The organism is Vibrio sp. STUT-A16 (assembly GCF_026000495.1).
Taxonomy (GTDB): domain Bacteria; phylum Pseudomonadota; class Gammaproteobacteria; order Enterobacterales; family Vibrionaceae; genus Vibrio; species Vibrio diabolicus.
Map to the genome: position 1 here is coordinate 346,029 of NZ_AP026766.1, position 57,671 is coordinate 403,699.

General features: G+C 43.7%; 42 protein-coding genes (2 of these 42 cut by a window edge). 13 read left to right on the forward strand and 29 right to left on the reverse strand.

Going from position 1 to position 57,671, the window contains the following annotated elements; genetic code table 11:
* The 3 genes from OO778_RS18140 to OO778_RS18150 all read right to left on the reverse strand — a co-directional run.
* Window positions 1-193, reverse strand: partial view of a long-chain fatty acid--CoA ligase gene (locus OO778_RS18140; protein WP_264912312.1) — the beginning only. 1,760 nt of this gene lie to the left of the window's left edge; the window shows 193 of its 1,953 coding nt (coding positions 1-193); its start codon is at window positions 191-193; its stop codon lies beyond the left edge, outside the window.
* Window positions 193-993 (reverse strand): ABC transporter ATP-binding protein, encoded by an 801-nt coding sequence (locus OO778_RS18145; protein ID WP_005373297.1) that lies wholly within the window; start codon window positions 991-993, stop codon window positions 193-195. Before OO778_RS18145 ends, OO778_RS18140 begins: the two co-directional genes overlap by 1 nt.
* Window positions 994-1,234: 241 nt before the next feature.
* Window positions 1,235-2,872, reverse strand: a complete 1,638-nt coding sequence (locus tag OO778_RS18150) for an electron transfer flavoprotein-ubiquinone oxidoreductase (RefSeq protein WP_104970580.1) — start codon at window positions 2,870-2,872, stop codon at window positions 1,235-1,237.
* 156 nt (window positions 2,873-3,028) lie between these two features.
* Here OO778_RS18150 and OO778_RS18155 point away from each other — a divergent pair, with 156 nt between their 5' ends.
* From OO778_RS18155 to OO778_RS18165, 3 genes are all read left to right on the forward strand, one after another.
* Window positions 3,029-3,781 carry an electron transfer flavoprotein subunit beta/FixA family protein gene (locus OO778_RS18155; RefSeq protein ID WP_264912313.1) on the forward strand — a complete coding sequence of 251 codons (753 nt, stop codon included), beginning with the start codon at window positions 3,029-3,031 and terminating at the stop codon, window positions 3,779-3,781.
* Entirely contained in the window at window positions 3,778-4,704 is a 927-nt protein-coding gene (locus tag OO778_RS18160; RefSeq protein ID WP_104970578.1) for an FAD-binding protein, read from the forward strand. Before OO778_RS18155 ends, OO778_RS18160 begins: the two co-directional genes overlap by 4 nt.
* Window positions 4,705-4,791: 87 nt before the next feature.
* Window positions 4,792-6,819: an acetoacetate--CoA ligase gene (locus OO778_RS18165; protein WP_074190708.1), complete on the forward strand. Its 2,028-nt coding sequence runs from the start codon at window positions 4,792-4,794 to the stop codon at window positions 6,817-6,819.
* Between the two features lie 178 nt (window positions 6,820-6,997).
* On the opposite strand, the gene OO778_RS18170 is transcribed toward OO778_RS18165, so the two are convergent.
* Together OO778_RS18170 and OO778_RS18175 are read right to left on the reverse strand one after the other, a co-directional pair.
* A complete protein-coding gene (locus OO778_RS18170) occupies window positions 6,998-8,548 on the reverse strand; it encodes an alpha-glucoside-specific PTS transporter subunit IIBC (protein ID WP_074190707.1) in 1,551 nt (516 codons plus the stop codon).
* Between the two features lie 55 nt (window positions 8,549-8,603).
* Window positions 8,604-9,932 carry a 6-phospho-alpha-glucosidase gene (locus tag OO778_RS18175; protein ID WP_006741068.1) on the reverse strand — a complete coding sequence of 443 codons (1,329 nt, stop codon included), beginning with the start codon at window positions 9,930-9,932 and terminating at the stop codon, window positions 8,604-8,606.
* 180 nt (window positions 9,933-10,112) lie between these two features.
* Here OO778_RS18175 and OO778_RS18180 point away from each other — a divergent pair, with 180 nt between their 5' ends.
* On the forward strand, window positions 10,113-10,820 hold the full coding sequence (locus OO778_RS18180; protein ID WP_005373312.1) for a GntR family transcriptional regulator: 708 nt from the start codon (window positions 10,113-10,115) through the stop codon (window positions 10,818-10,820).
* A gap of 19 nt (window positions 10,821-10,839) precedes the next feature.
* Here the strand turns inward: OO778_RS18180 and mnhG are convergent, their stop codons facing one another.
* From mnhG to OO778_RS18225, 9 genes are all read right to left on the reverse strand, one after another.
* Window positions 10,840-11,133: a monovalent cation/H(+) antiporter subunit G gene (gene mnhG, locus OO778_RS18185; RefSeq protein WP_005392605.1), complete on the reverse strand. Its 294-nt coding sequence runs from the start codon at window positions 11,131-11,133 to the stop codon at window positions 10,840-10,842.
* Window positions 11,133-11,411 (reverse strand): cation:proton antiporter, encoded by a 279-nt coding sequence (locus OO778_RS18190; protein ID WP_046875930.1) that lies wholly within the window; start codon window positions 11,409-11,411, stop codon window positions 11,133-11,135. Before OO778_RS18190 ends, mnhG begins: the two co-directional genes overlap by 1 nt.
* The gene (locus tag OO778_RS18195) at window positions 11,404-11,880 is read right to left on the reverse strand and encodes a Na+/H+ antiporter subunit E (protein WP_005392607.1); all 477 of its coding nucleotides are present in this window, start codon (window positions 11,878-11,880) and stop codon (window positions 11,404-11,406) included. The genes OO778_RS18190 and OO778_RS18195 overlap by 8 nt, the downstream gene beginning before the upstream one ends.
* Window positions 11,877-13,373 (reverse strand): Na+/H+ antiporter subunit D, encoded by a 1,497-nt coding sequence (locus OO778_RS18200; RefSeq protein WP_074190528.1) that lies wholly within the window; start codon window positions 13,371-13,373, stop codon window positions 11,877-11,879. The genes OO778_RS18195 and OO778_RS18200 overlap by 4 nt, the downstream gene beginning before the upstream one ends.
* Window positions 13,370-13,723 (reverse strand): Na+/H+ antiporter subunit C, encoded by a 354-nt coding sequence (locus OO778_RS18205; RefSeq protein ID WP_074190527.1) that lies wholly within the window; start codon window positions 13,721-13,723, stop codon window positions 13,370-13,372. The genes OO778_RS18200 and OO778_RS18205 overlap by 4 nt, the downstream gene beginning before the upstream one ends.
* Window positions 13,723-16,392, reverse strand: coding sequence for a hydrogen gas-evolving membrane-bound hydrogenase subunit E (gene mbhE, locus OO778_RS18210; RefSeq protein WP_264912314.1), 2,670 nt, complete (start codon window positions 16,390-16,392; stop codon window positions 13,723-13,725). The genes OO778_RS18205 and mbhE overlap by 1 nt, the downstream gene beginning before the upstream one ends.
* A gap of 166 nt (window positions 16,393-16,558) precedes the next feature.
* Complete coding sequence (locus OO778_RS18215; RefSeq protein WP_005392611.1) at window positions 16,559-16,750, reverse strand: hypothetical protein; 192 nt, start codon at window positions 16,748-16,750, stop codon at window positions 16,559-16,561.
* A 110-nt stretch (window positions 16,751-16,860) separates the two neighbouring features.
* Window positions 16,861-17,796, reverse strand: coding sequence for a universal stress protein (locus OO778_RS18220; protein ID WP_046875927.1), 936 nt, complete (start codon window positions 17,794-17,796; stop codon window positions 16,861-16,863).
* Window positions 17,797-18,192: 396 nt separating this feature from the next.
* On the reverse strand, window positions 18,193-18,912 hold the full coding sequence (locus OO778_RS18225) for an SDR family oxidoreductase (protein WP_264912315.1): 720 nt from the start codon (window positions 18,910-18,912) through the stop codon (window positions 18,193-18,195).
* Between the two features lie 135 nt (window positions 18,913-19,047).
* On the opposite strand from OO778_RS18225, the gene OO778_RS18230 reads away from it, so the two are divergent.
* Window positions 19,048-19,956 (forward strand): LysR family transcriptional regulator, encoded by a 909-nt coding sequence (locus OO778_RS18230; RefSeq protein ID WP_031780274.1) that lies wholly within the window; start codon window positions 19,048-19,050, stop codon window positions 19,954-19,956.
* Window positions 19,957-20,049: 93 nt separating this feature from the next.
* Here OO778_RS18230 and OO778_RS18235 read toward each other — a convergent pair whose 3' ends face one another.
* Window positions 20,050-20,823, reverse strand: a complete 774-nt coding sequence (locus OO778_RS18235; RefSeq protein WP_264912316.1) for a helix-turn-helix transcriptional regulator — start codon at window positions 20,821-20,823, stop codon at window positions 20,050-20,052.
* A gap of 99 nt (window positions 20,824-20,922) precedes the next feature.
* Between OO778_RS18235 and OO778_RS18240 the strand changes: the two genes are divergently transcribed.
* Window positions 20,923-22,059: a multidrug effflux MFS transporter gene (locus OO778_RS18240; protein WP_264912317.1), complete on the forward strand. Its 1,137-nt coding sequence runs from the start codon at window positions 20,923-20,925 to the stop codon at window positions 22,057-22,059.
* 116 nt (window positions 22,060-22,175) lie between these two features.
* Here OO778_RS18240 and OO778_RS18245 read toward each other — a convergent pair whose 3' ends face one another.
* The 4 genes from OO778_RS18245 to OO778_RS18260 all read right to left on the reverse strand — a co-directional run bounded on the left by OO778_RS18245 (window position 22,176) and on the right by OO778_RS18260 (window position 26,428).
* The gene (locus tag OO778_RS18245; protein ID WP_264912318.1) at window positions 22,176-23,279 is read right to left on the reverse strand and encodes an alpha/beta hydrolase; all 1,104 of its coding nucleotides are present in this window, start codon (window positions 23,277-23,279) and stop codon (window positions 22,176-22,178) included.
* A gap of 613 nt (window positions 23,280-23,892) precedes the next feature.
* The gene (locus OO778_RS18250) at window positions 23,893-24,471 is read right to left on the reverse strand and encodes a hypothetical protein (protein ID WP_308400518.1); all 579 of its coding nucleotides are present in this window, start codon (window positions 24,469-24,471) and stop codon (window positions 23,893-23,895) included.
* Between the two features lie 169 nt (window positions 24,472-24,640).
* The gene (locus tag OO778_RS18255) at window positions 24,641-25,213 is read right to left on the reverse strand and encodes a hypothetical protein (protein WP_264301655.1); all 573 of its coding nucleotides are present in this window, start codon (window positions 25,211-25,213) and stop codon (window positions 24,641-24,643) included.
* Between the two features lie 285 nt (window positions 25,214-25,498).
* A complete protein-coding gene (locus tag OO778_RS18260) occupies window positions 25,499-26,428 on the reverse strand; it encodes a LysR family transcriptional regulator (protein ID WP_074190519.1) in 930 nt (309 codons plus the stop codon).
* 264 nt (window positions 26,429-26,692) lie between these two features.
* Between OO778_RS18260 and OO778_RS18265 the strand changes: the two genes are divergently transcribed.
* A complete protein-coding gene (locus tag OO778_RS18265) occupies window positions 26,693-28,534 on the forward strand; it encodes a 2-oxoacid:acceptor oxidoreductase subunit alpha (RefSeq protein WP_264912319.1) in 1,842 nt (613 codons plus the stop codon).
* A complete protein-coding gene (locus tag OO778_RS18270) occupies window positions 28,524-29,522 on the forward strand; it encodes a 2-oxoacid:ferredoxin oxidoreductase subunit beta (protein WP_074190517.1) in 999 nt (332 codons plus the stop codon). Before OO778_RS18265 ends, OO778_RS18270 begins: the two co-directional genes overlap by 11 nt.
* Before the next feature lie 183 nt (window positions 29,523-29,705).
* On the opposite strand, the gene OO778_RS18275 is transcribed toward OO778_RS18270, so the two are convergent.
* Together OO778_RS18275 and ampC are read right to left on the reverse strand one after the other, a co-directional pair.
* Window positions 29,706-30,350: a CatB-related O-acetyltransferase gene (locus OO778_RS18275; RefSeq protein ID WP_074190516.1), complete on the reverse strand. Its 645-nt coding sequence runs from the start codon at window positions 30,348-30,350 to the stop codon at window positions 29,706-29,708.
* 94 nt (window positions 30,351-30,444) lie between these two features.
* Window positions 30,445-31,596: a class C beta-lactamase gene (gene ampC / locus OO778_RS18280; RefSeq protein ID WP_074190515.1), complete on the reverse strand. Its 1,152-nt coding sequence runs from the start codon at window positions 31,594-31,596 to the stop codon at window positions 30,445-30,447.
* Window positions 31,597-31,955: 359 nt separating this feature from the next.
* Between ampC and OO778_RS18285 the strand changes: the two genes are divergently transcribed.
* On the forward strand, window positions 31,956-33,359 hold the full coding sequence (locus tag OO778_RS18285; protein ID WP_074190514.1) for a PLP-dependent aminotransferase family protein: 1,404 nt from the start codon (window positions 31,956-31,958) through the stop codon (window positions 33,357-33,359).
* Window positions 33,360-33,747: 388 nt separating this feature from the next.
* On the opposite strand, the gene OO778_RS18290 is transcribed toward OO778_RS18285, so the two are convergent.
* From OO778_RS18290 to OO778_RS18305, 4 genes are all read right to left on the reverse strand, one after another.
* Entirely contained in the window at window positions 33,748-42,450 is an 8,703-nt protein-coding gene (locus tag OO778_RS18290; RefSeq protein WP_264912320.1) for an Ig-like domain-containing protein, read from the reverse strand.
* Between the two features lie 120 nt (window positions 42,451-42,570).
* Entirely contained in the window at window positions 42,571-43,122 is a 552-nt protein-coding gene (locus OO778_RS18295; RefSeq protein ID WP_264912321.1) for a tail fiber protein, read from the reverse strand.
* 195 nt (window positions 43,123-43,317) lie between these two features.
* On the reverse strand, window positions 43,318-44,265 hold the full coding sequence (locus OO778_RS18300) for a formyltransferase family protein (protein WP_242657417.1): 948 nt from the start codon (window positions 44,263-44,265) through the stop codon (window positions 43,318-43,320).
* Between the two features lie 7 nt (window positions 44,266-44,272).
* Entirely contained in the window at window positions 44,273-45,571 is a 1,299-nt protein-coding gene (locus tag OO778_RS18305) for a hypothetical protein (protein WP_074190511.1), read from the reverse strand.
* A 1,361-nt stretch (window positions 45,572-46,932) separates the two neighbouring features.
* On the opposite strand from OO778_RS18305, the gene OO778_RS18310 reads away from it, so the two are divergent.
* Window positions 46,933-49,614 (forward strand): AAA family ATPase, encoded by a 2,682-nt coding sequence (locus OO778_RS18310; protein WP_264912322.1) that lies wholly within the window; start codon window positions 46,933-46,935, stop codon window positions 49,612-49,614.
* A 134-nt stretch (window positions 49,615-49,748) separates the two neighbouring features.
* Here OO778_RS18310 and OO778_RS18315 read toward each other — a convergent pair whose 3' ends face one another.
* Entirely contained in the window at window positions 49,749-50,222 is a 474-nt protein-coding gene (locus OO778_RS18315) for a DUF1842 domain-containing protein (protein ID WP_006741117.1), read from the reverse strand.
* Window positions 50,223-50,505: 283 nt separating this feature from the next.
* Here OO778_RS18315 and OO778_RS18320 point away from each other — a divergent pair, with 283 nt between their 5' ends.
* The 3 genes from OO778_RS18320 to OO778_RS18330 all read left to right on the forward strand — a co-directional run bounded on the left by OO778_RS18320 (window position 50,506) and on the right by OO778_RS18330 (window position 54,373).
* Entirely contained in the window at window positions 50,506-52,197 is a 1,692-nt protein-coding gene (locus OO778_RS18320) for an FAD-dependent oxidoreductase (RefSeq protein WP_264912323.1), read from the forward strand.
* A gap of 88 nt (window positions 52,198-52,285) precedes the next feature.
* The gene (locus tag OO778_RS18325; protein WP_170901855.1) at window positions 52,286-52,612 is read left to right on the forward strand and encodes a hypothetical protein; all 327 of its coding nucleotides are present in this window, start codon (window positions 52,286-52,288) and stop codon (window positions 52,610-52,612) included.
* A gap of 483 nt (window positions 52,613-53,095) precedes the next feature.
* On the forward strand, window positions 53,096-54,373 hold the full coding sequence (locus tag OO778_RS18330; protein WP_264912324.1) for a linear amide C-N hydrolase: 1,278 nt from the start codon (window positions 53,096-53,098) through the stop codon (window positions 54,371-54,373).
* A 146-nt stretch (window positions 54,374-54,519) separates the two neighbouring features.
* Here OO778_RS18330 and OO778_RS18335 read toward each other — a convergent pair whose 3' ends face one another.
* The 3 genes from OO778_RS18335 to OO778_RS18345 form a co-directional block, all read right to left on the reverse strand.
* Window positions 54,520-55,563, reverse strand: coding sequence for a GMP reductase (locus OO778_RS18335; RefSeq protein WP_074190507.1), 1,044 nt, complete (start codon window positions 55,561-55,563; stop codon window positions 54,520-54,522).
* A 436-nt stretch (window positions 55,564-55,999) separates the two neighbouring features.
* Window positions 56,000-57,541, reverse strand: a complete 1,542-nt coding sequence (locus OO778_RS18340) for an NAD(P)H-hydrate dehydratase (RefSeq protein WP_074190506.1) — start codon at window positions 57,539-57,541, stop codon at window positions 56,000-56,002.
* Window positions 57,542-57,627: 86 nt separating this feature from the next.
* On the reverse strand, window positions 57,628-57,671 hold the final stretch of the coding sequence (locus OO778_RS18345) for a PAS domain-containing protein (RefSeq protein WP_074190505.1). The gene runs 394 nt beyond the window's last position; the window shows 44 of its 438 coding nt (coding positions 395-438); the start codon falls outside the window, past its right edge; its stop codon occupies window positions 57,628-57,630.

Below are 57,671 nucleotides of genomic sequence, written 5' to 3' on the forward strand. Positions count from 1 at the left end.
CCAAATCTTGTAGTGCCAGTGCCATCCACTTGACGCGGTTTTCGTAATCCTTCCAAGTGAACTCTCGCCAAATACCAAACTCCTTTTCACGCATTGCGACTTGTTCGGGCCAGTGCTTGGCATTGTGTTGCAACACTTTTGGAAAGGTATCTAAGCGGGTTATATCTGCCCAATCATTATGTTGCTGTGCCATTATGCACTCTCCTCTAATGTCGGTAGCTCTTCGCCTAAGTACGCTTGTTTCACATGTGGGTTGGCCATCACTTCTTCAGGCTCACCCGTAGCAATGTGTTTACCGAAATCCAAAACCAAAACGCGATTAGAGATGTCCATGACCACGCCCATGTCGTGCTCAATCATGATGATCGTGATATCTAATTCTTCATTCAGATCCATGATGTAACGAGCCATGTCTTCCTTTTCTTCCAAGTTCATACCTGCCATTGGTTCATCAAGCAGCAATAACTTAGGTTTTAAGGCAATGGCACGAGCAAGCTCTACACGTTTGCGTAAGCCGTAAGATAGCGTGCCTGCAGTCGCTTTTCGGATGTGCTGGATTTCTAGAAAATCGATCACGTCTTCCACATATTTGCGGTGCGCCATCTCTTCTTTCTGCGCATTAGAGAACCAATAGAGTGGCCCCGTGACGAAGTTGTTTTTCAGTAGGTGGTGTCGGCCAACCATGATGTTGTCCAGTACCGACATATGAGAAAAGAGCGCTAAGTTTTGGAAAGTTCTTCCCAGCCCTAACTCAGCTCGTTGGCTAGGTGTTCGTTTGGTTACATCATCTCCAGCGAAGATTACAGAGCCTTTGTTTGGTGTGTATCGACCAGAGATGCAATTGAGCATTGAGGTTTTACCTGCACCGTTTGGACCAATGATTGAAAAGATTTCCTTTTCATTCACATGGAAGCTCACGTCAGTTAAAGCTTTCACCCCACCAAAAGCCAATGAAATATCGTTTACCTGCAACAGAGGCGATTCCGATACCATAGTTGATCTCCCTTTCGTTATTTAAGTGCGTTCCATTGAGCACTATTTGATCAAACCTAACTTTGATACTGGTAACCGCTTTTACACCTATGCATCAACTTTGTATTCAGTTTACGTAAACGTCAATTTAAAATCAGAATAGTGCTTGAAAGATTAAGTTGCAATCGAGTTCATCGAGAAAGATTTGAACTAACGCAAACTTTAAGTAAATAAATTGTTAATAAAAATTATTCTCAGACGACTACATATTCGGATAGTTAGGGCCACCACCACCTTCCGGCGGTGTCCAAGTAATATTTTGACTTGGATCTTTGATGTCGCAGGTCTTACAGTGGATACAGTTCGCCGCATTTATTTGTAGCTCTGGCTGCTGATCCCCCTGTACGATTTCATAAACGCCAGCCGGGCAATAGCGCTGTGCTGGCTCTGCATATAACTCAAGATTCTGCTCGATGGGAATGCGCTGGTTCGCCAAACGTAAGTGGCACGGCTGATCTTCCTCATGGAAGATATTGGATAGATAAACAGAAGAGAGGCGATCGAAACTTAACACACCGTCAGGCTTTGGATAGACAATTTCATTGCTGTTTTCCGCCAATAGCAGAGACTGATGGTCGGGCTTATCACAACGGATATGCCACTTAGCTTTACCTTTTAACACGTTATGTTCCAGCAGCGCTAAGCCACCGCCCAGCCACGATCCAAAGCGGTGAATGCCACTTGAGAAGTTACGTGCTTGATAAAGCTCTTCATACAACCAAGACTGTTTGAAATGCTTTTGATAATCAGCAGTAACTGACTGACTCTCAAGGGCTTCACATACTGCTTCGGCGGCAAGCATGCCAGATTTCATTGCGGTGTGCGTGCCTTTGATTTTAGCGCCGTTAAGCGTTCCTGCATCACAGCCAATCAACAAGCCACCAGCAAACTGTTGCGTTGGAAGCGAATGGAAACCGCCCTTGGTGATCGCTCTTGCGCCATAACTAATGCGTTTACCACTTTTGAGGTATTGCTCAATCATCGGGTGATGTTTAAAACGCTGAAATTCATCGAATGGACTCAAGTGCGGATTCTTATAGTTCAAGTCAACAATCAACCCGACGGCAACTTGGTTTCCCTCTAAATGGTAGAGGTAGCTGCCACCTGTGGCTTCGTTCGCTAACGGCCAGCCTAAGCCGTGAACCACTAACCCTTGTTGATGCTGCTCTGGTGGTATTTCCCACAGCTCTTTAAAGCCGATAGCGTAATGTTGAGGCGTTTTATCTTCAGCGAGATTAAATCGATTAATCAACTGCTTACCAATATGACCCCGCGCGCCTTCAGCAAATAAAGTAAACTTCGCTCGCAGTTCAATACCAGGTTCGAAATTTCCTTTTTGTTCACCATTTTTGTCTAATCCCATATCGCCCGTGATCACGCCACAAACGCGGTTGTCTTCATCGATGATGGCTTGACTGGCGGTAAAACCTGGGTAGATCTCCACCCCTAAGTTCTCAGCCTGCAACGCCATCCATCGGCATAGACTGCCCAAACTTATTATGTAATTACCTTTGTTATGTAACGTATTAGGCACCGCCCAAGAAGGTAGTTCATGACCGTTGATTTCATTGCCTAGATAGTAGGTTTTATCTTGGTTTACTTTGGTATTGAGCGGTGCGCCCTTCTCTTCCCAGTCGGGAAACAGTTCATCCAAACTGCGCGTTTCAAACACCGCACCCGATAAAATATGCGCTCCAACTTCAGAGCCTTTTTCTACCACGCAAACAGAGAGGTCTTGTTCTTTTTCTGCTGCTAATTGTTTGATTCGGCATGCCGCAGACAAACCTGCGGGACCAGCGCCTACAATCAGAACATCAAATTCCATGCAGTCTCTTTCCATGATTGCATTCCTTTTTCTTTGCATGTTGCCAACTTATTAAGCAACAATATATTTAAAGTTGACGCAAACGTAAAGGTAAATTAACATCATTTTAAAGACGTCATCACATCGTCTTCACTGTAAACACATAGTCTTCACTGTAAAAAGGAATCTAACGTGAAAATACTAGTGCCAATCAAAAGGGTCATTGATCCCTACATTAAAGTTCGCGTGAAAGAGGACCATAGCGATGTTGAAACCAATAACGTCAAGATGACGATTAATCCATTTTGCGAAATAGCCGTTGAAGAAGCCGTACGACTAAAAGAGCAAGGTATTGCAGATGAAGTCATCGTTGTCAGTGCTGGCGGTAGCCAATGTCAGGAGCAACTACGTACTGCGCTTGCGTTAGGTGCCGATCGCGCTATTCATGTCGATACTGAAGACAAAATAGAGCCATTAGTCGTCGCTAAGCTGCTCAAAGCTCTGGTTGAGCAAGAACAAGCACAGCTTGTGATTACGGGTAAACAATCCATTGATACTGACAACAACCAAGTGGCTCAGATGCTGGCAGCCCTACTTGACTGGCCTCAAGCAACTTTCGCTTCCGACGTTAAGATAGAAGATCAAAAAGTTCAGGTCGTGAGAGAAGTGGATGGCGGCTTGATGACGGTTGCGATGAAATTACCTGCTGTGATCAGTACTGACTTACGCCTGAATGAACCGCGTTTTGCCTCTTTGCCTAATATCATGAAAGCTAAGCGCAAGCCGTTAGATACAATCACACCTGACAGTCTGGGTGTTGAAGTGGTATTTAGCCAAACCATTCAAGAAGTCACACCTCCAGCGCAAAGAAAAGGTGGCATCAAGGTTGAATCTGTCTCAGAGCTTCTCGATAAGCTGCGTAACGAAGCGAAGGTGATTTCATGAAGAACTTAATCATAGCAGAGCATGACAATAACCAATTGCATGCGGACACACTCAAAGTGGTTAATGCAGCAAAACAAGTCAGCCAAGACAATGTTTTGATCGTAGTGGGCCACGAGTGTGAAGAAGTCGCTCAGCAAGCCTGTCGCGTTGATGGTATATCAAATGTAATTTGTGTCGATGATGAGCAACTTAAGCATCAATTTGCCGAGAGTATCGCACCTATTGTAGTGAGTATTGCTGAAGGTTTTGACGCAATCTGGGCTAGCTCATCATCAAAAGGGAAAGATCTTGCACCGCGAATAGCAGCGAAGTTCGGCGTTGGGCAAATCTCCGATATTGTCCAAGTTATCGATGAAAACACTTTTATCCGCCCTATTTACGCAGGGAATGCATTTGCCAAAGTGACCACCAGCGACAAGGTTCGCGTCGTCACCGTGCGAGCATCTGCGTTTGAGCCGGTTACTTGTCACAACCAAGCTGATATCGAACATCAGCAGGTCACTATCTCAGAGCCAATGGTTGAATTGGTTTCTGTCGATAAAACCGTGTCAGAGCGTCCTGAATTAAGCGCGGCAGAGGTGGTTGTGTCAGGTGGACGCGGGGTCGGTAGCAAAGAGAACTTCGCATTGATCGAACAAGTCGCCGATAAACTGGGGGCCGCCATTGGCGCTTCTCGCGCGGCGGTTGATGCTGGGTTTGTCGCCAACGACTTACAAGTGGGTCAAACCGGAAAAATCGTTGCACCTAAGCTTTATATTGCGGTCGGGATCTCCGGTGCCATCCAACACCTTGCAGGAATGAAAGAGTCCAAAGTGATTGTCGCGATCAACAAAGATCCAGAATCTCCTATCTTTGAAGTTGCCGACTATGGATTGGTTGGTGATTTATTTGAGGTACTACCTCAGCTTGCCGAACAACTTTAAACAATCAGATAAGGGGCGAACATTGCTATGTTCGCCCCTTTATTTTGTTTTGGTCATATTCAAAAAGAATTGAAATTAGAGGGACCTATGACAAATTCTGCACCTATTTGGTCACCATCTTCTGAACGCGTCAGCAATAGCAACTTATTGCGGTTCATCGAAAAAGTTAATAAAGACAAAGCCGAAGGTACCGCAATCAATAATTACACGTCTTTACACCAGTGGTCCATTGACCACAATGACGAATTTTGGCGACATACCTGGCATTTCTGTAACGTCATTGGAAATATTGGCTCGCAAGTCAAAAGCCTTGGTGCTCCCAAATGGACACAGACAGATTCTACTCAGAGCCATGTAAATAGGGACACCGTATGGTTTGCTGACGCCACGCTTAACTACGCAGAGAACCTCCTATCTCAGGCCGAACAAACACCTGAGCGTGAGTTTATCGTTTTTACTAATGAACGCGGTGAACACAGGCAGCTCACTGGTACACAGTTGCTCGAACAAGTGTCTGTCGTTCAGCAATGGCTACTCAATTGTGGTGTTGGCAAAGGCGATGTCGTTGCGGGTTATTTGCCCTACCTTCCAGAAACCGTTATTGCCATGCTGGCCACCACCAGTCTTGGTGCCATTTGGACTTCAACCTCGCCTGATTTTGGTATCGATAGCGTCGTAGAGCGTTTTGGCCAGGTCAAGCCGAAAGTTCTTTTTTGCTGTGATGGCTACCAGTTCGGAGGCAAAGCTTTCGATATGACGGACAAGAACACCACTCTTAGTAGCAAGCTAAGCAGTGTCTCCGAAGACGCAACCATTAGCGTATGCCAAATCGAATATTTACAAAACGCTAAGATTGCTAACACTTCTGACTTTGTGCATTGGTCTGATATGGCTCACCACTTTTCTCCACAATCAATTCAATATCAATCAACACTGTTTAATGACCCGTTATTCATTTTGTATTCTTCTGGTACAACAGGTCAACCTAAGTGTATTGTCCATTCCGTGGGCGGTACCTTGCTCAATCACCTCAAAGAACATCAACTACATTGCGATATCAAACCACAAGACAAGGTTTTCTACTACACAACATGTGGCTGGATGATGTGGAACTGGCATGTTTCAGCACTTGCGAGTGGTGCTACCTTAATGATTTACGATGGTAGTCCGGTTTACCCTGATCACTCCGTCTTATGGCGCTTAGCGGAAGAACATAGCGTGTCACTGTTTGGTACGTCAGCGAAATACCTAGAGGCCCTGGAGCATGCGAGCTACTCTCCCAAGTCAGAACATGACCTGAAATCACTCACAACCCTGTGTTCGACTGGCTCAGTGCTTTACCCAGAACAATTTAATTATGTCTATCAGCACATCAAGCAGGATTTACATCTAGCTTCTATCACTGGCGGCACTGATATTTGTGGGTGTTTTGTACTTGGAAACCCTATTTCACCGGTGTACAAAGGCGAATGCCAAGGTTCAGGGCTTGGAATCGACGTGCGTGTTTTGAACGACGAGGGAAATGCGATTACAAAGCAACGCGGCGAACTAACGTGCAATAACTCACTACCTAACTTCCCTATTGGGTTTTGGCACGACAACGGCGAACGCTATCACAACGCTTATTGGAGCAAGTTTACCGATATCTGGCACCATGGCGACGATGTGATGCAAACCGAACATGGCGGCTTCATTTTTTATGGCCGTAGTGACGCAACCTTAAATCCAGGCGGCGTACGCATCGGTACAGCTGAAATCTATCAGCAAGTGAACGCTTTACCCGAGGTTGAAGACTCCATCGCTGTCGGCAAGTTAAACCAGCAGTCTGAAGAAGTCTGGTTACTAGTAAAACTCGCTCACGACGTCGAGTTAACCCAACAACTCACCGATTCAATTCGCGAAACACTAAAAACAAAATGTTCACCACGCTATGTGCCACGCCAAATTTTTGCTATCAGTGATATTCCTAAAACGCGATCAGGCAAACTCGTTGAACTAGCTGTGAAACAATTGGTTAACGGACAAGCTATAAAAAACATTGGTGCTATTGCTAACCCAGAAGTGCTGGAAGAAATTAAAACGCTTTTCAACATAGAAGGCGCCACTGTCACTTAGAAACCCAACAAGTCTTCCAACAATACAGACGGGTATAACCTAACTGTATTTTTAGCTCGCTCGATAACTCCTCCCCACTTTTGTGGAAACTGAGCGAAATATGCTTCATGTACACAAAAAAGGTGAGATAATTCTATCTCACCTTTGAACCATATGAGCTGGAGCATTAGTTTGGGGGTTAAGCTTTTATCAGTTGGCTCATATCTTCGCGAACTTGTGGCACCGTTAAACCAACGATGATTTGAAGGCTCTCTTGATTTCTAACAATATTCACCGCTCCGTGCTGTGTGAAAAATGCGTTCTCCTTTACAAGGGAGACATCTTTAACTTTAACACGCAGACGCGTCGCGCAATTAGTTAACAATTCAATGTTTTCTTTTCCACCCAAACCTTCAATAAAGGCACTAGCTTGTGACGGACTTGCGCTACTGTTGTGGACCGCTTTCGCTTCTTTGTAGTCAGTTTTGGAATACAACTTACTATCTGCACCTTCACGTCCCGGAGTAAGTATGTTGTATTTTAAAATAAGCGCGCGAAACGTCACAAAGTAAACACCAGTAAACATGAGACCAATAATAATCTGAATCACGTATGTTCCCGCATGGTTACCAGCCAAAGGCAACCAGTTTTGGAAAATAAAGTCTATCAAGCCAGTCTGAAAGTTACCGGAAACACCAAACATAAAGGCGATCGTTGCCATTGTCGCAGATAACAACGCATGCAAAGCAAACAGCGCAGGTGCGATAAATAAGAATGTAAACTCTATTGGTTCAGTGATCCCTGTAAGAATTGCTGTGATTGCGGCTCCGAGCACTAACCCCATCACCATCTTTTTATTTTCTTTTTTCGCAACTGAATAAAGTGCTAGTGCGATACCCGTACAACCAAACACTTTACCCATTCCCGTCAACATCAAACCACCTTGGGGAAATTGTGTCGTTAAACTTTCCGAGCTCTGAGCGAATGTCTGTATATTTTGAATCCAATAGGCAACCGTCCCGCCATCGACTGCAACTGGCCCATAAAAAACGGGACCATATACGAAATGATGCAACCCCGTTGGTATCATGATTCGCTCTAAAAACGTAAATAGCCATACCCCTAAAGATCCAGCAGAAACCAAAAATGATTGCAGATTGTTAATACCATGCTGAATACTTGGCCAAGTCAAACAAGTTAGAATTGCCATCACGACCATAATTGGGAAACTAATGATCACAACCAATGGCGTTCCGCCAAATACAGCCGCCCAATCCGGTAGCTTTTTATCAAAGAATCGGTTGTGAACCCAAACAGAAAGACTTGCAATTAAAATGGCACCTAGCAAGTTTGTATCAAGCGTTAGAATGCCACCAACTTCAGTCAAACCTCGCTCACCTTCCGTATAGTTAACGCCCAGTTCTGGTCCCCAAAATTGAAGGATTCCACCAATAACGTAGTTAAACGTAATGTAGGAAACGAGTGTTGCAAGTACAGCGCGACCAGATGCTTTTTTAGCTAAAGCGATAGGTAACCCAACGGCAAAAATAAGTGCCATATTTTTAAATACGGCGAGTGATGCCTGTAAAATGATCGTCGAGACTTTAACCCAAGCACTCCCCTCCAGTGCCCAAGGAAACACTTCTTGATTTAACAGCACAACGGAGAAACCCAATAACATGCCCGCTGCTGGAAATAATAGAACGGGAACAAACATCGCGGCCCCGAACCTTTGAATAATGTCTTTCATATAAACCTCTTGTTTCATTCACGGAGCCTACAAGTAGGCCCCGAACGTCCAGTTGTTATTGAAAAAATTGAGGAAGGTAGGCTTTATTTTCTTCTAGTAATTGTTTTGTTATTTCTTTAGCTTTTGGCACATTAACCACGGTACGGTTAAGTGTGAGTGCATTAATCAGCTTTTGCTGACTTCCTTCGTACCAAGCATCCACGACTAATTTCTCGTAACCAAGTTGGCTCTCAATCATGGCTTTTTGGAAAGTTGGGATTTTTCCTACAGTAAAAGCTTTCGGTCCATCACTAGTTAGCGCTGCAGGAACTTCTACCATAGCGTCATTTTGTAAGTTTGTAATAGCACCATTATTCGGTACGATGACGAGATATACATCGCTCAAGTTGTAGGCTAGCGAAGCCGCGACTCTCACCATGTATCGACCATGGATATCGGCATGCAGTGTTTCGTGCTTCGTGGTGCCCGCTTCAATTATTCTTGCGTTCAATTCGAACACTCGCTTCTCACGGCCGTTAATTACCTGCCTTGCGCGAGTATTGTTGATATCCTCTTTCGCCACCATTTTTTCAGGGTACAAATAGTATTGAAGATACGTATTCGGCAAAAACTCTGGATTATCAGCAAGCATCGTTCTCATGTTTTTGAATGTGGCTTGCCACGATGGGTCATCCGCTATTTCCGCATCAACCGCACTGATCCCTTCTTTTAAGATGATATTTTTAATTTTATCCGTTAAGTCATAACCCTGTTTGTTACGAATTTTGGTAAACCAGCCATAGTGATTAAGCCCAAAGTATTCAGGAACAAAGTCCCAAATTTCACACCCTAACAATTGCGCATAGCTGACCATAATCGCTGCTGGCATATCACAGATATTTAGAATTCGCTTATCATGCGGAAATTCACGATTTAAAGCTTCAGCGACAATTGCCGCCGGGTTGGTGTAATTAAGAATCCACGCATCTGGACACGTTTGTCGGATCTCGTTCACTAGCTGGATCATGTCGCCGATAGAGCGAAGTCCATATGCCATTCCTCCCGCGCCACATGTCTCTTGCCCAACACAAGAGTTGGATAGCGGGATTTGTTCATCGCGCTCGCGCATGGCCAACCCACCAGTGCGGATCTGGATAAAGAAAAAGTCCGAATCTGCGAATGCGACAGATTTATCCGTTGTATAAACAAACTCTTCAACTTCTGGATAGTGTTCTCGCAATAGAATTTCAGTAGCTAATGCATTCGACTCTTGGCGTTTTTCATCTATGTCGTAAAACACGACTTTTGCGAGTGGAAAGTTATCTTTTTCGGCAATAAGGCTGTTCATCATACCAAGTGTGTATGTACTGCCAGCACCAACAATCGTTAATTTTTGACGTTTCATTTCGCTACCTCAAATGTTTACCCTGAAAATGTATAAAATAAGCATTAATACTTTTATGATACTTTTAAAGTGTAAGCACAAAGATACGAGATAAAAATCACACAAAGATCCTAAGGAAAAGTATTAACTACATCTCAGATCACATTCTTGCTATCATGATCCAAGACTTAGCGAGGTATTATGAAACCCAAATACATAGACATTGCGGAACGATTAGAAAAAAAGATCAAAGATGGGGAACTACAACCTAAATCGATGCTTCCAAAAGAGAGTGATTTGCAAGAAGAGTTTTCCGTAAGCCGCGTAACCATCAGAAAAAGCTTACAAATTCTGGTCGATAATAATTTAATTAGTCGGACAAGAGGTAGTGGAACTTATGTAAACGATCTAAAAGCCCAACATGATGCCTTACATTTGCTGGGTTTTATCGAGGAAGTCAGTAAACAGGGGAAAACTCCTAGCTCTCAAGTCATAAAGTTCGAACTTAAAAAGCCGAATGAGCAGGTTGCTAAGCAGTTAAATCTCTCGCCCAATGATGATACATATGAAATACATAGACTCAGATGTATTAATGATGAGCCTGAAATTTACGAAGTCACTCATATGCCAGCAGTGTTATTTCCAGACTTGAGCATAGCCATAATGAATGGTTCTAAATATGAGTACATTGAAAATAGCAAAGGATTGAAAATTGCGAAAAGCAGTCAGTCTGTCAAACCGTATTTGTTAGATGCAGAGACGGCCTCATACCTGAATGAATCAGAAGCTTCCCCTATTCTAAAAGTTGAGTCCACTGGTTACCTAGAAGATGGTCGTGCATTTGAATATACCGTCAATTACTTCCGACTTCATCAATACAGCTTCGAGTTTATTTCAACTAGGACGTAGTACTATTCGACGCTAATGGTTAATCATTGCGCCAAATCTTATATCCGACCTCTCGCATTGCTCTTCCGAGTAGGTGGGAGGCAACTGGCGCAGTGAGAACGATAAACAACATCGTACCGATAACCCGAGAGATCACAGTAACTTCAGGGAGTGAGAAGGCAACCGCTAGTAGTAAGCAACTAACTCCAACGGTACCGGCTTTGGTTGCGGCATGCATTCGGGTATATAGATCTGGCAACCGCAACACACCTAAACTAGCGCTTAGGATCAATAACGTCCCTAAACATAAAAACAGCCCAATCAACACATCCATTATTCTCTCTCCTTCCTTTTAACGATCAAACGCGCAAATGCGATTGTGCCAAGAAATGCGACCAAACCTAATGTAATGGCGATATCTAACAAGGCATCCTCACCACTGTCTAAGGTGTAAACCGTAATAAAACCGATGGTGATAAATGAAATCAAATCTAACGCCACAACTCGGTCAGCCAGCGTTGGTCCTAAAATTAAACGGAAGAAAGCCATAACAAAACTGAGTAATAGCCCTGCATAGGCAAAAGTGACACTTATTTGCAGCCAACTATCCACGCGTCACCTCCAAAATTCGATGCTCTAATCCGTTTTTAATTCCACGGATAACTTCTTCATGCTCAGGTGCAAACATGGCATGAACGATAAGATGCTTTTTATCAGGCGTAACGTCCAAACTGAGTGTGCCCGGGGTTAACGAAACCATATTCGCAAGTAAGGTGATTTCAAGGTCGGAATCGACGTCCAAAGGGACATAGACGATATCTGGCTGGCTCAAATGCGTTGGCGTCACGACATCCCACACGACTCTTGCAACCGATATGATCATTTCATAAGCGAAGTACACCAGTAACTTTAATGCCGACGCAAAACGTCGAAAGTAGCTGGTTTTTAATCCAAATGGTTGGCTCAACCGTAAGGCAAAAAAACCGACCGTAAACCCGACAATAAAATTCAAACTCGAATAGCTGCCGTTTAACATCATCCATGCTAATGCTAAGAAAAGATTGAGGAATAGATAGATCATAGATTTCCTCCCAATACCGCTCGAATGTATTCATTCGGATTTAACAGTTGTTCAGCAGCTTGAACAGAAAACTGATAAAAAGGCTCCGCCACCAAGCCTATGATCAACGTGAACATGGTCAATACGGCAATTGGAACGCAATACAACCAATGTACTTTGACTTGCAGAGTCTGTTCTGTTCTCTCCCTAACCGGCTTTTTCCAGAATGCCTCACTCCAAATTTTCGTCATCGAGTAGACGGTAAGCAGCCCCACCAACAGCGCGGTACCGGCTAACCAGTAATATTCAGCCTGTAAACTCGATTTGATCACCAAAAATTTGCCCCAGAAACCAGAGAGCGGCGGAAATCCTGCCAGAGAAAACGCAGGGACAAGAAACAAGAACGCTAACCAAGGCATTGCTTTATATACCCCGCCCAAATGTTCAAGTTGACTAGAGCCATATTTGCGCTCAATAAAGCCACCGATTAAGAACAAATTCGCTTTTACAATGATGTGATGGACAATGTAGAAAATGGCACCAGCCAAAGCTAAGGGAGTGTAAATCGCCAACCCCATTATCATGTAACCTATTTGGCTAATGATGTGAAAAGAAAGAATTTTCTTAATGTCGAATTGACTTGCCGCCCCCAAAACGCCCGTTAACATGGTGAGGCCAGCAATCCAAATCAACGTCGGCTGCCAACCACTCTCGGCGAGCGGAAATACTAATGTGAAGACTCGTATTAACGCGTATACGCCGACTTTAGTAAGCAACGCAGCAAACAGCGCAACCACACCACTTGGTAAGGTGTGATAAGAAGCTGGCAACCAAGCAAATAAAGGAAATAGTGCCGCTTTGATAGAAAAGGCAAACAAAAACAAGGCGGACAACATCATGTTGATGCTCAGTTCGCTCTCTCCCGCTTTGGTATAGAGGTCTGCCAAGTTCAAGGTGCCCGTTGCGCCATACAACAAACCAATGGCAAGTAAGAACACTAGCGTCGAAATCAGGTTCAACATCACATACTTCACTGCCCCATCAATTTGAGTTTTCGTTGCATCTAATACCATTAAACCAAATGACGCGATGAGCATGACCTCGAACCAAACATACAGATTAAAAATATCTCCGGTGAGGAACGCACCATAAACACCAGCAAGCAACACGTGCGTCAACGCATGGTAATTGCTATAGGAAGGTTTTCGGTGAAGGTCCGCCATGGCATAGAAAACACATATCGCACCAATCACTGCCGTGATCATCACCATGGCAACGCTGAAGTAATCTGCGACAAAGACGATACCAAACGGTGCTTGCCACTGGCCAAAAGCAACGGCTTGAATACCATTACTTATGATGTTTTCTGTGAGAAGGCCTGCGACAACAAGGTTCAAAATCGCACTCGCGCCACTTAACCACTCAGCACTTTTTGTTGAGCGACGTACAAAGAAAATGGTCAGCGCCGTACTCAATGAAAGAACAACAGGTAACGTCAGCAAAATCGAACTCATTGACCCTCCTCAGAACGTTGCATTTCATCGACGTCTGCGGTTCCAGAATCTTTATAAGCTCGATAGAACAACATTAAAGCAAAAATAAGTAGCCCAAAACCGATGACTATCGCAGTTAAAATCAGCGCTTGAGGTAGAGGATTTGCCGATCCGTCGGGTGGTAAAAGCGCATTATCGCCAATCAGTGGCGGCTCTCCAGGAGTCAGCCTTCCCGCGGTAAAAATAGCAAGGTTAACCGCACTACTGAGTAACATGATACCGAACAAAAGACGCAAGATATGCTTTTCCAGCATTAAGTAAACGCCTGCGGCGACAAATACTCCAACGACAACACTCCAGACTATTTCCATCACTCTAGCTCCTCATTAATACGAAGCAGCATCCCCATCACGCCACCTATAACGGCAAGATAAACACCAACATCAAAAACCAACGGCGTACCTAGTGGTATAATATCTTTCCACCACAATCCGGTTAAAAACGGTTTATCAAACACAAAGCTCAAAGCGCCAGATACCAAGCTCAATGCGATGCCAAATAACGCAATGAAAAACGGCTTGAAATACAATCTAGAACGAACGTATTTCGGTGATTCCGCGAACATGAGAAGCGATAAGCCAATAACGGCAATCAGTGCACCAATGAAGCCACCACCCGGTTCGTTATGACCACGTAATAACAGATACACTGAGAACACGAGCATGAGTGCCGCGACGATATGTGCCGTGGTTGCAAAAATTAATGATTGAATACGGTTTTGCTTTTTCGCTCTTGTCTTAAGCAAGCTCACTGCTGCAATCCCAGCAATGACAACGACGACAACCTCTCCCAATGTATCGAACGCACGAAAGTCGACGAGAATGACGTTGACAATATTGCGCCCATGCCCGCCTGGGACACTATTTTCCGCAAAGAAATCCGACACCGATGAATCCATCGGCTGGGACGTGATTCCTAACAAGAGGAAAGTAATCGAAACACCTATCACGCCCGCTATACAAACATTCGCCAATTTGCGTTTTATTGAATGCTTGGGCACGGTGGTTAAACGCGGCATATGACGCATTAACAATGCTAAAAAGACCACCATTAATGTTTCCACTAACAGTAGAGTCTTCGCGACGTCCGGAGCACTGTAGATCATAAAAACAAGCGTGGTCATAAAACCAATCATACCTAGCGCAGAAATCGCAAGAAGCCTTGAGTGAGACAACGTACATACGATCGCTGCACCAACCAGCAATAAGGCAATGCCAATTTCATAGAAAGCCACGTTTGAAAGCTGTTCAAACAAAGGCAGAGGAATAAATGCTACCTGACCAAGCAAAGCGACGGCGAGTACCGTGAAAAATAGCAGAACATAACGACTCAACTGCTTTTGCTGCAACAGCGCCGTTTGCCACTTCGCCAGTGTCATCATGCCATCTAATAGTCGTTCAAAAGCGTTCTCCGCTTTAGGTACGAACAGATGTAACCGCTGAAAAAATGCAGACACAGTAGGATAAACACGGTACACCACATACCCCAATACTAGCGTGATAACGCTTAGGACCAGCGGTACATTCACGCCATGCCATAATAATGTAGCTTTAATATCGGCTGCAGGCAGAATGTCAGCAGAGCCAGGAAAGATGATGTGGTGATCTAACCAATTTAAACCGACTAAAGGAACGATGAGACTGCCAAGTGCCAAGAGTAAAGGTGATACCCACATAGCCTTTTTGGCCTCAATCGGCTTCGTTTCAATTGGCACGAGATCACGGCGAGCAAAGAATGGTCTCGCAATAAGCATAATGGTTAGCGCAACCATCAATATATTGACCATTAAAAGTACAAAAGCGATCCCGTTATTGAGCTCTACTGCGGATTTGTACATGTATTCTTTGCTCAAAAAGCCTAACAACGGGGGGAATCCCGCTTTAGACAATGCAGCCAAACTCCCCGCAACCATGCTGATGATTAACACTGATTTCAGACCGTACAGTTGATCAATATCTCGCGTTCCTGTCGCTTTATCGATATTCCCCACCACCATAAACAGTGCAGCTTTGTAGAAAGAGTGAGCGAGAATAAACATCAATACTGCACTCACGGCCAAATCTGTGCCCATACCTAGTAATAATGTTAATTTACCCAAAGCCACGTTCGTGCTGTAGGCTAGCATCAGCTTCAAGTCAGTTTGTTTTAATGCGACAAACGTGCACCAAACGGCGGTGATACTCCCTGTGATCACTAAGGCATAAAACCAAACCTCGCTATGAGCATAAACTGGCGATAAACGTGCTAACAAGTAAATGCCCGCCTTTACCATTGTTGCCGAGTGTAAATACGCACTGACTGGAGTGGGCGCTGCCATCGCGTTAGGTAGCCAAAAATGAAACGGGAACTGCGCAGATTTAGTAAATGCACCAAGTAGTATGAGCACGAGAGATGGGATAAACCATTCATGCTGCGCAATAGTGTACGCCTGAGCGATGATCGTATGTAACTCATAACTCCCTGCCATCGCTCCCAACAAGATAAGTCCAGCTAACAACGCTAATCCACCAGCACCTGTAACGATCAACGACTGCAGTGCATTTTTTCGTGACGTTTTGTTTTCGTGATTAAAACCAATCAGTATGTAAGAAGTGATGGTGGTGAGTTCCCAGAAAACGAACAACAATAGGATGTTATCGCTCATCACAATCCCTAGCATGGCAAGCATGAATAGGGTTAGGTATAAATGAAAGGAAAATCGGCTATCACTTTCTCGTAAGTAAGCCAAAGCGTATATTTGGATCAGTGCGCCAATCCCGCTGATCAGCCCAGCAAAAAGGAATGACAGACCATCTAACCTAAAGCTGAAGTTAATATCGAGGCCTGGTATCCATTCCGCATTCCAGCTTACGCCTGCGGGTGTGTAGATGTAAAAAAGAAAAGAGAAGAATAAAATTGGCAGCACAGGGAAAATCAGTAAGACCAACTGATTATCGGGATTTTTCGGCAGGTTTTCTTTACCCGTTATGCTATTCAACATCGCAGCCCATTCATTTTTATAAGAAAGTTCGCCCTATTTGGCGCAAAGATAAAAAGCTCCACTTGATTGTTTTAGCCCAAGTATTTCAAAAAAGATCATAAAACCAAGGGATAAGTAGCAAACAGCGATCACTGAATGCTACTTAAAGGAACGTTAATACAAACAGCTACTTACTGTCCGCTACGGTGTAAGAACGTAGATCACTACTTACGTGTTCTCGACTGAATGTGTATGGATTATCGTCATCAGTTAACTCGAACGCATCGTAGGTGCAGTCACCGATATCATTTCTCGGACAAACATAAACGTTCGAACGTTCTATCATTTCTGTGTGGCATTTCGGGCATAGGTTTTTCATGTCACTCTCCTCTGATAACTTATTGATACACTGATAATTCCATGTTCTAGAACTCCGTCTCCCTCCTTTACCTAAAACAACCACTTAAACCCAGGTTTGTTACACACCAATTACTGAATCGGCGATACAAAACCATCGGGCTTAAGAGCGACCAAACTACAGTTTATAGATTGCAAAATGTTTTCAGCCGTATTACCAATGACGTAGCCAGATATCCCAGTTCTCGCTAAGGTACCCATGACTAGAACGTCCACTTCTATGCTTTCTACGTAATCCGGGATTTTTTCATCAGGCTTTCCGTGTAAATGATGAATCACAATTTCACCCGTAATCCCCGACTCTTCCAGCAGTTGTTGTAGAGCTTGTTTATGATCGGCTTTTGCTTTGTCGAGTTCATGTTTCAACTCAGCATCGTCGACTTGAATCCAAGCATTGTCATGTAGGTAGTTCTCTAAGTAATATTCCCAGCAAGAAATCACATGTAAACGACTGTCACAGGTGTCGGCTATTGAACGAGATAATTCAAGTAAACGCACCGCTAATGAGTGCTGTTCATCGCTCGCCGTTAACGGATCTATAGCAACAGCCACACGGCGTTTGTCTCTCGGCTTATCAATCGGTCGGTGTAACCATAATGGACAAGGACATTTGCGTAACAGTGTCATATCAATGGCTTTGAAGCCTTCAGCACCTTCACCGAGTGGTTCAGCTTCTTTGATGATAAGATCTTTGTTGTCAGCTAATGCTTCTTTAATGATACAGACAGCGGGTTTTTCACTGCTTTTCACAGTAAGAGGAAATGCCAGATCATCTTCAGAAAGATCGAGCTTCTGTCTGTATTCCTGAATGCTTTGTTTGAGGGAGTCTTGTAGCGATTGCTCATAACTTTGCTGATACTGGAGCATATCCGCGGGGAAATCGGGGCACGCAATTAGCCCTGAAACAGGTACTTTGTTGCTGGATGCGATCCTCATCGCTTGTTCGAGCGCCTCACTATGACCAGGCAATCCTTGTGTTGCAAAAAGTATGTTCGCGAATCGTTTCATACACACCTCCTTGTTTGGTTAAATATTAACCACCCACAAAGTATAATACCTAACGGATAATTGTAACGGCTTGTGACGTTGATGAAATCAATTCTCATTAAGCTATGGATATTGCTTCATTTTGCTTTACGTCACCTTCTCCTTTTCTTTACGACTGTGGCCCGCTGACCCCAATAGAGCTACATACTAAAAATTGAGACCAAATAAAAACCCAAATTACTCAAAGTTTTTTCTCACCTTGAGTAACTTGGGTATAAGCAATAACACACTTAGGCTACGGACTTAAATGGGTAACCTAAATTTTCATACGACTTAGTTGAAAGATGCCATATCAATCACGAATCGGTGTGCAAGTATTCACAGCCCTAATGATCCAGAAGTCGCTGTAAATTAATGTTAAGGTTGCTGTTTTGTCGGTGCCAAAGCAATTTCGCGAACACATACACCTTGCGGTTGCTGATAAGCAAACAGCACTGCTCGTGCAATATCGTCGGCTGCCAACACGCCCCCCATATCCTCTTTCCAAGCATCATAGCCATCTTTAATATCTTGAGACGTAGTATGTGAAAGTAATTCAGTTTCCACAGCGCCAGGTGCAATAGTCGTAACGCGAATATTCGATGATGCGACTTCTTCACGTACGTTTTCAGAAATCGCATGAACCGCAAATTTGGTACCACAGTAAGCGGCATGATCAGGAAATGTTTTCTTGCCCGCAATAGAGCTGATATTAATGATCGTACCACTGTTACGCGCTTTCATCGGTGCTAAAACGGACTGCATGCCATTTAGCAAGCCAAGTACGTTCACATCAAACATGCGCTTCCACTCCGATGCGTCCTGAGTATCTATCTGGCCTAGAAGCATAACGCCTGCGTTATTTACAAGTGCATCTACCGGACCATACAACGCTTCTGCTTTCTCAATTGCCGCTTCAAAAGAAGCTTTATCGGTCACATCTACCTTTTCACAAAGCGTATTTGGTAAGTTTAATGCTTCTAAACGTTCTACACGTCTTGCTAACAAAAGAAGAGCATGGCCCTGTTCGCTGAAATGACGTGCAATCGCTTCACCAATGCCTGAACTAGCGCCTGTAATAACAATTAACTTTTTCATTTTGAATCCTTAATAGAACGGTTTACCTCAATGGCGATAAGTTTAAGAAAACTTAGTTTGTTGATATATACCGACCTAGTTGAAACACTGTTGTTATACTGCAACAATACTTTTTTGAATTACGCAGAAGTCATCATGCAAACACACATCAACCTTGCGGATATCCGCTCTTTCGTCCTAATCGCTCAACTAGGAAACTTCACGAAAGCAGCAGAGCAACTTGGCGTTTCTCGCTCACACGTTTCACGTCAAATAACAAATCTGGAACAACAGATTGGTGCCACTTTGCTACAAAGAACCACTCGAACACTGAAGCTCACCGAAGCAGGCAAGGTTCTGTATAAACAGTGTGAAACCGCCCTTCACAATATTGATCAAGCTGTTATGGCAGTGGTTGATGATGTAGAAGAATTAAGAGGCGAAATTCGTATCAACTGCGTGGGGGGTTATTTAGGGGAAGACGTTGTCGCAGATATCGTTGCTCAGTTTCTAATCCAACACCCACAAGTGAACATTAACTTAGATTTTAGCAGCCATCGTGTCGATTTAATCGCGGATGAATTCGACATCGCTTTTCGAATGGGAAAGTTAGACGACTCCAACTTTATCGCTCGCAAACTGATTGATGTGGAAATGGGGACGTACGCAAGCCCAAGTTATTTAGAAACACATGGCTATCCTTCGCATCCAAAAGACTTAGAAAAACACATTTGTTTGACAGGTAGTGTGACACGCTGGGCATTCGAGAACACAAATACAAAGCAGTCAACGGAACACCAGATACGTGGACAGTTACGATGTAAGAGTGGCAGAGTAATGATAAAAGCAGCGTTGGCGGGAAATGGTATCATCCGTGTACCAGCACTTTATTGCCAACAAGAACTCCAGACAGGCAAGCTAAAAGAAGTGTTTACCGACTGGAGCATTCCGAGTGTGGAGTTTTCACTCCTTTACCATCACGACCGACATCAACCAAAACGCATCCGAGCCTTTATTGACTTTGCTACTCAATATTTTCGTCAGCTGCCGAGTAAACACAAGTAACGTGCTCGATAGCATTTCACTATGTGAACCAATATATACGGAATCTATAAAGCCCAAATTTGTACTAAAGAAATACGTAAGCATCGTGATGTTTTAAGGTCTAGTTTTCATAAACATTAGCGGTGTTTGCCCAGTTTGCTTTTTGAAAAATGCAATAAAAGCACTGTCTGAAGAAAACTCCAGCCAATCAGCAACGGCGCTGACTTGCATTCCCGTTGATAACAGTTCAACTGCTTTTAAGAGCCTCCACTGTTGACGCCAATCTTGATAATTCATACCCGTTTCCGACTTAAATAATCGTGTTACCGTCTTGGTACTTGCCCCAACTTTGCTTGCAAGAGTAGTAAGCGAAGGAGCGAGAAATGAAGGTTCAACCAACTCTCGACGAAACGTTGTTAAGCGCCGATGTGATGGCAAAGGCAACTGAAACGAATAACGTTTCGCAGCATAAAACTCCTCCCAAAAAAGCGCCGTCGTATTTACCATCTCGCCGCTAGGCTTAGCCCACTCCCAAAATGACATTTTATCAATAAGAGCTTGGAGTAAATTATTCACTTCTATCATCGTGATCTTACTCGGACAGGCAAACTCCTCACAATCAAAATACAAAGATCGATACGCTACCACATTCGTCATTAGTGCGCGATGCGGCGTATTAGGTGGGATCCAAACCGCCTTTGTCGGTGGCAAAATACAAATCGAGTCTTCCAGAGCAAAACTCATACAACCTTGAGGTGCGTACAATAACTGCCCTTTTTTGTGCTGATGCATACCTGAGTCGTGCTTGCCAATATCCGCAGCAATTCCCACTACATAATTAGAAATTTTGTCTGCGTCAAATTGTGTTTCTTCGTCAATAAGTGCCATTTTGTCCGAATATTGATGTATTTGGTTTTTATGTTGTTATTAGCCTAATCATAGCCTCATTTATACTGCCCGCCAACTTCATTAACAATGGGTAACAATATGAATACTAAGCCCTCTTTATGGCTCATGCTGGTTATGTTGATGTTTCCGCAAATTGTAGAAACCATCTATAGCCCAGCGTTGAGCTCAATCGCTCTATCATTTGATGTAAACCACGCACAAGCAGCCCAAACATTGTCGATTTACTTCCTAGCTTTTGCCATTGGCGTTGTAGTTTGGGGAGTGCTCGCAGATAAACTGGGAAGAAGGCCCACCATGCTTATTGGGCTCTTTATCTATGGTTGCGCATCTTTACTCGCAACTCAAACCGAAAGCTTTGCTGTTGTCATGGCCGCGCGAGCCCTAAGCGCATTTGGTATCGCGGTAGGATCCGTTGTCACACAGACCATGCTTCGTGACGCGTTTGACGGTCAAGAACTGAGTAAAGTCTTCAGCTTAATGGGGATGGGTATATCAATCAGCCCGGTAGTTGGCATGCTATTAGGCGGGCAGCTTACAGCGCTTGGTGGATACCGTTATGTATTTTTTGCCTTGTTTTTAATCGCGTTAGTATTGTTCGCTTATAACGTTATTAAGCTTCCTGAAACACAGAAGGAACAGACACCAGTGCGGTTGCGTCAACTTAGCTGGGAAATGCTAAGAGACACTCGAATTTGGCGCTCAGGATTACTGGTTGCTTTGTATAACATTGCTCTATTTTCTTATTACCAGCTTGGCGCATTTACTTTCTCAGCACTTGGATATAGCTCCGAACAATTTGGATACAGTGGCATGGTACTGGGGTTAGGCACTCTGCTTGGGAGTTATTTAAACAAATCCCTAGTGTCTAAAAATGTTCGAAAAAGCCAACTACTTTGGCTCTCAGCAGTATTGCTTAGTTTGGGATCTGTCGGTGTGTTGATTCTGAGCCAATCAATCTGGTTTGTTGCTCCAATGATGTTAGTCGTCATGTCATATGGGATTGCGATACCCAACATACTCAGTGATGCACTCGTTGATTATAAACAACAGGTAGGTAGCGCAGGTGCTTTATTTGGGCTCATGTACTACATCATGATCGGGACGGGATTAGCGATGGCTGGAACAGTACAAAACTTAGGTGTCGTTCTATTAGCATGTAGCTGTTTAGCGATTTTATTAGCGTTTTCTACAAAACAAGTTCATACCGACTTGTGAGTATAATAATGAAATACTCTCCGTAATGGTTCACCGAGAATCTAGAGAATTTTTCAATCAATAGGAACTGAGGAGCACAATAGTAACCGCTCCTCAGTTGTCTTCTAGAGGGCGATCTAAACTAAATTAACCTTAAAGAAGCTCTCTAATTTATCAAATGGGATCACATCCAATTGATCGTAGAGATCCGTATGATTCGCATTTGGAATGATCATAAATTCTTTAGGCTCTGCCGCCGCTTCATACGCCGTTTCACTGAAATAGCGAGAGTGCGCCTTTTCGCCATGAATGAACAACACTGGGCGTGGAGATATCTCTTCAATGTAGGTCAGAATTGGCATATTCATAAACGACAGCGGCGTTGTGAGTGTCCATGCAGCATTTGAGTTAATCGCTCGTGGATGAAAGCCACGTTCAGGAGACTTGTAATAGGCTGCATACTCAATAACAAATTGGGGCTCACCTCCAACTAACTCAAGCGATACTGGCCCGTAAGTAGGTGTTCCATTTTCGGCATCTTCCCATCGTTGCAGGCTTAGCTGCTCTAACGTTTGCGTGCGCTGTTCAAACGTCGTGCTGTCGTTATAGCCTTTAGACATTACACGGGTCATATCATACATCGTACTGGTTGCGACTGCTTTGACTCGTTTATCTGCAGCAACTGCGTTTAACGCCATGCCGCCCCAACCACATATGCCTATCACACCAATTTTCTGACGATCAACGTCTTTCTGTAGACCAATAAAGTCCACAGCTGCACTAAAGTCCTCTGTATTGATATCAGGTGATGCAACGTTTCTTGGTTCACCACCACTCTCTCCGGTATACGACGGATCAAACGCTAAAGTAATGAAGCCTCGATCGGCTAATGTTTGAGCATATAACCCTGAAGACTGCTCTTTCACAGCGCCAAATGGACCACTAATGACGATAGCCGCAAGCTTGCCACTTTTATTTTTAGGTATATAAAGATCCGCTGCCAACGTGATGCCATAACGGTTTTTAAAACTCACTTTGCGATGTTGAACTTGGTTACTTTTCGTAAATGTTTTATCCCAGGTGTCACCAAGATTTATTTGCGTCTCAGCTTGAACAGAACTCGTTGAGAGCGCTCCAACTCCCATAGCAACCACGCTGGCACCTGTCATTTTCATCATATTGCGACGACCTTCATCAAGTTCATCTTGGTAACTTGCTTGATTGTCGTTCTGGCTTTTCATGGTAGACACTCCTAATTAACGTAACACACGATGAGTACAGTACGCGGAGGCTTTATCGCTCCTACTTTACTGACACGTACATTGTTGCAACTTTCGTATTTTTTCGTTAACCAGATACTACGCATTGCTTGCCTAATCTTCCGAAGATTGGTCTAAACCTGCCATAACGGTAAGTGCCTAAGTCAATTAGTCTCAGGGGCTCACATGAGCCACTCTCATCGCAAAACTATGAAATTTACCTAAAGCTTGATAATCGTTGTGAAACCATCTATCAAAAACTTTCGCCCCAAAATCGTTCCTCCGACAAAGCTATGACATTTTCAAACCATATGTTAACTAAATGCTAAGGGGTACTGATAAAACTAGCAAAGTACTTACTAAATAATAAAGTGGCTCGCTCGTTATGCCAAAAATTCAAATATCACTTTATTTTCAAAACCAGCTATTGAAATCTGCAAAGTGTATGGGGGTTAATAATCCTGTTCTACGTGCGAAGTACTCTAACCAACGGCGAATGGCTCCGAATACCACCTATAGCTATCGCATTCCAGAGAGAGCACATAAATTATGCACCAGCGTGCACTAATAGTTAAAATGATTGGTGATAGCTACGTTAATTAAATGATTCTGTCAAATTAGAAGAGAATACAAGCCCATTAAGCTGATTTTGTTCACATATAACCTTGAACTTCTCAGTACAGTATAAGTTGCCGGCCCCTTCTAATCTCGATTTAAAGATCACTTTATCTTTTACATCGTCATCAATGAACACAAGGACCTCTAACCCGTCCGGGCTTCCATATGAGATCTTTTCTATACATTTTTGTCTATCTTCTTTTCCAAAAGTCAGCGATGTATATAAATACCATTTCTCGCCTTGATAGTTAACAGGTAAAAACTCCCCGCCCTCTGATAGATAAGTATTCAAGATTTCATATGCCCTCGGAGATAAAACAAGATATGTACGCAACCATAAGCTAATATCAGGTAATTCAGAGTTTTTTGTTAACACGTCTTCAAACTCGACTACCGCAGGCTTCCAAATACCTTTCAGAGATTTATTTTCAACACCCTGTAATAAGATCTTCTCAAAATAATTGAAATCCCCCAGCTGGGTAGCGACTTCATCGGGACAAGTGCATATCGTCTGAAACACATGTAAATTATCGTTAATCTTATAAACCGTCATCATCTTTTCCAAGCTTCACTCTTACCTTCCAATAAATAAATGTTATCCTTTAAGTCTATTTTGACTCGAAATAAGTTCACTTCAAAGTGCTGATTACGAAGAATTGCATTATAAAATTGGCGTTAATACAAGAGGTCATTTTTGATAAGTCAATTTCTTGCCGACCGATTAGTTAACTAAATGGGTCTGTCAAACTAGATGAGAACACAACTCCACCTAGATCATTTCTCTCGCACAAACTCTTAAACGATTCCGTACAATACAGAAAGGTCGGTCCTAGCATCTTTGACTTAAAAACGGCCTTTTCCGTAACACCGTTTCCATTAAACACTAACACCTCTAAACCTGCTAAGCTACCATATTCAAGTTTTTGGACACACTTGTCTTTATCTTCTGGCCCAAACTCCAATGGTGTATATAAGTACCACTCTTCTCCTTGATAACGAATCGATAAGAACTCACCTACTTTGCTCAGTGGTTCTTTTAAATATGCATAAGATTTAGGGGAAAGCACTAAGAAAACTCGTAGCCATAAACTGATATCTGGAAGTAATGAGTCTTTCTTGAGAACATCTTCAAACTCAATATCCACTTCACCCCATATACTTTTTAAAGAAAAGTTTTCTAATGGCTGCACAACGATTTTTTCTATTAAATCTATATCACCTAACTGCCTAGCGACAGAACTAGGCGTAGTGCTCACAATTTTATATTCATTGTGACAGTCGGAAATTTTATAAATCATTATAGGCCTCTTCAGTACTCATTTATCCTTTCAGGTATGGTCTTAGGATATATTCATTTTTTCAAATGATTTTTTACTGGAAGGAAAGAAGCTATAAAGGACAAGATAACAAAATAAAAGAGTCTCTCTACCTTAATGAGGCTGGGATTCCAACGGTGCTGATGGTGAAGCGTAACTTCTCAACTCCGTTACGACTTCAATTCCGTATTTAAGCTTGTCAATTAGCCATGGTCATATTACATTTCGACCTGTCACCACTTTCCAGTTTCAGAACAAAGAAGAGCTTTAATGGTTCAGCATCCAACTGCTGTTGATCGCCTCTCCCTGCTCATCAAGTTTATGAATAATATAGTCGATAAACACTTTTACTTTCGCGGGCACAAACTTACGACTTGGATAGTATATATAGACACCCTGACCTTCGGTTCTTTGAGGTTCAGAAACCAACATCAGTTTACCTTGCTGTACTAAGTCTCGAGCAAGATATTGGGGCATCAGAGCAATCCCTGCTCCTAAACTCGCTAAAGAGGCCATCGCATAACCATTGTCTACTGTCACTTGATGTGTAGGACTAAATTCTACTAATTGCCCATCTAAAGGCATCGTCAAGGTAAGCAAGCGCCCCGATTGTTTATAGCGGTACATTATCCATTTGTGCTGGTTAAGCGCTTCAACACTCTGAGGCCGACCAAACTTCTTTATGTACTCCGGACTGGCAAACATACCCATATCAATAGGACATAATCGCCTCGCAATCAGGTTGCTGTCATTAAGTCTCCCGCTTCGAATAGCAACGTCCATCCCACTCTCCAATATACTGGTGTATTCATCAGAAAAGCTAAGATCCAACTTCACTTCAGGGTAACGTTCGCAAAACTCTGGAATCAGCGGAGTTATATAGTTTTGCCCGAACGATAAAGGAAGGCTGACACGAAGTGTACCAAACGGAGATGCAATACTTTGATGAAGCTGCTCTTCACTACTTTTGAGCAAGTTGATCACTTCTCTTGCCGTCTCAAGGTAGTTAAACCCCGCTTCAGTGAGCTGGAGTTGACGTGTTGTACGGTGAACTAAACGAACACCCAAATCCTGTTCTAGGCGAGCAATCGCTTTACTAACAGTAGAAGGCGACTGCCCTAATTGATTCGCGACTGCTGTAAAGTTCCCTAAGTCCACAACAGATACAAACAACTTTATTAATGACAACTTATCCATACGCTCACAATTAATGAAAAATAATCACATCTAATATGACAGAAAAAGTATTTTTGTGTCATGCAAACTTTTCTAGTATTTCGGAAAAGCATACCTAGCTATGGATATTTCTACTGACCTCAGAGACGACAAATAAAGCCAACACCATTAACTCTACACTCATAATGCTCGTGCTTACGGCATTTTCTCCAACCTTTATTCCATTGCATCTCATTAAGTGCAATAAAACATACTGAACTTGCTCTAACACGGTAAGAGGTTTTAATGACAATAATTCAACTTAAACGCGAAGTGATCTGTTTTGCTGGCGATTCTGGAGATGGTATCCAATTACTTGGAGAACGCTTTTCAGACAACTCGTCGAAACAAGGAAACGATGTCATGACGTTACCTGATTATCCAGCTGAGATAAGGGCTCCGGCAGGAACCACATCTGGAGTATCGGCTTTTCAGATGCAGTTTGCCTCAACAGAGATTTATACTCCTGGCGACGATTTTTCAGTCTTAATCGCTCTGAATGCCGCTGCATTAAAAACCAAAATCTCACAACTCGTTGAAGGCGGTTTGGTGCTTATTGATCTCGATGGTTTTAATAAAAAAAACCTTGAGCTTGCTGGCTATGAATCTAACCCATTGAGCGATGGTAGCCTCGCAAATTACCGAGTGATTAGTGACAGTTTTACGCGTTTAACCGTTCAATCTCTTTCTCAGTTAAACATAGCGCCTAAAGTAGTGAAGCGAAGCAAAAACTTTTTTATGATTGGTATTGTTTTATGGATTTACAGCCGTCCACTAGAACCGACCATTGAATGGCTAAATAATAAATTCGCTGACAATCCGCAAGCGAGAGAGGCAAATACTTTAGCCATAAAGTCGGGATTTCATTATGCCGAAACAACCGAAATATTCAGCGACTGTTTTCAGGTTGCTCCCGTAGCAGATAAAGCAGGCTTGTATCGCACTGTTTCAGGGAACGAAGCATTATCGCTTGGGTTAATATGCGCAGCAGAAAAACTCCAACGCCAGCTATTTTTGGGCTCGTACCCCATAACACCCGCCTCAGATATTCTACACACGCTATCAACCTATCAACACTTTGGGGTTACGACATTCCAAGCAGAAGATGAGATTGCAGCTGCTTGTTCAGCTTTAGGCGCATCTTATGCTGGCGGTTTAGGAGTCACATCAACGTCTGGCCCTGGATTATGTTTGAAAGCAGAGACCATTAACCTTGCCGTGATGGCGGAGTTGCCAATGGTTGTTATCAACGTACAACGTGGAGGCCCCTCAACTGGCCTACCGACTAAAACAGAGCAATCAGACTTGCTTTTGTCTTTGTATGGTAGAAATGGGGATTCACCACTCCCAGTGTTGGCTCCTGCTTCTCCCGCAGACTGCTTTGACATGGCAATCGAGGCCTGTCGAATTGCTACTACATTTATGACGCCAGTGATCTTATTGAGTGACGGCTACTTAGCAAACGGCTCCGAATCTTGGCTCGTGCCCAACCCTGATGAGATTAAGCTCACTGCCGAGGCAGCAAAAGCAAACATAAGCCCGTTTTATCCCTATGCCCGTGATGACGTGTATTACAGCAGAGAGTGGGTCACGCCTGGTACAAAAGAGAAAATGCATCGCATTGGAGGATTGGAAAAGCAAGCGATTACAGGCAACCCTTCTCATGATCCTGAAAACCACCAGCGCATGACTGATGAAAGAGCAAAAAAAATAAATAACATCTGCCATTTCATCCCTAAACAAACGCTAACAGGCAGTACTCAAGACTCACTGCTAGTGCTAAGTTGGGGAAGCACGCAAGGTTCTGTGTCGACCGCAATTGAGCATCTGAGAAAGCAAGGAGCATCGGTTGCTCACGCCCATATTAAGTATCTAAACCCGTTTCCAATCAATTTGGAAGAGATCATTAGCCAATTCAAACATGTGCTTGTTTTTGAGTTGAATAACCAACAACTCGTCAAAGTGATTCGCTCACAATATGCCATTTCTGCACGCTCCGTAACCCAAGTTAAGGGGTTACCATTCAAAGTTCACGAGGTTATTGAGTCTATTAACCACCACCTGAAGGATATTAAAAATGACGACTAAGGTACTCAACCGCAAAGATTTCGCATCTGATGTTGAAGTCAAATGGTGTCGAGGCTGTGGTGATTTTAACGTATTAAAAACGATGCAATCCGTTCTAGCACGATTAGGTCGAACTAAAGAGAACACCGTATTCATCTCAGGGATTGGCTGCTCATCTCGTTTTCCTTATTATCTCGATACTTATGGATTTCATACGATTCACGGCCGTGCCCCTGCCATCGCTACTGGTGTAAAAGCTAGCAATCCAGAGTTAGATGTTTGGGTTGTAACTGGCGATGGTGACGCACTGAGTATTGGCGGTAATCACTTTATTCACGCGATTCGACGCAACCAAGACATTAAAATTTTGCTTTTTAATAATGCTGTCTATGGACTGACCAAAGGCCAATTTTCCCCGACAAGCGAACAGGGCTTCATTTCTAAGTCGAGTCCTGAAGGTTCTCCCGATCAAGCGCTTAAACCTCTGGCATTAGCAGCATCCGCAGGTGCTACGTTCATAGCACGAACATCGGACAATGATCCTACACACATGACGATGGTGTTAGAGGCTGCTGCCGCGCATTCGGGCACTGCTGTAGTTGAAATCCTGCAAAACTGCGTCATTTTTAACGATAAAGTGCACGAACCTTACAACGGCCCAGCTAATAGAAGCGAACATCTACTTTATCTCTCAGATAATGAACCGTTATTGTTTGGTAAAACACACTCAAAAGCGTTGATCAATAAAGGGTTTGGCTTCCAGATTGTCGAATCAGAGGCCCCGAACCTTTTGCTCCACTCCAGTCAATGCGAGGAGTCATACTATGCTTATGCGCTTGCTAACTTGAGCTATCCAGACTTTCCCGTACCCGTGGGCGTTTTTCGTTCAGTGACTCGACCTACTTTTGATCAGGTCATTCGACATCAAAAACATCAAGCAACTCTAAAATATGGTCAAGGCGACTTAACCGAATTGCTCAAACAAAACAGTTATGAGCGTCTCTGCTAACAATTGAAAGAGCCAGCTATTGAGGCAATCTTCCCTGCAAAGATGAAACTAAAAGGTTTCCGATTCTAGTTGGCAACTTGCTGAATGATGAGTTGATAAGGAAGTGTGGTGGTTGCAGATATCCATCACACTAAAAAGAGGCTCTATAATGAGCCTCTTCTGTTTTTTAAAATAGTGACATCGTCACTCTACTGAATGATTTCTATCGTATTCAGCGCTTGCCTTTTTCAGCCCTTCTAAATCGTCTGAACATAACAATCTCTTCAGGCTGTCGATTTTCTTATCAGGCCAATCATATATCCTAAGAGCGAGTAGTTCGTCTATCGTCTCTAGAGAAAAGCGATATTTGATATGCTTAGCTGGTGAGCCTGCAACCATGCTGTAAGGCTCAACATCTTTCGTCACCACGCTGTTTGCCGCAACGATTGCTCCTTCTCCGATAGTCACACCCGGCATTATCATGGATCGCATACCGAGCCAGGCGCCATCGCCAATGTGAGTATCTCCTTTCCCGACATACGCTTCTTCAATAAAGTCCATAAATGGGTACAAGGAGAACCAATCAGCTCTATGTGTACTATTTCCCCCCATAACAATCACAACTTCCGCTGCAATACAGACAAAGTCACCTATATGTAACTTATCAATCTTCCATTTTGGTTCCCAATCTCGGCTGAACTCATCGCCTTGTAGATATCTTACAACGGACTCCTCAAAACCGGCGTCCCAACAATCACTGTAATAACTATGTTTACCTTTAATCGTTATATTGGGATTCGTAACAACTTCATGTAGCAAAGTCACCTTAGACCAATGCTTAGTTTTCATGAATACTCCTATAAATACTATCGAATAAAACAATGCAGATAGTATGTATCTAAATAAGCTCTAATAATTACGTAGTGCCTATTACCACTAAAATTTATTTCACCACCGAGCTAATAATATTGTAAGCAGCCTCTACTCTTTCTGCATTGGGGTAGTTTTTATTCGCTAGAATCACTATGCCTATTTTTTCAGAGGGTACATACGCGACATATGCCCCAAAGCCACCTGTTGAGCCCGTTTTGTTATACCAAACGTCACGACCGAGAGTACCGGATAAACTTGCTTGAACCGGTTTAGCGTTGAGAATTACGTCGCTGGAGTTACCCTTCAATAATTGCGAAAGTGAAACGGGATAATCATAACCTTCCCACCCTACGGCTTGTGTAAACGTGTCGGTATCAAAATACTTAGTATGAGTTCGCTCTAGCGCGTTTTCTATATCAGTATTAAGTTGCGCTTGACCCATATTTGCTTCGATATATTGAAGCATATCTAAGCTTGTTGATTTAATACCATAGGCTTGTGCATCAAGAATACCTGGATTAACTCTAACGGGTTTTCCCTCAGAACTATAACCAAAAGCATAGTTGTTAAGCTTATCCTTTGGTACATCGACAAACGTATTGGTCATACCGAGCTCAGATAGGATGACGGTTTCCATCATTTCCGTATAGTCTGACTTCATACTCAAGGCACCGATGTAGCCAAATAGACCAATACTAGGGTTTGAGTACTTCCTCTTAGTACCGGCTTCGTACTCCGGTTTCCACGTTTTGTAGTACTGAATCATGTCAGCGTCGTTCGTTACTTCGCTAGGGAATTGCAATGGTAGACCACCTGCAGTGTAGGTTGCGACATGAACTAGCTTGGTATTACCCAGAACACTATTTTCTAATTCTGGAATATAATCTTTGACCTTGTCATCCATATTCAACTTGCCTTTTTCTTGGGCGTACCCAGTCAAAGTAGCGGCAAAAGTTTTACTGATAGAGCCGAGTTCAAAAATAGTGTCGTTAGTGACTAAACTCCCCTTACTTTCGTCAGCGAAACCGTAATTGTAAAAATAACGCATACCATCAATCGTTACTGCAACAGCCAACCCCGGAATGTCGTATTCGTTCATTAATCCTTTAGCACATTCATCAACTACGCTCTTTAATTGACTGCTAACCGTTAACTCCGTTTTCGCAAACGTGACGAAAGAAGTGAGCGATAAAATGGCCACCAAGGCATTGTTTAATTTCATTGAACCCTCAATTTTTAATTTTCACTTATAATTAATTTCTAGTTTATTCCAAGGCTTTTAGCTTTTTATATAAAAGTAATCCTGACTTGAAGAACTCCAATCGTTAACCCCCGTTGAATAACACTGTGTCTTCAAATTTTTAGTGCGATATAAACAGGTTTAAACCTGATCACCGTTGATAGGTAGGCCGATTAGATACGAATGTAAGTAACATCCGTTTGCAAAATGGGGAAATAGTGTACTCAAATGCGCTTTCTCCATACCAAGATAACGGTATACTAGGCAGATATACTTGGTATATACAGATCCACATCCTCACAACGCTTTAGAGCCACTTTTCAACGTCTACAGAGAAAACGATGCCATTTTCACTACACTTCGAAACTGGAAAAGTCACCAGCCAACAGCTTTATTCCGAGATATACCAAGGGATATTAGAAGGCAGATTACGATCAAATGAGAGATTACCGTCGACTCGCATGTTGTCAAAAAAGTTAGGCATAGCAAGAAACACTGTCATTTCGGTGTATGAGCGACTTCAGTTCGAGGGGTGGATAGTAAAAAAGGCAGGGTCTGGCACGTACGTAAGTAATGCTCTAGAACAAACGGTGAATCAAGATAAGAGACCAATAAAACACTACCAACTAGGGGTGTTTGGCACTAACGCAGCGAAAAAGCCAGAGATCATCGCACCAAAGAATCTAGACTATGACTTCACTTTAGGCGTTCCTGATCATCAGAGAATAGCAAAGCATATTTGGCGACACTCAAGACTGAGTAGGCTCAATGCATTAACTCCAGAGTTTGCACATGGTGGTGATTTGCAAGGGTTAGCTTGTTTACGAGAGTCTATCTGCGAGTATGTAAGACATTCGAGAGGCGTAATCTGTGATCCTGAAGACATCATCATTACGCAAGGGTGCCAGCAGGCAATAATGACGACTCTCCTTACATTACTCTCTCCGGGGGACCTCGTGTCGACAGAAGATCCAGGATATCCTGTTTTTCGAAATCAAGCTCGATTGCTTGGCGCGCAAATAGGCACCGTGCCGATGGACGACCAAGGCGTTGTCGTTGAATCAATCCCTTCTAATACCAAAATTATTTATACAACGCCTAGTCATCAGTTCCCTTTAGGCTTTAGCTACTCCGTCGAAAGAAAGTTAGAACTGTTGAGGTGGGCAGAAGTTAATAACGCAATCATTATCGAAGATGATTATGATGCGGAATATCACTATCTCAATACCAGTAAGCAAGCTCTCAAGTCACAAGACAAAAATGACTGCGTCATAATGATAGGCAGTTTCTCTAAAATACTATTTCCCGGCATACGCATTGGCTATATGATTCCACCAAAGTCTTTAATAGAGCCAATTTCAAATATGTTATGGCACTTGGGAAGAAGTACATCTGTAGTGTCTCAAATCCTACTTGACGAATTCATGCGTGACGGTCATTTCTCTCACCATTTACTCAATATGAATAAAATTTACAGCGAAAGGTACCATAAACTCACTCAATTAATTGACAACGTAGATTGCTTACAACGTATTCCGAGCCAAGGTGGGTTACATATAGCAGCTGAAGTATCGGGGTGCGCGACAAAAATGGCGAATAAGTTTGCTTCATCCAATGTAGCGGTTTATCCATCATCACATTTTTCTATCAACAATCATTCTAATGCCATCTTATTTGGATTTGGCATTATCCCTACCCCAAAAATAGAAAAAGCATTTGATATTATTCAATCAGTATTAGATTAAACCGAGATAGTAGCAAGTATCTCATCCTAAAGCAGATATAAAATTGCCCCTTCAAAAATATTATAAACTTAAAGAGTCATAGACTTATGAAGAGGCAATATCAAATTATCGTTTAGGTATCAATTTATCGTCTTGTTATCACCAGCAGAGTCAGGGCAACTGCGAGCTTGGAACGCTTTTCAACCCAATAAGGGTTCACTACGAATTGTGGCTCTCTAACCCGCTTGTTTTGCTTCAGCCCCAACACTATATTTCTTCGACTATAAACGTACTAGGTTCAAAGTAAAGCGACGTATCACGCATTAATCTCCAGTAATTTACCATACCGCTTCATGATCACTTGGGATACAAATTATCGAAAAATACCAAACCATAAGTTAATACGCTGCTAACGGCTCAAAAAATAACGAAGTTGTAGCGCAATTATATCAACATCATTTTCATGTAAAAAATAACGAGCGCCTTGGACACCGATCTCCCAATTATCTGAGAGGTTGTAGCCAACTTCTGCACCAATATATCCATCAAAACCATCCACTTCCGTCGTTATCTTGCTGCCTTGATACGTACTTTCAATATCGGTATCCCAAAACAAGCCCCCTAAACTCAGTTTTGCGGACCATGAATTGTATTGCCAGAACTTATAACCGATGTCGAAGCCTATGCCCTTAACAAGGAGTGGTGCTATAGATGCGACACTAACGTGATAGTCTTCTGGTGAAGTAGTCGCACTACGCAATGTTGCACTACCTTCCCCCATATCAATATAACGGATAGTTCCTGACCATTGCTCAGAAAAAGCATATCCAAACCCGATAGAACGGTAGAGCCCGGTGTTGTCAGTAGAGATTACGTTATCACCTTTAACAGCATCACGCTCATCTGCATGGCTTGACCCCATTTGAACATCAACATACCAACCCGCTTGACTACTAAAACTAAACACAGCAATTAGTGCTAGAGCACTGTTTCTTCCATAACGTTTCATGGCTCCTAACAAAATCAAAAGCATCAACACCATGCCACCCAATGATCCTGCTGAAGTATTTTCAACCTTTACATCTCTTACCAACTTAACTGTCACTATAACTTTCCCTGTGTCTTGCAGGCCTTGGCTATCTTGAATGATATATGTCAACACATCATTGCCTTCAAACCCTGAGGTAGGGGTATAGGTCACGCTCTGATCTGCATTCATGACCACCTGCCCATACTGCGCTTGGACTGAAACCAACTTCAATGTGTCGTTATCCGGATCGGTATCGTTAGCAAGGACATAAACCGTGACAGGGGTACGATCATCGGTGGTAATATTATCGTCCACCGCATTCGGATTCTGACTGTTTACCACATTCACCGTCACCTTCGCCGATCCCGTTCCACCATTACCATCCGTTACGCTATAAGTGATCAAAGCCTCCCCGTAGTACTGTGGTTGAGTGACATAACTTAGTTTGTTATCAACCACACTAACACTACCAATATCTACAGAAGCGCGACTTACCTTCAGCCCATCACCATCAGCATCGGTATCATTGCTCAATACATCGAGCGTCACCGTACCATTGAGACTCACAAACGCATTGTCGTCAATCGCTTGAGGAAGTGCATTATTGCTTACACGAGCGGCAACGACGCCAGGGTCAACGACACTGCCATTAGCCAATCCGTCATCATCGTTCGGACCACCGTCTTCAATGGTAAGTTGTACACACCAGTCACCTTCAGTCAGACCCTGTGACCATGAACTGTGCCCTGGTGGCGGACAATAACCAGCCTCGCCAGCACTAGAAGAAACTGTGTTTTGAGCATCCTCAATAAAGTCTATCCACCCCTGTTCAGCGTTATACTTTCGGTACACTGCATTTGCTGGAACAGGTAAACGCTGAGGCAAAACTAATTGATAGCTTTGGCCGGGCAGCGGCAAATTAGTTACTACAAAATCAAAGATTCCCCCGATGCTCTTCATGTTGATATCTTTAGGAAGCTCCTCATCTAGCAATAAAGCTCCTCCTGTTGTGTTAGTCAGAATGGTTATTCCTTTGCGTAAACAGACACCTGGCTGCCCCTCAATGAGGAAGCGATCTTTTTCTGACACAACCTGTTGAATTACGTTACAGTCAGAAATTGCGTCAAGATAGTCAGGAATGCCATCACCATCACTATCATTATGACCTTCTTGATCATCCGGGATTAAGTCGCCATCACTATCTTCACTTCCGAGCTCCGCCAATGTGTGTACCACTTCTAAATAGACATTCCGTGTCACTGATAATGGTGGAGTGCCATTGTCAGTAACTGTCAATTGCAAATTGTAAATCGCTGAACTCAGTAATTGCGGAGAGAAAGTCAATGTTTCGCTGTACATCTGCCCCGCAATCACTTGGTTAAGTACATCGCTATCACTACTCCATCTGAAACTGTGTATATCGGACATATTTGCATCATTAACACTGCTTGTGATTGTGACCGGTTCAACACCATTTTCAATTTGGCTCCGCTGCTCCCCCGCCTGAGATACACTTACCGAGACCTTCGGAGCCACATTCTCTTCAAAGATTGTCAAGGTGTAACGACTCTTACTACCTAGATTAAGGGTGCTGTCCAAATCAATCACTAAGGTTTCAACGCCTTCACTTTGTCCATCATTAAGTAGTTCGAACGAAAGTTTGCCTTCGGTACCACTAGTTATCACCACTTCGCCAGAGGTGAGTGTGTGGTCATCACTGTCTGTGCTTCCTGAAACCGTGTAAGGTACGACTACTGGGTAACTCGGCGAAGGGCCGTTAAGGTGTATCGTTACGCTATGGTTGGTGCCTTCCGTGGTTTGCGCATCTTTGGAGATACTTATCAGTGGATACACTGTTACCGTTTGACTAGCCTCAGCGACGTTTCCATCAGAGTCTTGAGTACGCCAATAGACCGTATTAGTTCCAGGTCGGAAGAAGGTCGTGCTGTAGACCAATGAAACAGGTAATAGCTTGCCTGTACTATCTCGGGCCACGGCAGAGCCTAATTCAACTTTAGTAAAGAGCGAAGTTGCTTTCACTTCAATATCTGAAGGTGCGGTTATTGTTGGTGCGTCCAATTTCGCACTTTTAATTGTCACGATTGCTTTCGCGGTGGCCTTTCCACCATTACCATCTTTCACACTGTATTGCACTGTCACTGTACCAATTGAGGTCGTTACCAATTGGATTTGACTGCCCACAATCGTTGCCGTTCCAGATGTAGGTTTAACCCATTCCAGTTGTAATGTGTCTAGATCAATATCGCTGTCGTTGCTGAGTACATCCAATAAGTAGCTACCATCGTTACTCTCGGTAAAGACATAGGTATCATTAACTGCCATTGGTTCATCATTGACGTTGATTACCGTGATGCTAAACGCTGCTAGAGAGGCGCTTAGCTCACCGTCAGAGACACTAATAACAATATTATTGGTACTGCCAACATGCTCATTTTCCGGCGTACCACTTAGCAACCCAGTTGCTCTATCAAAGGTTGCCCATGATGGTTTATTGCGGATTGAAAAGCTCAAGCTACTACTATCAACATCCGATGCCTGCAGCGCGAAGCGATACGTACTGCCTTCGTCGACCGTAAGAGCAGGAGTGCCACTGATCACTGGCGCGTCATTGACATTGTTAACAACAATACTGAATCGATTGAGCATTGTGGTCGTGAGACCATCAGAAACCGAGATAACAATGCCCTGATATTTGCCAACATCACCATTATCTGGTGTACCACTAAGCGTGCCTGTTGATGCATCAAAGCTAGCCCAAGATGGCTTGTTCACGATACTGAAGGTGAAGGCTTGGCTGTCAACATCTGACACTTGTAGCGTGAACAGATAGATGCTGTCTTCATTCACTTGTGTTGCTGGTGAGCCAGATATAACGGGTGCATCATTCACGTTATTCACAGTAATCGAAAACGCTGACAATGAGGAAGAAATTTTGCCGTCGGATACGCTAATCACTATATCTGAATAAGTCCCCACATCACTGTTACTTGGCGTGCCAGAAAGTGCTCCTGTTGTCTTGTCAAATGTAGCCCAAGGTGGCTTGTTAGCTATCAAGTAGGTCAGAGTATCCGCTGGGTCATCGTCCAATGCCGCGGGCACAAACTGATACACACTATCTTCATCAACTTGCGCCGATGGGGTACCCGTAATCACTGGCGAGTCATTAACGCTATTCACCGTGATGGTCACTAACGCCACTCCAGAGGTAAGTTCTCCGTCACTTACGCTGTAAGTGAAACTGTCCTGACCAAAGAAGTTACTGTTACCCGTATAAACCGCGTGATTGCCTGTGACGGTAACATTACCGTTGACTGGCGATGTTACAATTTGATAGCTCAAAGATGAGCCTTCTGCATCGTTACCATTTAAAGTAATGGTCAGCGGTATCTCTTCCTCTCCCGTAGCACTGATATCGGTCGCGGTTGGTGTATCGTTGACTGGATTAACCGTCAAATCGACACGAACCTCTGTCGAGTCTAGATCACCGTCGTTGACCTTGAACAAGAAGAAGTCGGAGCCATTGAAGTTCGCTTCTGGTGTATAGCGCCAACCATTATTGGTCAACTGCTCTAGCACGCCATGACTGACTTGCTCAGTGATAAGATACTGCAGAGTGTCATCATCGTTATCAATATCTGAACCAACCAGCGTGATCACCAAACTATTGTCTTCATCAAGCGTTTGTGACTGTGCTTGCGCCATTGGTGCGTCGTTGACTGGTGTTACCGTCATGGTCACTGTTGCGACGTTAGATACAGCACCTGCTAAGTCTGCCACCGTATAGGTGAAGCTGTCTTCACCGAAGTAGTTCTCATTGGGGTTGTAAACAATCGCTCCTGACGCCGTCACGTTCACACTGCCATATGCTGGCGTATCGACGACTGTGACACTAGTGAGTTCAAAACTGTCTCCAGCATCGGCATCACTATCATTGCCTAATACGTTGACTTCAAAGGAGCCTCCCTCCAGTAGTTGTGCACTGTTATCAACAGCAACGGGGGCATCATTCACTGGCGTAATATTGAGCGTGACGGTTGCTGGCACGGAGACTGCCTGACCACTATCGGTTAACGTGTAGGTAAAGCTATGTTGACCATTAACGTTCGCTGTTGGCACAATCTTTAGGGTCCCATCGGCATTAACACTGACCGAGGCAAAACTGTATCCCCCCTCTCCTTGACCAAGATCTTGCAGGGTAATACTACTCGCGGTGAATGACCCATCTTCAATATCACTGTCGTTACTTAAAACATCGAGTATCGATGTGACATCTTCATCAAAGGTAAAACTGTCTGCCTCCGCCACTGGTGAGTCATTGACGGAACCGATATTGACGCTGACTGTGGCCGCAAGAGAAACGCCGCCTTCACTGTCTGCGATCGTGTAAGTAAAACTGTCGCTACCATTTTCATTCGCATTCGGCGTATATACAAAAGTGCCTACAGCTTGATCAATGGCGACTTGTCCTTTTTGAGGCAAACTAACTAACGCTAAATCACCCGCTGGGATGCCATCTTCAACATCCTTCGCTTGACTACGCGCGGTGACTGCTGCGCTTGCGGTATCTTCGTCAGTGTTAATGGTCAGCGCTTTCGCGACTGGCGCATCATTTATAGCCATGATAGTGACGGTCACTGTCGCGTCTTGTGACTCCTGCAACAGGGCATCTTTCACGGTATAGGTAAAGCTATCCGTGCCTGTCTCATTACTATTTGGCGTATAGGTAACAACACCATTACTGATCGACACCTGACCTTTAATTGGTTGCGTTTTAACCGTTGCAGAAGAAGCGACCATGTCATCATTAATATCGGAATCGTTGGCTAACAGATCAAATTGTTTCGCCGTATCTTCCTCAGTCGAGAAGCTATCATCAACTGCCGTTGGCGCGACATCGTAGCGTTTAGTCACCGTATCCGTCACTGCATCAGATGCATTGCCTGCGGCATCGGTTACCACCACGCTTACTGTCAACGTCCCCTCTTGCAAACCAGTGACGTCAATGCCCGTTACTTGCATGGTCTCCGAGGAGATTGTTTGACTAGCGCCGTCAATGGTCGTGGTACCGTCGGTCACGCGATAAGTGAACATCGCGTTCACTTCAGCTGCTGCGAAGGTAAAGCTCATCGCCTGTTCGTTGGTTTTGTTAATGCTCTCCTGATCAATGCTGATGCTATGTCCAGTCGGGATCCCCGTATCCACTGAGATCAACAACTGAGTCGCTGCAGTATTGAGGTTGCCAGCTGCATCGCTAAATTGCTCTGCTGCAACATCAATAGTTGCATCCTCAGTGCTTTCTTCTGCAGGTGTAAAGGTAGCCGTGTAACTGGCGCCACTGCCCGCAAAGTTAGAAAGAGTTCCGCCAGCAACGGTCACATCGGCTTCGGCAAAATCAGTTGCGGCTTCACTCAATGTAAACGTGAGTGTTGCCGTTTCACCCGCTTTCAGCGCAGCGCTGGAGCTAGTGATACTGACGGTTGGAAGCACAGTATCGACGCTGATGGAAAGTGGTGTTGCTGCACTATTGCTGTTACCAGAGGCATCGGTATATGTGCCGGTGGCAACATCAATGGTGCCGCTCGCCACACTCTCTTCCGTTGGTGTAAAGTTCGCCGTGTAACTGCTACCGCTGCCCGCAAAGTTGGACAAACTGCCGCCAGTGACGGTGACATCTGACTCAGCAAAGTCACTTGATGACTCACTTAAGGTGAACGTGATACTCGCCGTTTCGCCAGAGATCAAATCGAGGTCTGAACTGCTCAAAGAAACAGTTGGCTGCACGTTATCTAACGTAAATGTTTTGCTAGCAGCACTGGAGGTGTTGCCTGCAGCATCGCTCTGGCTAGCCGCGACCGTCAGGGTGCCGTTGTTAAACGCACTTACATCAAGCTCACTGCCAATAGTCGTCCAAGCCCCGGTATTGTCGGCCGTCACCGTACGACTGGCATAATTGCTGTAGTCCGTGATGGTCACGGTCACGCTATTGCCTGCTTCCGCGCCGGAGCCAGCAATCAGCACGTCGTTGTCTTCTGCCGCATTGACGATGCCATCAGTTTCAATCGGCGTGGTGATGGTCACAGCTGATGGTGCGGCGTTATCCAGGGTAATGCTCTGAGTGGCGGCGGTGGAAGTATTACCTGCTATATCTGCTTGGGTTGCAGACACCGTCAGGGTGCCATTGTTAAACGCACTTACATCAAGCTCGCTGCCGCTCAACGTCCAGTTGCCTGAGTTGTCGGCCGTCACCGTACGACTGACAAAGCTGTTATTGTCCGTGATGGTCACGGTCACGCTGTTGCCTGCTTCCGCGCCGGAGCCAGCGATCAACACATCGTTATCTTCCACTGCATTGACAATACCATCGGTTTCAATCGGCGTGGTGATGGTCACTACTGATGGGCCAGCATTGTCCAGGGTAATGCTCTGTGTGGCTGCGGTGGAGATATTACCTGCTATATCAGCTTGGGTTGCAGACACAGTCAGGGTACCATTGTTCAGGCCACTGATATCCAGCTCGCTGCCGCTCAACGTCCAGTTGCCTGAGTTGTCGGCCGTCACCGTACGACTGACAGAGCTGTTATTGTCTGTGATAGTCACGGTCACGCTGTTGCCTGCTTCCGCGCCGGAGCCAGCGATAAGCACATCGTTGTCTTCTGCAGCGTTGACGATACTGTCAGCCTCAATCGGCGTGGTAATGCTCACTACGGATGGTGCTACTGTATCAATGGTGACACTTAACGCGTTGGATGCCGAGCTAACATTATCATCGCTATCAGACGCTTTAGCACTTATTGCATGTGTAATACCAGACGCCAACTCATTGGTTGTTATCTGCCAGTTTCCTCCATTAGCAGTGCCTGTGCCAATAACCGTTGCACCTCCACCGACTTGATCACTGTATAAAGTAACGATCGATCCACTCTCAGAAATCCCACTAAACGTTGGAGTAGTGTCACTGGTAATATTATCAGTATTTAATGATCCGGTATCCGAGCTAGCATCTAAATCGGGTGTAGATGGCGCATTTGGCGTGGTATCGACTGTAGTAAAGTTAAATGTGGCATCATCGCTGATCCCAGCAAAGCTATTATTTGCGGTGTCAGCCACGGCACTGGATTCAATATGAATGGCGTAAGTCCGGTTTCCTATCAGATCACTGGTTGGGTTTAAATAAACTTTATCGTTGGTAACACTGATACGGCCAGCGCCTGGTGAAGTTGTTGTGCCATCACTTTCGGTGGCAACATTAAATACTTCAAAATCGCGGCTGTCTGTAACATTACGAATGGTAATATTGCCGCTCTTCAGCTCAATATTCTCATCAAAGGCAATCTCGATGTTGTTGCTAACAGAAACATTGGTTGCATCATCAGTGGGGGTTGAGCTCGCACTGACAAAAGTAGGCGCGGTTGAGTCTGAAACCGCAGCGTCATCAATCTTGATACTTTTGATAAGATAACGAGAGTCAGCACCCGGACTTCGGGTAAACGCCATAGTCACTGTATCAACGTCCTGCCATGCAGAATCAGTAAAGTCTGTACCACGTGTCAGGGTAAACAAATCCTGTAACCCTGAGTTTGCTTCACCACCTTTTGGCAAGGTGACAGTTTCGGTCACTGTTTGAGTATTATTAGAGAAGCCAGTTAACACGAGTTGATACGTTTTATCTGAGTCTCGGGCCGACCCCTGTATAAAGGTAATTTCGTCGAAACTGAAGTTAGTACTTGATCGCTCAAAAAAGCGGAAGCCACGATTGTTGAACTCATTAATCATGGTATTTGAGAAAAAAACACCAGCTACAAACCCGAGGTCATTTAGGCCAGTAAACGGAGTGCTATCAGTGCTATTGCCTGCATCTAATACCATAGACACAGCACCTGCATTGGTAAGAGTGACCGAGGGCATACCCCCAGTGACGCCTGTCTCCACCTCACTAAAATTGGAACCTGAACCATTAGAGTAGTTAATCGTTTGCTGTGCGGCCCAGGCTTCACCGGAAAAAAACGCTGAGGACACCCATGCTGTTGTAATTGCGATCGCTACCTGACGACGTAATCTCATTTTCCTCTCCTGAAGATGACGGCCTTATCAACATAGCCGGGTTATCATAATCAACTTAAATATTTAATTTTTTTATAAGAAAGGATTAGCGAAAGTTTCAGCCAATTCTTTCTTGGTTGATTAGCTGCGCGGTGGGTATACTCCCGCAGTGGCAATTAACCAATTAATCGGCAATACCGGGCTCAAAATATTAAGTGGCTCTGAACCGCCAGTTTCAGTCACAGTTACAGTACCTCCTTCCGAGCCACCACCAGACATACTTAAGCCTTCGATCTCAGTCAAATCTGGTTGCTGAAACGTCGGTTTATAGAACCCGGGGGTAGAGTTTTGCGCTATATACGAATTACTATCGGGTACCTGTGTATTTGCAGCATTGGTAGCAACCTGCATCCTGCCTGTTACAGGTGCAGCAGTGCCAAGAGGGGTAAAAATTGCCGTATGTAAGTGTGCTGGCATTTGGGTTATATCAATAGTTACCAGTTCAGTACCCAATCTTTCTCCCTGATGATAATCCATCCCCCCAGGTCGTGTGCCTACACCAACTGGACTGCGGCCACGCAAATCAGGTAAACCAAAGGTAGTTCGGGCGTCACCTCCGTATAGAGTGCTAACTAGAGAGAAGAGTGCTGGATTATCTTCAATTGCCTGCATTTGCCCAATTTCTAATTGCAAAATTGCCGCCAAATGCGGTTAGTGTCCCAAGATACGGTTCTGTAGCCATACTGTTCTTCCTTTTAACGTATACACTTAAGTTAAAACCAACCCATAACGTAATTGGTGTGGTTGGGTAAAACTTTCCAATCTCGCATTACTAAATACCGTTGCGGGCTTCATTAATGCCGCAAAGAGCCGTATTGAGATATTTCTTTACTCGCAGGCCGAAGAGCGCTGAAGCAATGACATCCCAGCGTCCAGCCCAGCCATTTGCGCGTAGCGATAACCCGAAAACACGCCTTGCTGTGTAGCAATAACATCTATTGATATGGCGCTATCTAACGTTTTCACTTGTAACCCATGCTGTGGGCTGATCTCGAGAATGCTCCCCGCCTCAACACCGACTAAAGAAGTCTCCATTGCGCTTGCTTGCAAAACATTGGCGACACCATTTGGCAAGCTCAACATCGCACCACCGAAGTCATGATTGCCTGCTCGCACTAAATTGACGATTTCGCGACTCGTTTGCACGTTCCAACGAATGTGCAGATCATGTTGGTTTACTGCTCGTGCCACTTCGTTGAGGTTTGATACTTGCTCACGCCAAACCAGCCCTTTCTTTTGTTGCGCGATGAGGAAGTCATACATCAGCTTAGCCGTCATTTGTGACGCTTTTTGCTGAGCACTGGTTAAGGTCTCAAACGGGTGAAATGGTACCTCTAACTCCATTCCTATAGCGCCGGAATCAGCCGATGCATCAAGACGATGCAGGGTGAGGCTAAAGGTGTCTAAACCGTCTCTTAATTGCCAATAGAGAGGCATCGGGCCTCGATACTCGGGCAGCTTTCCCGGATGAATGTTGTACAAGTTTCCGTTGAAAAACTGACACAGCGAGGAATGAACTATGTGCCTGAACAAATAGATGACGCCATCCGTGACTCGCCAAGCATCGAGTTGCGCTATCAAAGCACTGCTGTCATTGGCGGTATACTGAGCAATATGAATCGATTGAGCGCTCAGATAGCTCTGTAGCTGCTGTAAGTCAGGATTTAGTTCTCCTTCCGGTACTACCACGCCCGCCAATTTATGCTGTTGTGCCAACAACTGAATGATGGGCAAGGCGTAACAACTTCCTGTAAAAACGACGTATTTTTGCTGCATATCGAAATCATCCATGGGTGGCGACAAAACCTGGCAATCCGGTTAACTGATAATAGAAACTGACCTTATCCCCTCCCTTCGCTTCAAAGTAATGGTGTTCAACAGCTTTGGGCTTGGCATCCACATAAAAAGTCATGTCGGGTTTAGGATGGGTAATACCAGAGTCGTATTGTCCGACCATCGCATCTCCGTAAGTATCGATATGGCTGTAAATGGCGAGGATACGTTTTGCCATATCTGGCACATCTTTCGGCAGCTCAATGGTGTTGCCTTGCAGCATTTTTATTCCACCATCTAGCTCAAAAATCTCGCTTCTGAGCAACATGGCTTTATTGACGTTAAGAATTTCTCCAAGATCAATTCGATCATCTATCGCTTCCGGCTGGCAATGGTTGGAATGTGCATACTCTGCTTTTTCCCATTGTTGATTAAATTCCGTCTCCCCGATGACCATCATGGCGCGCACAGATACCTGATTGGGGATCATTTCGCCTTGAATATGTAAATATTGAACCAAATGTTTCGCGATGCTGAGAAACCCTTCCCGACTAAATCCATGCTGCATCGCTTCAAGTATCAGGAGATCAAACGTTTGAGTTGGCGAAAATTGGGTAGCATCTTCTTCCACTAAGGCTTCAATGTAGTCTGCGATATCGAGATCCGCGATCAATTGATTGAGTGCTTTAATCGCTCCGGGGTGAATATCTACTAGTGTCACCTGAAGCTGCTCTGCGCTAATCCGATCACTTTGTTTGTAGTGAGCAAGTAAAGGCAGCAGCAATGGTGCAAAGGGGCCGCAAGCTGGATAAAGCACTTTAACCTGTGGCTTGTTGGCAAGCATTTGTTGGATAGCTTTGTTTGTACCACACGCAAAGCCTTTAATTCGGTACACATCTTTGATGGTGTGTTTACAGTTAAGTGGAGACATCACCAGCCCAGATGTGGAAATGTACTGTCGGGTCAGTTCCTCTTGAGTGAGTTTAGCCAGAGAAAGAGATTGGCAAGCGTTGCCATACATGCTCTGAAAGGCTTGCACCAGTGTTCGGTGCTCAACTTTCGTCTCCTTCAATACGAGCTCAACTGCCGCAGCGAAACTCTCTTTCAGTTGCCGTTGGCGTTCAGCCGTGCTGAGTTGGTTTTGGAGCATAGCCTCAAGTTGAGTCCGTAATGAGTACTTAAGCAGCTCATCCATTTCGGGTTCAGCAAAACCAAACTGTTGAGTTTGTTGCTGCACTTCTTCACCACCGACCGTCTCACGAGATTGAGGACGTTGCTGGTAGAATTCTATAGGTGAGCCCTTTTGCATAATTCATGAACCTCAATTGCCGCTGTAGCAGTTGTTAATGATGTAAACAAGCCTGTACTTGAGAAAAACATACGCCATAAGCTCGGCGTTATAATATCTGAGCTCACGGATCTAATTTCATAAACCGTACTGACAAAATTGGGCAGAAAAATTGAGATAAAAACAGTTCCAATTCTGGAAATTCAGAGAGTAGTAAATAGTTAGGGTAATAGGCCTTTCGATAGGATTCTTCTAAAGCAAGCGCTTGCCAATCCCCTCGATAACAAGATCGTTTGACATGTGGCAGCCACGCAGTCTCCTTGATAGAGGTAAGCGCGGCATTCAAGTGTGGTGTAATATGAAATCCTTTTAACAGGCAGAAAAAGCCAATATCCATTGTATAAAGCCAACTATTTATAATATTGAAATTAAAATTATTTTTATCGGCAGTTATTTAGAAATTGCCGATATTTAATTTATAGACTAGAAAAACTTAACTCGCCAGAATAGAAATAAAAAAAACACTAAAAATAAAATTGTCAATTTATATCTTTAAAATTAAAGAATTTAATTGTTAAAGTTTAATATAATCCAATATAAGTTGAAGGTGTGCAATCTTTTAAAAGATATACATTTAAAGATATTTCAAAAAACTTATTAAGAAAAACATGAATTCACAACAACAACTATCAAAATTATTAATAACAAAAACACCACTAATACAACAATGAATTAAGGTAGTTTGAAGATTAAAATGCCCATTTCATTTTCGTATATAACATTTTAACTACTAGTATTATATGTGGTGAAATAAGATAAATTTATTCACTCAACATATCCAATCGATTCAGGTTTACTGGGAAAAGCTATACGTTACAACGGAGTGAAATATGGCAAATAGGGATGGAAGAATTCCACTCAACGTATTACGACTCAAAGAACTGAGAAAGAAATTAGGACTGAGCCAAGAAAGACTGGCGGAAGAATGCTTTCAACAGGGTTTTGTCGTATCTATTGCTTCCATAAAGCGAGCAGAGTCTGGGGCGAATGTGCTGTATCGTACCGCATCCAATCTCGCGGAATACTTTTCTGTCCCCGTAGAGGACCTCTTAATAGATCGCGCCTCAGAACCATTACTTACAAATGTGTCTTCATCACCACCATATTTTTTTATTTTTGCAATCGAAGCAAAGTGTGATTTGACCGTAAAGACTCTGCAAACATTACTTTTCAGCCAAAACACTACACCCATAATACAAAACCGGACGTTTGTTCTTACTTGGTCTATACAGGAATCGGACGAATATGTTTTTGAACGAATTCGACAACTAGCCCTTCAATTACAGGTTGCTCTTTCGGCTTCGATTCGGTCTTTTATCAATGTGAAATACAAGCATCGAGTCACTGAGCTATCGGAACATCCGAATGCGATAACCCCAATCAATGAAATCCTAGTTAAAATCCCTTGGGGAGAAATAGCTGCTTGTCCTTGCTTTATCTCGTCCAATTGTGCCAGACCAATAAAACCGTTTCTAACAGGAGAGCCAGACTTCAACAACTGGCATCTTGTATCCTTACACCAAAGCCATACTGACTGTTTTGTAGGGCGTAAACTTGAACTAGAAACATTAAATAGCGGAATCAAGCGATGGCAAAAACAAGAAGCAGGCCAAACGTATTGTATTACTGGTACCGCAGGGATAGGAAAGACCAGCCTACTCAACCAGGTCATTGCGTCTTTGAATCGATCCTCGTGTTTAACCACAGAGATTCAAATCCTGAATCATGGTAGTGCTGATCTCTTGTCCCCTCAAAATATATTCACTCGGGCAATTTGTTCATTTACTCGTGAAGATACCGATGATTCTATTCGTCAGCAAACTGTCGAGTCATCAATTCCCTCTTCTTTCCACCTCTGCCTTTATTGGTTAATGGGGGTAGCACTCAACGAATCAGAAAAGCAGTTGCTGAACTTAATGGAGTTCCAAACGCTGAAACAAACGATAGAGCAATCTATCCCTTTCTTAATTCAACAACGGCAGACCAGCAAACCGCATTTGATAATTGTTGAAGATGTCCATTGGGCCGACGAGGTAATGTTGGCATTTCTTGAGACACTGCTACCTCATATCACAAAAACCAATATTTTACTCTTTCTGACGTTTAGGCAGCAAAAACGACTTAGTTCCAAACAATCTTGGTTTGCCAACGTGAATCTAATCGAACTTAGGGAGTTATCATCTGAAGAGTCTTACGAGTTAGCTTGCTCAATCACATGCCAACAGAATAAACATATCAATGACTGTATAAAGCTTGCGAAAGGCCATCCTCTATACTTGCGCCAAACACTGCTTTGCTCTCAGTTTGATAAAGACGTTCCGGAGTCATTGGAACATTTAGTTTCGATACAATTAGCTCAACTTCCAGACCAAGATCGCCAAGCACTCTGTACTGCCTCTGTGTTGGGGCAGTGCTTTCAACTGGAGCAACTGCGTGAAATCACTCGAATTCCCGGCTACGTACCAGATAAGTTAGTCGACGCTGGCTTAGTAAAACTCAATGGCGATCAATACCTTTTCCATCATGATTTGATTTGCAATGCTGTTTTCCGTCAAATAGACAAGTCACAGTGTTCAAAAATACACATGGCCTGTGCAAAATGGTATGAGAACCGAGATCGATTCTTATATGCCGTCCATATTAATCATGCCAAGGTCGAAGGTGTATTTACTGTTCTTGAACAGACCGCCAAACATTACCTGAGTAATTATCAGTTTGAAAAAGCACTGACTCTTATTGAGTACGCTATTAAAGAGTCACCTAAAGAACAGATGGCGTATGCACTAAATATGAAAGGAAACTGCCTGTATTCGATGGGACGCATCAAAGAGAGTATTGAGGTTCTTGAGCAAGCGGTTCATCACACAGAAAATGATCCTGAACGTGTTCAATACTATTTAGACCTCATTAACCCCTACCGCTTAACCGACAACTTTGTACAAGCGATGTCGATTTTAGACCAAGCCCAAGCCCTGTGCGAAAAGCTGACGTTAAATAAATCTTTGTGTGAAATCCACTCGATGAGAGGTAATATGCTGTTCCCTACTGGGCAGCTAGACGAATGTGAGAAAGAACATTTACTTGCATTAGATTACAGTCAGCGAGCAAACTGTTTTCGCGCGAAAGCAAAATCGCTTGGCGGCCTCGGTGATTGTGCCTACGCACAAGGAAAAATGGCTCGCTCATACGAGCACTTAACCGAGTGTTTGCAACTGTGTGAAGAGCATCAGTTGCTTTCGATTGAAACTGCCAATCGCTACATGCTGGCAACAGTGATGATCTATCAACTGCAATCTGACGAAGCACTAAAACAGGCTCAGCATGCCTCGAATCTTGCCTACCTCACTGCAAACCGCCGAGCAGAAATTGTTTCCAGGCTTACGGCAGCATGGATCTTTCTCGACCGTAATGTATTGGTGCAAGCTGAAAACGAAATCTCGACCGCTCTGCAACTTTCAAAACAGCTTAATGCTCATCGATTTGTCGCTTTTCTTTTGGAGTCCAGTGCAAGATTGCACTGGTATCAGGGAAAAGAGGAGAAAGCCCTTTCGGACATCGACACGGCTCTAGATCTTGTTCATATCAATAAGCTACACAATTTTATTGGTCCTTGGCTCGTATCTACCAAGGCACTTGTTTGTGGCGATGAATCAACGGCCCTCTCCGCTTTGCGCACTGGTGAGGCTTGGCTAGAATCTACCTGTGTTGGTCATAACTATTTACGCTTTTACCAACAAGGAATCCAAGTAGCGTGGCAGTATAAGCAGCCTACGCTACTTCGAAAATATCGCGATAAGCTTGCTAACTTCACCCGAGAAGATCCGCATCCATGGGGTGATTTTTATATTGAACAAGCGAATCTGATGCTTGCCTTACTCGACCAGTCCAGCTCCGTCTCTGAGTTGTTAAACTTCAATCAGGCCGCGCGTAAGCATCAACTGAACCAGGCTCAAATAAGTGTTGATGAGCTCGACCATTGGCTCTTCACATCTACTCAACCATGAAATATTCAATAAACGAAGAAAGTCGACTAATTGCACTGTCAAATCATCTTGTTTGCTCGATTTACCTCGTCAAACACAGATATTCGAAACCATCGAATATCTGTGTTTTGGCACAGTGTCATCGCTGATTAGATTTATGCTGGCGCATGCTCACTTTGCTCCACCTTAAAGTTTTCGATGCTAGGAACATGCTCAGGTAAAAGTAGAGTAACGCGTTGATTTGCTACTTCAACCCATTTACCTGAACTATTTTTATATCGATAGAATGCCACGCCTGATTTCCAATCATCATTAAGTAGGATGTTGAGCGTTACGTTGTGAAGATCTGCTCCTAGAGGAGCAATGCCTAGGTAAGGTTGGTAGCCCTGCAACGTCACCATGATATGACAATCACGCATCGTGCATTGATAGTTGAAACTGCCATTGAGATCAGACACCACATTTAACGGTGGGTTAATGGCCTGAAAGATATGTCCTTTACCCACTATTGATTTGTCTTCGCTGGCCACGAGTAGATTAACATCGAAGTTCACTCCTCCAGGTAAGCCGTTACCAATTTGATAATGAGCAGTAAAAATTGCTTGTGATTCTTTTGATTCCATTTTCATTGTGTTCTCCAACTGAATTTATTGTCGTTAGTGACCCATTCAATGTAGATACCACGTCATTCAAGTTCAGTATCACTTTAGGATCAGATCTACTTGACTACATAAATTATCTAAGGTCACGCAGATGCCGCTCGTTCTTTTCATCAACCAGATATTATTGCTCTCTCGCTGATGCTTTTGGCGATTTGTACAGAACAACTGATACCAAACTGATATGGCGAACATATGCATGCGAGTTAATATTTGAACAACTATTCAATACATAAGCCAAATGGAAAAAATAATGGAACAAGAATGGATGCAGGGAACTAAAGAAAACCAAGTGGTAGAACAGCACCCTAACCCTCAAATACAACGCCTCGCTGTACTTAATGCGTACTCAATCTCAATCAATAATGCCAAACTGTTTATTCAGAAAATGGATAAATGCGGTTTTCCTAAAGAGCGACTACTGACACCACTTGAAAACACGGTTTCACCGGTTCCCGGTTTGAACCAATATCAAGTCGAGTCACTCATCTTCAATACTCGCTATCAACACCAACCCTTTGTCATTGTCATGTGCGAAAGTACGCAAGAAGTTCAGCAAGCCTATCTAACAGCAACTCGATTCAGTCTCCCGATTCGCGTTCGCTCAGGAGGGCATGATCACGCAGGTGAATGCAGTGGTGACAACGTCATTTTGATTGACGTGAGCAGAATTAAGACCTTCCAATTGTGTGAAAATATTGCCACCATTGGTGCTGGCTATCGCTTCTATCAACTGACACCAAAACTTGCAGAGCATGATCGAATGATTGCACATGGAACCTGTGCCACAGTTGGGTTGACTGGCTATATTCAAGGCGGAGGATGGGGCCCTTGGACGCGAAAATACGGCATGTGTTGTGAGCACCTAGTGAGTGCAACCGTGGTATTGGGTGATGGTACGATCACAGAAGTCTCAGCAGAGTCCAACCCCCACCTATTTTGGGCACTAAGAGGCGGCGGAGGCATGAGTTATGGCATTGTTACCGAGCTACGCGTAAAAACATTCCCTTTACCCAAAGAGATCCACCGCTTCGAACTTGAGTGGAACCTTTACAAAAAAATCAACGGTATGCTTCAGCCAATACCATCGCACCCTACCATAGATGTGCTAAAAAATTGGGAACAGGCTATAAAAAGTCTCGATACGGCTAAACTTCTCGGCACCAACTTGCAAATTGATGCTCTGCCTGAATTACCTAACCATTGCGATATCGACACAATAAGCCATCACTGCACTATGTACGGTTACTGGGAAGGAACAGTGCAAGATCTTGACCAATTTATAGCCGTTCAATTTGGCGCTTGCTCCCCTGATTTAGTTCAAGTCTATGAAGCACATGGCACTGATTTTGACGGGAAGAAATACGATCACTCCCTGATGAGCACATGGGGGCGCGATTCTTTGTGTCAAAGCGGTTCTCCTTTCCCTCCAGATTATGACGCCCCAGCACCTCACAAAATCACTTCGCGATTGGTATCAGAGCGAGGTCTTAAAGCAGAAGGCTATACTGCACTTTTGCAAAGCTTAACTTCACCTTTGATAAAGCCAGAAAACCGCGATCAAGGGCTATTTAGTTACGTAACCTTAGGTGCGATCACTGGTGGCTTTTATCATCACTCAGACGACCTTGAAGACATATCTTTCCCCTACCGCCAGTGTCAATATACAGTCCAATACCAAACCTGGTGGAATGAAGAGATAAAGCAAAAACTAGAACTACAAAATAACCCAGTACTTGTTGATGTAAACAGAGCCATGGACTGGATTGATAAAGCCAGAGAAGCTGATATACCGGGAACCTATGGTGCCTTCATCAGCTTTAAAGATCCGGCAATTCCCACAAGCGTTTATTTTGATCGAAGCTACCGCGACTTAATCGGTATAAAAGAGAAATACGCTAAGGATAAGTTTAATCATCTTAGAACTAATAAGACCATCATTTAACATCAATATGCATCTTAAGAAGCATATATTAACAGACCGTCATTTGGCCGTTCTATTACGTATAGAAATTAAAAAAAGAGGAAAAATTATGACAACTAAGGGTTCATTTTACGTTAAAAATAACTCCAGCGATAAAATCACCGGATATGTGAGATTTAAAGACTCTCCGGAAATGGAGGTCCGTTTCGACTTGAATACTGGCGAACAATCTGAATCTGCTAGTTTTGAATCCGGTGCCGCTACCCATGACTCCTGGTACTACAGTTTCAAAAAGGCAGGTGAAACCTATACTGGGAACAAGTCCTGTGCATTCTATGCAAAAGACGAAAATAAAGGCCCCGTCGCTGTGGAAATCTTTAATGATAATTTAAAAATATCTCCACCACTTAGCGGTTCTTGTGAGAAAACTTTATAGCCGCTTACCCGATTCATCACTTCGCCCGAGACAGTTGCACAACTTCTCGGGCAGTTTCATTTCTCGGTATTTGGATTGAAAACCCTCCCCATTTTCAATCACAATCTGAAATTGTTAACTTTATGTTCTCACTTTATATCACCACTGCAAGATAATCGAATCAATACAAATCACTTTTAAAATCAACTTTAAATCTAGAGTAACCAAGATTGAAAAAATAAATATATTATTGAGTTCTAAGATCAAAGATTTTTACTTAATACATCACTTTTTATTTTAACTCTATCAACTGATACTAAACTGCTACTGACGTTTTTTGATTGAATGCTTAAATTAATAGCATGCGCTTATCTCAATGGCTAAAACCATTATTAAAGCGCAATTCTTCTATATCCACGTAATCTCTAAGCATTTGATTCAGAGAGTTTCTTGGATATGCATCATTCAAAATAAACAACGGAAAGCATGGCTATGTGTACAGATGTGAATATCAATTATGGTTGCAACAACCAAACCTTATCCGCTAGAACCATGGAGTTTGCAGTTAACCTTCAGACCGAGATTTGGTTTAGAGCCCAACAAACTTACCAAATTACGACCTTTACTTCCGATGAAAAAGCCGACCGTGTTTTTAATGGTCAGCCGCCACAACGTCACAGTAAAGAATGTGAGTTTAAAGCAAGTTGGAAGGGAAAATTAAGCTTCATCCACTGCAACGCCATTACCCGATATAATAACCCTCTTTTAACAGCTGATGGCATTAATGAATCCGGCCTTTCCGTCGGATCGCTATACTTGCCCATTCTCAATCAAAATGTATCGACCTCTCACATCCCTGATGATGCCTTTGCATTAGGCAGCTGCCTGTTTGGTACTTTTATCTTGTCTACGTTTAATACTGTGGACGAGATGGTGACGTACTTCACTACTCACCCCGTTTACGTGTTTAACTCGACTATTTCAACTGGTGAAACAGAGAGTGACAACATGACGTTGGACCAGCATTTCGTGATTCACGATGCAAATAATGACAGTGCGGTCATTGAGTTTCTTAACGGTAATATGCATATCTATCGAGCATTTAAAGAAAACGATATGTTCAGCAAAGAGGAAAATCAGCAAGCACGCTATCAATGTACCGAATACGACTTTGATGATTATAAAGTGGTTGTGGACCACTCCTACGTTGGAGTAATGACTAACTGCCCAAATTACCATTGGCATGTCAATCACCTCTCTTATTTTTCCAATTTGCGCAACTACAACCCAGAACCGAACAATGAAGTAACCATGCAACGTCATGTCCAAGTGCCTGGCCCACTTCAATCAATCAATGGCGCTGGCTTGATGGGTCTACCCGCCGACCCAACACCGCCGTCTCGATTTGTACAAACCTATGCAATTAAGCAGTTAAGCGAACAACCAACTAACTTCGACGAAGCCTTCTCACTCGGACAAAAGCTACTTAATCGCGTTGATATACCTTTGGGCATCATGGCGAATGAGTTTGAGACATCCGATAACCCTGAAGTCTTTTTTAGTGATATCACCCAATGGAGCGTTATTAGACATAACAGTCATCAGTCACCCGCGTTCTATCTGCGTACTTACGGAGACATGACTTGGCGAGTAGCCAATGTCAAAGACTATATTGGATTAAATAGAGACTGTCAGATTTCAAGCGTTTTACAGCTCATGCCAGTTACAACATCATTACCGTTTGAACAAGTCGAATCTCGACCAACTATTAAAATCGCTTAGAGTTAATTTTGAAGCGCAAACAAATGAGAAGCAAAAAGCCAGAGTAAGAAATCAATCTCACTCTGGCTCATAGCTGCATATAGTATAGTTTTATCTGCTATAGATATAACGTATGGTTGCTTTTACACTTGTTACATTCAGTCGATTTACTCTTTACCGAACACGTTGTTCTCTTGTTCTTGAACGCGGATGAATGTAGTACGCTTGGTTAGCTCTTTAAGCTTTGCTGCACCCACGTATGTACAAGTTGAGCGAACGCCACCAAGGATGTCTTGGATAGTGCCGTGAACACTTCCACGGTAAGGTAATAGTACGGTTTTTCCTTCGGCTGCGCGGTAACCAGCAACACCACCTGAGTGCTTCTCCATCGCGCTCTTCGACGACATTCCATAGAACTTCATGAACTTCTCGCCGTCTTTCTCGATCACTTCGCCGCCTGACTCTTCGTGGCCCGCTAACATGCCGCCTAGCATAACAAAGTCCGCACCGCCGCCGAATGCTTTGGATACATCACCTGCGCATGAGCAACCGCCGTCACCGATGATCATGCCACCAAGGCCGTGCGCTGCATCGCCACACTCGATGATTGCAGAAAGCTGCGGGTAACCAACACCCGTTTTTACACGAGTTGTACAAACTGAGCCAGGGCCAATGCCTACTTTCACGATGTCTGCACCAGCGAGGATCAACTCTTCACACATATCACCAGTAACCACGTTACCCGCAGAAATCACCTTGTCTGGGAACTCTGCTCGCACGCGTTCAACATACTCGACTAAATGCTCTGAGTAACCATTTGCAATGTCGATACAGATGAAAATAAATTCATCTGAAAGCGCCATAATATCTTTGGTTTTTTGGAAGTCTGCGTCAGATGTTCCCGTAGACACCATTACGTTATTCAGGGTTGCGTTATCAGCTGATTTAGCAAACTCAGCCCAATCTTCTACCGTGTAATGTTTGTGAACAGCAGTCATTACACCATGCTCAGCTAGCGCTTTAGCCATTGCAAAGCTACCAACCGAATCCATGTTTGCTGCGATTACAGGCACACCAGACCATTGACGACCACTATGCTTGAATGTAAAATCGCGGGTTAAATTTACTTGAGAACGGCTCTTAAGGGTAGAACGTTTCGGGCGAAACAGTACATCTTTAAAACCTAACTTAAGTTCTTGTTCGATACGCATTGTGTAATTCCTTGATTCATATGTATATGTGTCATCTCAGAGTGCGTAGTGATTTCGTTGGCAGACGAGTTCACTGTTCTTCGGACACAAAAAAACCGGAGCGTTGGCAGACGCTCCGGTTTTCAGCATTATAGGCTGTGATTTATTTCCTACAAGTCTGATATTTGAATTTTTTTTGTGATACTATCTTGATAATCGCATATCAAAAACACTCCTCAAGTCGTTATTTTTTCTCATTATTTATAATTATCAACAACTTAAGAAAACGTTTAAGTTAACCTCTTGCGCAAACCTTTGCGTCATACCTTTAAAATGAAAACGCACAACCTCTCAAATCTGCCTAAAACTCAATCACCTAATACTAAGATGCGCTGCGAATTCGGAAAAAGTACCCAAAAAAAATCGATCATTTTTCTCAACAATGCATGAAATCTAATTAAGTTTGATAGAGCTCTTGGGTGATAGCGGTACGAAGTGTGCTAACTACATCACTTGCCAAAAGACCAATTTGACCATGCTGATTCACGTTTATATCCGCAGCATGACTGTGGAGTACCACACCTAAACGTGCCGCAATGGAAATGGGTAACCCTTTAGCTAGCAACGCACCAATAACACCTGATAGCACATCTCCCATTCCGCCCGTCGCCATTCCGGCGTTACCCGCTAGGCAGACGTACATTCTCGTTCCATCGTAAATAAGTGTTCCCGCGCCTTTTAAAACCACCACACCGCCATAACGCTCTTGCAGTTGTCTTGCAGCAGAATATCGGTCACTTTCTATTTGTTGAGTGGTCACATTTAATAGTCGAGCTGCCTCTCCAGGATGCGGCGTGATCACTCGCTGGTTGTCGCACACCAAAGTGCCATCACATCGTTGGCTTAGCATCGCTAGAATATTGAGCCCATCAGCATCAACAACTTTAGGTTTCTGTTCTTGAGCCAGATATTGATAGGCTTGATAAGCCCACTCATCATCACCAAAACCTGGACCAAACACCAATACTTCAGCCCAGCGAATGCGTTTGGTTAAGTCGTTCTCAGTATCCCTGAGTAAGTCGGCGGTGATGCTTTGGCTCATTACTTCTGGGCAGCCAATCTGTAGTGGGATAAGGCTACTCGGGTGAGTAATTGCGGCAGTTAAACCCGCTCCGGATCTAACCGCAGCGGAGGAACATAAGCGAATCGCTCCTGACATACCTTGGTTACCACCGACACAAAGTAGTTTGCCATTGCCACCTTTGTGTGCTGTCGGGTTTGGCTTGGGCATTAACCTTGAAACAACCTGATGATCAATACCTAGTGCACTTTCTACTTCGATAGAATCAAACTCAACATTTACACCCAACCCACAAAAGTGGAGTTCACCAACTCGATCTCTCGCTTGTCCGGTGCACAAGCCTTGCTTAACACCAATGAAGGTTACAGTATGCTTAGCATGAATGGCATCGCCTAAAATAGCACCTGTATTTGCACACAACCCGGAAGGAATATCGACTGCAATCACTGGGGTGTGAATTTGATTGATTTGCTCAATGTAGCGACGGTACTCCGAACGAACCTCACCACTTAAACCAGTGCCTAACATGGCATCAATGATCACATCGGCTTCTAGCAATGCGGTATTCCACTCATCCCAATCATTGTTAACACCATCGATGGACTGCCAATCTTGATATGCGCGTAAAGCATCACCTTTGAGCGCAGTCACATCACCAAGTTGGAAAACCTGTACATTGAGTTGCGCTTGTTTAGCAAGCGAGGCAAATACGTATCCGTCACCACCATTATTCCCTTTGCCACAAATGACTAAGATATTTTTTGATTTGGGATACAAGTGTAAAAAACGCTCATACACAGCCATACCTGCGCGTTGCATTAGGCTATACATAGAAACACCAGCCATTTGCGCTGCCAGCGTTTCACCGTTTTTTACTTGTTCTGCGGTGTAGAGTTTTAGGGCGAGATTAAAGTCCATCTTCACGTTCTGCGCATTAGGAAACACAATTATAAGTATACAAAAAAGCCAAGGCGAACCTTGGCTTTTGAGAAAGTTTTTTATCGCTACTGACTCTGAGACATCAATGCTTCAGCCGTCGCGTCTTGTA

Bases quoted from the DNA above. Each gene is read 5' to 3' on its own strand.
- OO778_RS18145 (WP_005373297.1), bottom strand. From the start codon at position 993: ATGGTATCGGAATCGCCTCTGTTGCAGGTAAACGATATTTCATTGGCT.
- OO778_RS18150 (WP_104970580.1), bottom strand. From the start codon at position 2,872: ATGGAAAGAGACTGCATGGAATTTGATGTTCTGATTGTAGGCGCTGGT.
- OO778_RS18160 (WP_104970578.1), top strand. From the start codon at position 3,778: ATGAAGAACTTAATCATAGCAGAGCATGACAATAACCAATTGCATGCG.
- OO778_RS18165 (WP_074190708.1), top strand. From the start codon at position 4,792: ATGACAAATTCTGCACCTATTTGGTCACCATCTTCTGAACGCGTCAGC.
- OO778_RS18170 (WP_074190707.1), bottom strand. From the start codon at position 8,548: ATGAAAGACATTATTCAAAGGTTCGGGGCCGCGATGTTTGTTCCCGTT.
- OO778_RS18175 (WP_006741068.1), bottom strand. From the start codon at position 9,932: ATGAAACGTCAAAAATTAACGATTGTTGGTGCTGGCAGTACATACACA.
- OO778_RS18180 (WP_005373312.1), top strand. From the start codon at position 10,113: ATGAAACCCAAATACATAGACATTGCGGAACGATTAGAAAAAAAGATC.
- mnhG (WP_005392605.1), bottom strand. From the start codon at position 11,133: ATGGATGTGTTGATTGGGCTGTTTTTATGTTTAGGGACGTTATTGATC.
- OO778_RS18195 (WP_005392607.1), bottom strand. From the start codon at position 11,880: ATGATCTATCTATTCCTCAATCTTTTCTTAGCATTAGCATGGATGATG.
- OO778_RS18200 (WP_074190528.1), bottom strand. From the start codon at position 13,373: ATGAGTTCGATTTTGCTGACGTTACCTGTTGTTCTTTCATTGAGTACG.
- OO778_RS18205 (WP_074190527.1), bottom strand. From the start codon at position 13,723: ATGGAAATAGTCTGGAGTGTTGTCGTTGGAGTATTTGTCGCCGCAGGC.
- mbhE (WP_264912314.1), bottom strand. From the start codon at position 16,392: ATGTTGAATAGCATAACGGGTAAAGAAAACCTGCCGAAAAATCCCGAT.
- OO778_RS18215 (WP_005392611.1), bottom strand. From the start codon at position 16,750: ATGAAAAACCTATGCCCGAAATGCCACACAGAAATGATAGAACGTTCG.
- OO778_RS18220 (WP_046875927.1), bottom strand. From the start codon at position 17,796: ATGAAACGATTCGCGAACATACTTTTTGCAACACAAGGATTGCCTGGT.
- OO778_RS18225 (WP_264912315.1), bottom strand. From the start codon at position 18,912: ATGAAAAAGTTAATTGTTATTACAGGCGCTAGTTCAGGCATTGGTGAA.
- OO778_RS18230 (WP_031780274.1), top strand. From the start codon at position 19,048: ATGCAAACACACATCAACCTTGCGGATATCCGCTCTTTCGTCCTAATC.
- OO778_RS18235 (WP_264912316.1), bottom strand. From the start codon at position 20,823: ATGGCACTTATTGACGAAGAAACACAATTTGACGCAGACAAAATTTCT.
- OO778_RS18240 (WP_264912317.1), top strand. From the start codon at position 20,923: ATGAATACTAAGCCCTCTTTATGGCTCATGCTGGTTATGTTGATGTTT.
- OO778_RS18245 (WP_264912318.1), bottom strand. From the start codon at position 23,279: ATGAAAAGCCAGAACGACAATCAAGCAAGTTACCAAGATGAACTTGAT.
- OO778_RS18250 (WP_308400518.1), bottom strand. From the start codon at position 24,471: ATGATGACGGTTTATAAGATTAACGATAATTTACATGTGTTTCAGACG.
- OO778_RS18255 (WP_264301655.1), bottom strand. From the start codon at position 25,213: ATGATTTATAAAATTTCCGACTGTCACAATGAATATAAAATTGTGAGC.
- OO778_RS18260 (WP_074190519.1), bottom strand. From the start codon at position 26,428: ATGGATAAGTTGTCATTAATAAAGTTGTTTGTATCTGTTGTGGACTTA.
- OO778_RS18265 (WP_264912319.1), top strand. From the start codon at position 26,693: ATGACAATAATTCAACTTAAACGCGAAGTGATCTGTTTTGCTGGCGAT.
- OO778_RS18270 (WP_074190517.1), top strand. From the start codon at position 28,524: ATGACGACTAAGGTACTCAACCGCAAAGATTTCGCATCTGATGTTGAA.
- OO778_RS18275 (WP_074190516.1), bottom strand. From the start codon at position 30,350: ATGAAAACTAAGCATTGGTCTAAGGTGACTTTGCTACATGAAGTTGTT.
- ampC (WP_074190515.1), bottom strand. From the start codon at position 31,596: ATGAAATTAAACAATGCCTTGGTGGCCATTTTATCGCTCACTTCTTTC.
- OO778_RS18285 (WP_074190514.1), top strand. From the start codon at position 31,956: ATGCCATTTTCACTACACTTCGAAACTGGAAAAGTCACCAGCCAACAG.
- OO778_RS18290 (WP_264912320.1), bottom strand. From the start codon at position 42,450: ATGAGATTACGTCGTCAGGTAGCGATCGCAATTACAACAGCATGGGTG.
- OO778_RS18300 (WP_242657417.1), bottom strand. From the start codon at position 44,265: ATGCAGCAAAAATACGTCGTTTTTACAGGAAGTTGTTACGCCTTGCCC.
- OO778_RS18305 (WP_074190511.1), bottom strand. From the start codon at position 45,571: ATGCAAAAGGGCTCACCTATAGAATTCTACCAGCAACGTCCTCAATCT.
- OO778_RS18315 (WP_006741117.1), bottom strand. From the start codon at position 50,222: ATGAAAATGGAATCAAAAGAATCACAAGCAATTTTTACTGCTCATTAT.
- OO778_RS18320 (WP_264912323.1), top strand. From the start codon at position 50,506: ATGGAACAAGAATGGATGCAGGGAACTAAAGAAAACCAAGTGGTAGAA.
- OO778_RS18325 (WP_170901855.1), top strand. From the start codon at position 52,286: ATGACAACTAAGGGTTCATTTTACGTTAAAAATAACTCCAGCGATAAA.
- OO778_RS18335 (WP_074190507.1), bottom strand. From the start codon at position 55,563: ATGCGTATCGAACAAGAACTTAAGTTAGGTTTTAAAGATGTACTGTTT.
- OO778_RS18340 (WP_074190506.1), bottom strand. From the start codon at position 57,541: ATGGACTTTAATCTCGCCCTAAAACTCTACACCGCAGAACAAGTAAAA.